Raw genomic sequence first — 46,784 nt, 5'->3', positions numbered from 1 at the left:
CTGATCGGCCATACCCAACCGCGGCGCATCGCCGCCCGCAGTGTGGCCAGCCGGGTGGCTGAAGAGCTGGGCACGCCGCTGGGTGCGCTGGTCGGCTATCAGGTGCGGTTTGAGGATCAGAGCGATTCCAATACCCTGATCAAGCTGATGACCGACGGTATCCTGCTGGCCGAAACCCAGCACGACCGCTATCTCGAACGCTATGACACGATCATCGTCGACGAAGCCCACGAGCGCAGCCTGAACATCGACTTTTTGCTCGGTTATCTGAAGATCCTGCTGCCCCGTCGTCCCGATTTGAAGGTCATCATCACCTCGGCAACCATCGATCTTGAGCGTTTCTCCAAACACTTCAATGACGCGCCCATTGTCGAAGTGTCGGGCCGTACCTTTCCGGTCGAGACCTGGTATCGCCCGTTGACCTCCCAGCAGGACGAAGAGGGCAACAACGTTGAAGAAGACCTGAGCGTCGACCAGGCCATAATTGCCACCCTGGACGAGATTGCCGCGTTCGAGCGCAGTGAGCGTAAAAGCCCCGGCGATGTGCTGGTATTTTTACCAGGCGAGCGGGAAATCCGCGATGCCGCCGACATGCTGCGCAAGGCGCAACTCAAGCACACCGAGATCCTGCCGTTGTATGCGCGGTTGTCGCCTGCCGAACAGCAGCGGATTTTCCAGTCGCACCCGGGCCGCCGTGTGGTGCTGGCCACCAACGTAGCGGAAACGTCATTGACTGTGCCGGGCATCCGTTACGTGATTGACAGCGGCACGGCGCGCATCAGCCGATACAGCTACCGGGCCAAGGTCCAGCGCCTGCCGATAGAAGCGATTTCCCAGGCCAGCGCCAACCAGCGCAAGGGCCGTTGTGGCCGGGTCGAGCCGGGTATCTGCGTGCGCCTGTATGCCGAAGAAGATTTTAACGGTCGCCCCGAATTTACCGATCCTGAGATTCTTCGTACCAACCTTGCGGCAGTCATCCTGCAAATGCTGCACCTGCGCCTGGGCGAAATCACCGCGTTTCCGTTTATTGAGCCCCCGGACGGCAAGGCAATCACTGACGGTTTCAATCTGCTGCAAGAACTGTCGGCGGTTAACCGCGAAAACCAGCTCACACCGCTGGGCCGTCAGTTGGCCCGCCTGCCGGTGGACCCGCGCATGGGCCGTATGTTGCTCGAAGCCGCCAAGCTCGGCAGTTTGCAGGAAGTATTGATCGTCGCCAGTGCGATGTCGGTGCAAGACCCGCGTGAACGTCCGCCGGAACGTCAACAAGCGGCAGATCAGGCCCACGCGCAATGGAAAGATGTCGACTCTGACTTTGCCGGTCTGATCAACGTATGGCGCGGTTTTGAGGAGCAGCGCCAGGCGCTGACGGCCAGCCCGCTGCGCAACTGGTGTCGCAAGAACTTCCTCAACTACCTGCGGTTGCGCGAGTGGCGTGATTCCCACCGTCAATTGAGCCTGATCTGTCGCGATATGCAGCTCACGGTCAATCAGGAACCGGCCGATTATGCAAAACTGCACAAGGCGGTGCTGTCGGGGTTGCTGAGCCAGATCGGGCAAAAAACCGAGGACGGAGATTACCTCGGGGCGCGCCAGCGGCGGTTCTGGATCCATCCGTCTTCGGGGCTGGGTAAAAAGCGTCCGCAGTGGCTGATGACTGCCGAGCTGGTAGAAACGACCAAATTGTATGCGCGGATGGTGGCCAAGATCGAGCCGGACTGGATCGAACCGCTGGCCGGGCATCTGGTGAAAAAGAACTATTTCGAGCCCCATTGGGAGAAGAAGCGCGGGCAGGTGGTGGCCTATGAGCAGATCACCCTGTTCGGCCTGATCGTGGTCGGTCGCCGTGCCGTGCATTACGGGCCGATTGACCCGGTGCTGTCCCGCGAGCTGTTTATCCGTGAAGGGCTGGTGCGTGGCGAAATTCAGTCGCGGGCCAAATGCCTGACGGCCAACGCGCAGTTGCTTGAACAACTCGACGAACTGGAGGCCAAGGCCCGGCGCCGTGACATTCTGGCGGATGAAGAAACCCTCTACACGTTTTACGACGCTCGCCTGCCTGCCGAGATTCATCAGACCGCGACATTTGACAGCTGGTATCGGGTCAACAGCCAGAAAGATCCACAGTTGCTGATCATGCGCGAAGAAGACGTGCTGGCCCGCGAAGCCACCGAAATCACGGCCATGCATTACCCTGACACGTTGCATCTGGGGGATTTGACCCTGGAGCTCAGCTATCACTTTGAACCCAACCACCCCCGCGATGGCGTGACGGTCAAGGTGCCAGCGCCGCTGCTCCCGGTTTTGCCGCCGGAACGTATGGAGTGGCTGGTGCCCGGCATGATAGAAGCCAAATGCATCGCTCTGGTGCGCAGTTTGCCCAAGGCATTGCGCAAAAACTTCGTGCCGGTGCCGGACTTCGTCAAGGCCGCGTTGCAGCGCATGGAATTTGCTGAGGGATCATTGCCACAAACCCTGGGCCGCGAATTGCTGCGCATGACCGGCGCTCGGGTGAGCGACGAGGCCTGGGCGCAAGCCGCGCAGCAAGTTGAAAATCATCTGAAGATGAATATCGAAGTGGTCGACGCCGACGGCAAGTTTCTCGGCGAGGGTCGTGATCTGGCCGAATTGACGGCCCGCTTTGCCCAGGCCAGTCAGGCAGCACTGGCCGTACCGCAAACCGCGAAAAATCAGCAGCCGGTCGAGGCCAAGGTGTTTGCCCCGGTGGCGGAGAAAACCCAGCAGAAGATCGCCGGGCTGTCGATGACGGTTTACCCGGCGCTGGTGGAAGAGGGCAATACGGTCAAGGAAGGGCGCTTTTCTACCCCGGCCGAGGCTGAGTTCCAGCATCGCCGTGCGTTGCAGCGTTTGCTGATGCAACAACTGGCGGAACCGGCGAAATTTTTGCGTGGCAAGCTGCCAGGGTTGACTGAGCTTGGCCTTTTGTACCGCGAATTGGGTCGGGTCGAGAGCCTGGTGGAGGACATTCTGCTGGCCAGCCTCGACAGCTGCATCCTGGAAGGCGAGGCGGTACTACCCCGTGATGGCGCGGGGCTGGCATCGCTTGCCGAGCGCAAGCGCGGAGCCTGGACCGAACATGCGGAAAAGCTGGCCAGACTGACGCTGGAAATCCTCAAACTGTGGCATGGTCTGCAAAAACGCTTCAAGGGCAAGATCGATCTGGCCCAGGCGGTGGCGTTGAATGACATAAAGCAGCAACTGAGCCATCTGGTGTACCCGGGTTTTGTGCGCGAAACCCCGGCTTTGTGGCTTAAAGAGTTGCCGCGCTACCTCAAGGCGATAGAAATGCGTCTTGAAAAACTGCCGGGCCAGGTGCAAAAAGACCGGGTCTGGAGTGGTGAGCTGAGTGGTTTGTGGGCGCAGTACCAGGCGCGTGCGACCAAGCATGCGCAGGAGGGCAAGCGCGATCCGCAACTTGAGTTGTACCGCTGGTGGCTGGAAGAATATCGGGTGTCGTTATTCGGCCAGCAACTGGGGACCAAGGTGCCGATTTCGGACAAGCGCCTAAGTAAGCAGTGGAGTTTGGTGGAGGCTTGAGCCTGCAGTCCTGTGGGAGCGGGCTTGCTCGCGATGCAGGCGACGCGGTCATGCATTTGCACCGTGTTGCTGCAATCGAGAGCAGGCCAGCTCCCACGGGGGATTACTGCAAGATCCGTAAATAACGCCAAATGCTGGCATTTATGGCAAACTTCGCGGCTATCCGTACCTGAAACGATTTCAATATCTTCTGCTTGAACAGAATAGAGGAACGATCGTGCATAACGTCGTCATCAGCGGCACCGGCCTGTACACCCCGGCCAACAGCATCTCCAACGAAGAGCTGGTGCAGTCTTTCAATACCTATGTACAACAGTTCAACGCGGACCACGCCGTGGCTATCGAGGCCGGTGAAATCCAGCCTCTGGCCGAGTCCAGCGCCGCCTTTATCGAAAAGGCTTCGGGCATAAAAAGCCGCTTTGTGATGGACAAGGACGGCATCCTTGACCCGCAACGCATGCGCCCGCATTTGCCGGAGCGCTCCAACGACGAAATGTCGGTACTCTGCGAAATGGCCGTTGGCGCTGCCAAACAAGCGCTGGAACGCGCGGGTAAAACCGCCGCTGACATCGACGGCGTGATCGTGGCCTGCTCCAACCTGCAACGCCCGTACCCGGCCATTGCCATCGAAGTGCAACATGCACTGGGCATTCAGGGTTTTGGTTTTGACATGAACGTGGCTTGTTCTTCCGCAACGTTCGGTATCCAGACCGCCAGCAACAGCGTCCAGTTGGGCCAGGCTCGCGCGGTACTGCTTATCAGCCCTGAAGTATGCACCGGCCACTTGAATTTCCGTGACCGTGACAGCCACTTTATCTTTGGCGATGCCGCGACCGCGATAGTGGTCGAGCATGCCGACCTGGCAACGTCCGAACACCAGTTCGACATCGTCAGCACTAAACTGCTGACTACGTATTCGAACAATATTCGCAACAATTTCGGCTTCCTCAACCGTGCATCCGACGAGCCAGCTGACAGCCCGGACAAACTGTTCGTGCAAGAAGGGCGCAAGGTCTTCCGCGATGTCTGCCCGATGGTGGCTGAACTGATCGGCCAGCATCTGCAGGAAAACCAGCTGGACGTGGCGCAAGTCAAACGTTTCTGGTTGCATCAGGCCAACCTGAGCATGAACCACCTGATCGTGCGCAAGCTGTTGGGCCGCGAAGCTTCGGTCGAAGAAGCTCCGGTGATTCTCGACACCTATGCCAACACCAGTTCGGCCGGTTCGGTGATTGCCTTCCACAAGTACCAGGACGACTTGCCAAGCGGTTCGCTGGCGGTGCTCAGCTCGTTCGGTGCCGGCTACTCGATTGGCAGCGTGATTCTGCGTAAACGCTAAGGTCACAGCTGGTTTGTGGTGGGAGCGGGCTTGCTCGCGATACAGGCAGCGCGGTCTGACAGGCAAACTGCGGTGATGCTATCGCTAGCAAGCCCGCTCCCACACAGAAAAATCACTTTCCGGTTGCGGAGACCTGCATGGCAACTGTTGACGACGCTGACCTGCTCAAACGTCTGCTTAACGGCGAGCAACAGGCCTTCCGCGAGCTGGTCACTACCTATCAAGGTGCCATGCGCGCTGTGGCCTATGCGATCGTCGGCAATCGCCATGCTGACGAAATCGTTCAGGACGCCTGGCTGTCAGTGGTGCGCAACCTGTCCGGGTTCGAAGGCCGTTCGAGCCTGAAAACCTGGCTGCTGACCATCACGGCCAATGCGGCGAAACAACGCTACAAGCAAAATCGTCGTGAAGTGCTGCTCGACGATTTGCCTTCGCCACACGGTACTGTCGACGATGAGCGGTTTTCCAGCGATGGCCACTGGTTGCTTGCCCCTTATTCCTGGCATCAGGACAGCCCTGACGCATTGCTCAGCGAAGATGAGTTGCGCGAATGTCTTGAGCAAACGCTCCTCAGTCTGCCGCAGTTGCAGAGCAGTGTGCTGGTGTTGCGCGAGCGCCAGGGGCTCGAGCTCGAAGAAATTTGTAATATTCTTGAGATATCGCTCTCTAATGTCCGGGTGTTGATACATCGCGCCCGACTCAAAGTCTTCGCGACCGTGGAACATTTCGAGGAAACTGGCGAATGTTGACCTGCAAACAGCAAGTAGCGGTCTCAAGTGACTATCTGGATGGCCAGCTGAGTTTTCGTCAGCGGTTGTTGGTACGCCATCATTTGCTGTTCTGTCCGAACTGCAGGCGTTTTATCAGGCAAATGCGTTTGTTGAGGGGCACGTTGCAAAAACTTCCCGAACCGCCACCGGAGGATCTGGAGCAGACGGTTGAGCGAATGATGCGCGAGCAGTCGCGCTGATGGCGGGGCATGAACGAGAACACTGTCGGTGGATGTGATGGGGGCCGACGGCATCCTCGCTCTGCTTTTACGGCACAAAACGCTGAATGACTTCAGCGTTTTGTCTATTGAGTAAACCTTTCTTTAGAACTTGGCTTCCAGGTCCAGCTGCAAGGTGTTGGCCTTGGCATCTTTCTGGGTGGTGGTCGCGTAGTCGGCCTTGGTCAGGAAGTAGGTCACGCCGACACCGAAGTTCTTGTCGATTTCATAACCCACTTTGAACTTGTGACCGCGGGAACCGGTAGTACCGTTGGCGAAGTCAGAATCGGTGAAAGCGCCGACCACGGCGTTACGCTGAATATCGCGGTAGTTGTAGTCCAGGCTGAAGGCGTTGAGCTTGGATTTGAAGCCCACCAACCAGGCATCATCCTGATCGCTGTCGGTGGCAGCGTTATGCACGTATTGGCCGTACAGCGACAGCGGCACGGGCAGGTTGGCGATATCGACCTGGCCGAAGCCTTCGTACAGGCGGAACTCGTCAGTGCTGTTACCGTTGACGCCGAGTGCACATGGGGTGGTCTTGGTCCCGGTGGTCGGGCACTTGCTGTCCTTGTCGTTGTTGTAGCTGTAAACGCTGCCGCCCAAGGTCACTTTCAGGCTGTCGGTAGGGGCGAAGCGAGCACCCAGCTGGCCGGCGTACAGGCTCAGGTCGTGCTTGAATTGCACGCCTTCGCCGTCAACGTTGTCCTTGAGGGTGTAGTAACCGGCGCTACCAAACATTTCGACGCCGCTGTTGCCCAGGTTGTGTTTGTAAGTGGCGGCCAGACCTTCCGGGTTGATATCGCTATCCCAGATTACATCGCCCATATTGACCCACGGCTGTGGCATCTTGCCGGCAATCAGGTGCAGGTCCTTGACGGCGGTCGGGTGGTAGTCGATGAACGCCATGTCCAGCCACAGTTGCTTCTTGTCGAAGTAGTTGTCCAGATCCTGGTTGGTGGAACGTGCATCGTCACCGCCGCCAGTGGCGATACGGATACCGGTATTCACCTGCGGGTTGATTTCGGTATAGGCGCCCAGGCGAGCACGAATACGTTGGCGGTCCTTGTTCTTGCCATCGGATTCGCCGTCGATCTTGACGGTTTCCTGACGAACCCGTACATCCCCCTTGAGTTCGGTTTTGGCGGCCCAGGCGACTTTCTGTTCGAAGGCACTGAGATCGGATTTTTTCACCTGGTCGGCGGCAGCTTCTTGCTTGGCTTGATTCTCACTGGCGAGTTCAGTTTGCAGCTCGGAGTACTGTGCAGGCGAAATAGAGCCGTTGGCTTTTAGCATTTCGAGCAGTTTGGCATCGACCGCAGCGCTGGCCGGAACGCTCATGGCCAATACCAGGCCACCACACAGTCCCGCAGCAACCCGTGTAGATACAAGACGCATTATGAATCTCCCAGTGCTGAGATGGCCCTAGCCACCCCAAGAAAAATCGGCCCTTTACGGGCTCACGTTAACGAGGCTTGGCGTGTCATGAGCGTGTTGGCAAACAGGTCGCTCATAACCCCGTGTTCTAAGAAGCGGCGTCAGTATCGCGGGTGGATATGACAGAAAAGTGGCAGACTGATAGCAAGTCTGTGACAGTGAAGCGATTCAGTGGTTGGGTGATACCATCGCGTCTACGCCGCGCCTTGAGGACTATTAATGCCGCTTCAACGACTCGACAGCCTGTCCACCATCCCCGCCCATGAATGGGATGCGCTGGTGCCGGTGGCCCAGCCTTTTTTGCGCCATGCCTTTCTCAGTACCCTGGAAGACAGTGCCAGCCTGGGCCCGCATTCAGGCTGGCAGCCCGAGCATTTACTGCATTATGAAAATGGGCAGTTGCAGGCGGCGTTGCCCAGTTATCGAAAATGGCATTCCTACGGTGAGTACGTGTTCGATCACGAGTGGGCGCAAGCCTGTGAGCGTGCAGGTATCGAGTACTACCCCAAGCTGCTTGCGGCAGTACCGTTCAGTCCGGTCAGCGGCCCCCGGTTGTTGGCCGCCCGTGCCGAGGACGGGCTTGAGCTGCTGGCGGCCTTGCCCGGTTATCTGCAGATCGAAGGGCTGTCCAGCGCCCATATCAATTTCACCGACCTGCTGGCCGATACGGCGCTGGCGCAACAACCCGGCTGGATGCAACGGCTGGGCTGTCAGTTTCACTGGCAGAACCGCGGGTACCGGGACTTTCAGGATTTTCTCGATGCCCTGAGCTCACGCAAGCGCAAACAGATGCGCAAAGAGCGTGAGCAAGTGGCAGGGCAGGGGTTTGAGTTTGAGTGGCTGGAAGGCCAGCAGGTGAGTGAAGCGCAATGGGATTTTGTCTACGCCTGCTACGCCAACACCTATGCTGTGCGACGGCAAACGCCGTATCTGACCCGGGATTTCTTCAGCCTGCTGGCCGAGCGCATGCCCGAATCGATTCGCGTGGTGCTGGCCAAACAGGGTTCGACCCCGGTTGCGATGGCGTTCAGCCTGATCGGCGGCGACAGTCTCTATGGTCGCTACTGGGGATGTCTTGGCGAGTTTGACCGCCTGCATTTCGAGACGTGTTTCTACCAGGGCATGGATTACGCTATCGCCCACGGTATCAGGCGTTTTGATGCTGGTGCTCAGGGCGAGCACAAGCTGATTCGCGGCTTTGAACCGGTGATCACACACTCATGGCATTACCTGCGCCATCAGGGCTTGAAGGCGGCCGTAAGTGACTTTTTGCAGCGTGAGCGGGTCGGTGTGCTGGCGTATGCTGAAGAGGCGAGGTCGGCGCTGCCATATCGGCAGGCCTGACCCTCGCGTCCGGCCGTTTAGCTGCCTTCCTTGCCCAGCCAGCGATAGATCAGTGCGCCAATGGCCGCACCCAGCATTGGCGCCAACCAGAACATCCATAACTGCTGAAGCGCCCAGCCGCCCACGATCAGCGCCGGGCCTGTGCTGCGCGCCGGGTTGACCGACGTGTTGGTCACCGGGATCGAAATCAGGTGGATCAGCGTCAGCGCCAGGCCGATGGCCAGAGGGGCGTGCCCCGCGGATACCCGTTTGTCAGTGGCGCCCATGATGATCAGGATAAACATGGCGGTCATGGTGATTTCACAGATGAGCCCCGACACCATGGAGTAGCCTCCGGGTGAGTGGTCGCCATAGCCATTGGCTGCGAGCCCGCTGGCAGCCAGATCAAAGCCGGGTTTGCCACTGGCAATCATGTACAGGAGCCCGGCAGCAATCACGCCGCCGAGGATCTGGGCAATGATGTAGGCAGGCAGTTCTTTTGCAGGAAAGCGTCCACCAACCCACAAGCCGAACGACACGGCCGGGTTGAGATGGCAGCCACTTATATGGCCGATGGCAAAGGCCATGGTCACCACGGTCAAGCCAAATGCCAGAGCCACCCCCAGCAGGCCGATGCCGACATCAGGAAACGCGGCTGCGAGCACAGCACTGCCGCAACCGCCCAATACCAACCAGAAAGTACCCAGCAACTCAGTGACGGAACGTTTGAACAAGGTCATGGAGGAGATCCCGGATGGATAAATCCATCGAGCAATTGAAGCGGCGTTGCCTCCTGCGATTTACTACAGGATTCTCCCGAATCCTTTACTAATTACAGCACTCGCCGGTTTTTTTTCCAGTGCCATAAAAAACGCCAGCCCCCTTTGAAATCGGGGGCTGGCGTTGTGCTCCACGCGCTTTGCAGCTAGCGCTTTTTTGGTTCAGTCGATGCCGACAAAACCACCGGTCTGGTGTTGCCACAAACGCGAGTACAAGCCACCTTTGGCGAGCAGCTCGCTGTGGGTTCCGGATTCAGCGATACGGCCGTTTTCCAGGACCACCAGACGGTCCATCCGGGCAATGGTGGAGAGGCGGTGGGCGATGGCAATCACGGTTTTGCCTTGCATCAGGGTTTCCAGGCTTTCCTGGATCGCGGCTTCGACTTCGGAGTCCAGTGCCGAGGTGGCCTCGTCCATGATCAGGATCGGAGCGTTCTTGAGCAGCACGCGGGCAATGGCGATACGTTGGCGCTGGCCGCCGGACAGCTTGACGCCGCGCTCGCCCACATGAGCGTCAAAACCGGTGCGGCCCTGGGCATCTGATAGCAGCGGGATAAACTCATCGGCCCGGGCTTTGCGCACGGCTTCCCACAGCTCCTCGTCGGTGGCGTCCGGCTTGCCGTACAGCAAATTGTCGCGGATCGAACGATGCAGCAGCGAGGTGTCCTGGGTAATCATTCCGATCTGTTCGCGTAAGCTTTCCTGCGTCACTTCGGCGATGTTTTGATCGTCGATCAGGATGCGACCGCCTTGTAGGTCATACAAGCGCAACAACAGGTTCACCAGGGTTGACTTGCCGGCACCGGAAGGGCCGATCAGGCCGATTTTTTCACCGGGTTTAATTACCAGGTTGAGGTCGCTGATGATCCCGCTGCGCTTGCCGTAGTGGAAGTCAACGTGTTCAAAACGCACTTCGCCACGGTTGACGATCAAGCGTGGAGCCTGGTCGCGGTCAGTCACGGCGACAGGTTGGGCGATGGTCTCCAGGCCGTCCTGAACCATGCCGATATTTTCAAAAATGCCGTTGACCACCCACATGATCCAGCCGGACATGTTGACGATACGAATCACCAGGCCGGTGGCCAGGGCAATTGCGCCGACGCTGATCAGCGACTGGCTCCACAGCCACAGCGCCAGGCCGCTGGTGCTGACGATCAGCAGGCCATTCAGGCTGGTGATTGCCACGTCCATGCTGGTGACCACGCGACTGGCCAGTCGGGTTTTTTCGGTTTGCTCGATAATGGCTTCGCGCGCGTACTGCTGCTCAAAGTTTGTGTGGGCGAACAATTTGAGGGTGGTGATGTTGGTATAGCCGTCGACGATGCGGCCCATCAGTTTGGAGCGTGCATCAGAAGATACCACCGAGCGTTCCTTGACCCGTGGTACGAAGTAATACAAGGCCCCGACATAGCACAGGATCCAGGTCAGCAGGGGGATCATCAGGCGCCAGTCGGCTTCGGCAAACAGCACCAGCGAGCTGATGGCATAGATCAGGACGTGCCACAGCGCATCGACGGCCTGTACCGCCGAATCACGCAGGGAGTTGCCGGTTTGCATGATGCGCTGGGCGATGCGCCCGGCAAAATCGTTCTGGAAAAAGTTGAGGCTTTGCTTGAGTACATAACTGTGGTTTTGCCAGCGGATCATGCTGGTCATGCTGGGGCTCAGGGTCTGGTGCACCAGCAGGTCATGCAGGCCGAAGAACACCGGGCGGATGATCAGTGCGACCACGGCCATCCAGATCAGCTCACCGCTGTGGACCTTGAAAAAGTCAGTATTGGGCGTGCCCTGGGTCAGGTCGATCAGCGTGCTCAAGTAGCTGAAAAGCGATACTTCGATCAGTGCCGCGATCAGCCCGACCACCAGCAAGGCGGCAAACACGGGCCAGACCTGGCGCAGGTAGTAGAGATAAAATGCCCAGACAGTGCTGGGCGGAGCCGGAGTGGGGGCTTCGCGAAAAATATCGATCAGTTGTTCGAAGCGACGATAGAGCATTGGCACTGACGCCCGCAGCGCGGGCTCTCCTTATAGTGGTGTGACCGGCAGAGCAAAACACGGTCGCTGCAGGCGAAGGCAGCATAGCCGTCTGCGGCAGCAGCGACCGTGTATTGTTTCCAGTCAGCGCTTCCTGCGTGATAGCGCCTGTCAGTCGATACGCTTGGCCGACTTGATCAGTACCGGATCGATGGGCACATTTTGCATGCCTTGTTTGGTGGTGGTTTGCGAGTTGACGATCTGGTCAACAACGTCCATGCCATTTACCACCTTGGCAAAAACGGCGTAACCGGCATCACGGCCCGGGTCCAGAAACGCATTGTCTGCCACGTTGATGAAGAATTGACTGGTGGCCGAGTTCGGGTTCGACGTGCGTGCCATCGACAGGGTCCCGCGAACGTTATGCAAGCCGTTGCTGGCTTCGTTCTTGATCGGGTCGCGGGTCTGTTTTTGCACCATCTGCGACGTAAAACTACCACCTTGCACCATGAAACCCGGGATCACGCGGTGAAAAATGGTGTTGTTGTAAAAGCCGCTGTCGACATACTTGAGGAAGTTGTCAGTGCTGATCGGAGCCTTGACCGGGTCCAGTTCGATTTCGATCTTGCCAAAGCTGGTATCCAGTACCACGTGAGGCGCTTTGGCAGTTTCAGCCGCCATAAGGTTGGCAGCGAACAGCAGGGCGCCAGCGGCAAGAGCAATTTTTTTAAGCATGGTTCAGTGATCCTGAAAAGTTGGGTGACCGTTCTATGCCGCACCGTCAGTGAAGCTGGGGGGCATTGAACCAGTGCCCGTGCCACATCTTGCAATGGTAGATGTTCACGGGCGGCGGGTGTTGGACAGGATATTCTCGAATCAGGTTCCTGCCCACTGCTCATCACGCTTGCTGCGGTGCGGCGAAAGGTGCCTCGAGCGGTGCCGTGTCGAAAGTTCGCAACAATTCGACAAGGATTTGAGTTGCCGGGCCCAGGGGTTTGTCCTTGTTGGCGTACAGGAAGAACACCGGGTGACGATTGCCGCCCTGGTTGAGCGGCAACGGCTTGAGGAGACCTTCCTTGAGCTCGCGCTCGATCATGTGCCGTGGCAACCAGGCAAACCCCAGCCCGCTGCCCACAAAGGCAGCCGCCGTGGCCAGGCTGCCGACGGTCCAGCGCTGCTCGGAGCCCAGCCAGCCCACGTCGCGTGGTTGCTGGCGCCCGGAGTCACGAATTACCACTTGTAACTGGCTTTCGAGGTCCTGGAAATGCAACTCGCGTTGCAGGCGATGCAACGGGTGGTCGGGATGGGCCACGGCGACAAACTCCACGGTGCTCAACTCGGTACCCAGGTAGCCGGGAATATTGAAGCTGCTGATGGCCAGGTCAGCCACGCCTTCGAGCAGCACTTCCTCGACGCCGGAAAGAACCTCTTCACGCAGACGTACGCGACAGCCCCGGCTTTGCGGCATAAAAGCTGTCAGGGCGCGCACCAACCGGGCGTTGGGGTAGGCTGCGTCGACGACCAGGCGCACCTCGGCTTCCCAGCCTTGCTCCATATGATGGGCAAGGTCTTCGAGCTGGCTGGCCTGCTTGACCAGTTGCCGGGAGCGACGCAGCAACACGCCACCGGCTTCTGTCAGCACCGCCTTGCGTCCGTCGATGCGCAGCAGCGGCACGCCGAGCTGGTCCTGCATGCGGGCCACGGTATAGCTGACAGACGACTGTGAGCGGTGGAGAACTTCAGCGGCTTGTGCGAAGCCTCCGTGGTCGACCACAGCCTGCAAGGTGCGCCATTGATCAAGGGTCACGCGGGGCGCTTTCACAATGAATTCCTCTGATTTTGGAGTGGTTACAGGATACCGTTAAACAAACAGATTTATAGATAGGTTGTAGCAGGTAATTGCGCTTTTTTATCGAATCAATGACCCCTAATCTTGGCTCCATTCTTACAGCATTTACAGATGGAGCTTGTCCGCCATGTCCAATGTTCTGATCATTGAAAGTAGCGCCCGCCAGCAAGGCTCGTTTTCCCGTCAGTTGACCCAGCAGTTCATCAGCCAGTGGCAAGCAGCCCATCCGACCGATCAGGTCACCGTTCGCGACCTAGCCCTGCACCCGGTACCGCACCTTGATGCCAACCTGTTGGGTGGCTGGATGAAGCCCGAAGCACAACGCAGTGCAGACGAGCACGCCTCCCTCAAGCGCTCCGATGAGTTGACCGACGAGTTGCTGGCCGCTGATGTACTGGTGCTGGCGGCGCCCATGTACAACTTTGCGATACCGAGCACGCTCAAAGCCTGGCTGGACCACGTATTGCGGGCCGGCGTGACCTTCAAGTACACCGAAACCGGTCCACAGGGGCTTTTGACCGGCAAGAAAGCATACGTGTTGACGGCTCGCGGCGGGCTATATGCGGGTAGCACCTCGGACCATCAGGAACCATATCTGCGTCAGGTCATGGCCTTTGTCGGCATTCACGATGTGACCTTTATCCATGCCGAAGGGATGAACCTGGGCGGTGACTTCCAGGAGAAAGGTTTGAATCAGGCCAAGGCCAGGTTGTCTGCCATCGCGTAGTCTGTTAATCGACAGATAATCGCCCGATGGCTTAATTGTTTCATTGCTCCTTCAAGCATGCGGTTCGCGCATCGAACCTCCCTTTGCACTTTATTGAGTGCCCGTGCCCGATCAGCCTTTGCGCTGGATCGGGCTTTTTTTGTCTGGAGCATTTGTTGCGTACAAGCATGTTCACGCCTTTCAAGTGCGCTATGTATCTATCTTTTTACAGGTCCATGCTCTGTTAGCTTTGCCCTTTAATTGTTTTGCCCGGGATCCTTATCGGATGGCAAAACATCACTGATTAAGGGCTGTGTGCCATGTCCATGCTTTCGTCCCGCCCAGAGGCGCAACTCCAAAGAGAAGCGCTGGCCATTGCCGGCCACCTATCCCGACAGCCCACTTTTCTTGCGGCCGCCAGAGATTCGTTTCGCACAACGTTGCACCGGCGCTTTGCGTTTGTGTCACAAGCATTTGACCTGGATGCAATGCATGTCACTGATTATCGGCTTGTGTGGAATCAGGATCAGACCGAGCAGGTTGCCAGTCCCGCCACTTCCCGGACTCTGGGTGAGGAACTGAGTCGATATCTGGCGAGCCGTGAGCTGCCGGTTTTTCAGGGGTTGGTCGGTATCTTCGACAAGGCGGGAGTCTATGGGGATCTGGGGGCGCGCATTGTTGGCGGCGACAATACCGGCAGTGAGCTCGTGGCCATGTTGCAGGATGCAGGTGTCCGGGCCTGCTTGAACTACCAGCAACAGGTAGCGGCTTTTTATAGCGGTACACCGCTGGACGGGCTCAAGTCGGCCATGGCTGTTGCCTCGCCCCATGAGCTGGCAGGTGTCGATCCGCAGCGACTTGTCTTCGGCGTCCTGGGGGTATCCGGCCATGAATGGGAGAGCCGCAGCATTGTCCAGCTGTTCGCGGCCTACAGGGAGAGCGGCGAGTTGGCTGCGCATCCGGACGGCATGAGCACGGACGGCCAAATGACTGCCTGGACATACCCTGCGGCCAGAGCGGGCCATTTTTATCGCAGTCACTCCGGTCTGGAGAAGCCTGGGGTTCTGCTTAAACTTCTGCAGGACGCCGATAATCGCTATGCCCGTGACCTGCCGATGAACGAGCCTCTCAAGGCCTGGCTGGCACACAGAATGGCCAGGCAAAGGGCTGCTGAAGCCAATCTGCGTATGCGCGACGGCACCTTGACGGCGGAAGGGGCGGCCATGATCAAGGGGATAACCGGCGGCGTGCGCGATGCGATGGATCTGCACAGCCCTGGCGTGTATGAGCTGTTTCTGCGGGTGCCTGGAATCGAGGCCCGGGTTGCCGGATGTCTGGTTCTTACCAGCAGTCCGCGGGATCTGCCCATCTACAGTCCTGCGGGTGTCATCCTGTTGATTGCAGGTCAGGGACTGATCGAGTTTTCCTCGGGCAGTGAGTTCAGTGACTGCATGACGCTCTGGCTGGATCAACCACAAAACCATCCCTGGTTGCGAGCCGGGGTTGCGTTGGGCCACCGGGACGCTGTTTTTGCCCATCGTCCACGTGCGCTTGTGGACTATCCGGGTGTACCCGGCGGCGATGCCTTTGCCCACTGCCTGACAACATTGCTGAGCTGGCAGCAGGACAGTTGTACGCATCTGATCCGTTCTGGCTCGGTGGAGCCCCTTTATCTGGAGCAGGCAATTGATCTCAGGGCCAGGTTTCGTGTCGGGCATGTGCTGCAGGTGTGCGAGTCAGCCCGACAGGGAAAACACACCGCGCAAGCGTTCAGGAACACCGCCCTGAATGACGGGTTGGTGCAGGCATTCCCCCTGATCCAGCCACTGGTTTCACCATTCGATATGGACAGTCTGAATCTCAAGGGTTACCGCGATGACAGCAAAGTCACAGATCTGTCAGCCGGGAGGATAAATCCAGAGCATTTGCAGCTTGTCAGTACCAGTCCGCTCGGCGATGTGCTACGTGAAATGGTTGCCAATCTCGAGGCATTCAACGTTTTTGCCCAAGCAGATCTTTTCTTTATCTGTGCAGGTGACAATTGCATCGAAATGGCAGCGCAGGAGTTTCGTGAAAGCATACAGGCTCTTGTTCGCCCATTGAGGTACATCGCTGTCGAGTACCAATTGCCTGTAGCACCCGAGGCGGTGCCAGATGAGCCGATAAACACGTTCAAACAGCAGGCAGACGCTACCTTGGCGGACTTGCAGGCTATGTCCGAAATGCTCAAGCAGTCTGCTGTACCGTCTTCGCGCAGGCTGCGTCCAGCCATGCATTCAGAGCTGCAGTGCGCCATCAGTGAGGTAATTCGCCAGTTTCAGTTGTTCAAGGATGACTTGCGTGGCGAGGCTATACAGGTGCTGTACCAGCGCCTGCCGCTTGCCGAAACACTGCCGGTCAGACTGCGCAGGCATCTGGAGACCTACCTGCAGGGTGACGGGCAAACCTATCTTTTTGATTACGGTGAGTCCGTAACTCTGCCGGAAATGCTCGAGTACTACCGTGTCATTCCGGCTGGCCCAACTACGGCTCCTGCCAGGCTGCAGGCACTGAACGATCTTGAAGAGCAGTATGCAGTTCGGTGTATGGGTATGGAGCGGGGCACGCCCCTGATTGACTGCCTTCTCACTGCGGATCAGGAGCGAAAGCTGCTGAATGCCGGCAAGGGTTTTATATCGTCCCGGCAGCCTTCACAAGGTGTTAACGCTCTGCCTCCGCTGGAATTGCTGGCACATTACCTGCCTGATTTTGACCCTGCCCGGTTCGCTCACACCAGGCCTGCAGTCGCGCTGCAACAGCTGCTGACTTCAGAATGCGGTCAGTGTCTCGGTCGCGAATTGCTCAAGGTCCTGGGGTGGCATGGTGCACGCGATGGTGAGACCAGCCCGGTGACGCTATGTACCCAACTGGTCTGGAAGGCTCTTGTGCTGCGATACTCGCAGGCTAGTGAAGTGGCCGGTTACGATTTGCACTCGGATCGTCTATGGGGCAGGACCTATGCGTGGATCCGCAGCGATTTTGAGACCTTTTTGCTTACTTCGCGACAAGCTGCATCCTCGGCGTTTGCCGCGTTGCTGGCGCGGTTGTTGCGAACGGCCATGCCACCGGATTTCAGTGTCCGCGATATTCCTGGCGAACTGACTTACGGTTCGCCCAGTTGGGTCAACCTGCGCCATGGTGCCGAACTGGCGCATGCCATCGAGCCAGGCTCGACACTGCGCATGACATTTCAGGAAGTCATCCTGTTGCCTGGCAAGCAGGGGCAGGGGCTCGTTTTTTCCGCCAAAGCAAACGAGCAGGAACAGGTTCTGCTCCGCGAGAAGTCTTCAGCCATTCTTGCCTTGCGCCTGCCTCCACTGATGGCCTGGGCGGCCCTGCATGGCGTTGTACCAAAAATGCCCCTGGCTGCTTATTCCAGCGTGGAGATCCAGCGCGCAGTTCAAGCGCTGGATGCGTATGAACACGCGATTTTCAAAGCAACCAATGACCTGTTCAAACCTGCCCCCAACAGGTTTGAAATTGCAAAAAAAGAGCTGGCCCGGCGCGGCCTGAATCCCTATTTCAGCGAGTTCACGGCTGCCAGGGGCAGAATGCCGCTGTTTGAGCTTTACGCTGCCGGCAAGCATCTGGAGCTGGATTTTCCGCCCTACACATCAGCCACCATACCGAGTGCCGAGGAGGTTCGTGCAAGTGCCGAGCGCTTCTCACGGCTCAAGAAGTTGCCGGTGAATATCGAGCTGGAATTCAACCGGCAGTACAATGCCTATGAGGCGGCGCTTGTGGCAGCACAACAGGCGGTTGTCAGGTTTTTACTGGACAGCCTGCCCCCGCGGCAGCGTCAGGACATTGAATACAGCCATGTCAGGGTATTGCGTGTCAGAGCTGAAAGTACCGGCAGTGTCAGTGAGGACAGCCCCGAAATCACGGATTCACTGATGTTGCGTCAGGGGTTTATTCTCGAAGTGTGCAAAAAAGAAACCTGTGATCTCTACGAGATTTTCCCAAGGGCGCTGCACATACAAGAGAGTCCAAGGCTCAAGCCATTGCTGGTAGGAGGCGTAATCGCTCCAAAGAAAATCGGTATTCACACCTGGGTCCACACTTTTCGGCATGGCACGGTTTTGAATATTGACGAAAATGCCTATCGGACCGGGCACAAACCCATGCCCCATGAGACCTCCCGATCCAGGCTGATTATTGAGGAGCTTGGTAGCGTGCCAGCGGGAGACGAGACGAGCAGCCATCTGCCCGATACGTTCAACTCCTTGCGCAGCAAACAGATTGCCAGGCTGATTCCGCTCTATATCGACAAGGGGCAAGCTCGTGCGGCTGCCCGGGGAGTGACGGCTTTTGACCAGGCACATCCTGCCCTGTCATTGCTAAAGGCGATTACGCCTTTCTGGGGGGGCATCGAGGATCTGCTTTCGGATGATCAGAAACGCAGAGCTTCGGGGGCATTCGGGATGCTCCTGGACCTGCTGTTTTTGGTCCCCGTCGTAAGATTTGCCGGGGGGGCAGTGCGGGTGATCAACCTGGCTGGAAAGATCGGTTTCAAGGCCGTGTTGCCCCGGATGGGCAAGCTCGCCAGAACCCTGCTGGTGTCTCTGGCTCAGGAGCTGAACCCCCTGGATGGCTTGCCCCGTTTGCTCAAGTGGAGCGGTGCCAAACTGCTTGAGGGTGGTGCTTGTCTGGCTGAGAAAGGTCTCGGGCACTTCAGGCAAGTGACCAGCCTTTCAAGCGTGGCGCGTTACGACATTAAACAGGGGCTGGTAACGGTCGCGGATCCCGGGGCCTGGAAGCCTGTGGCTCAGGGCGATGAGCTGCGTACGGTCAGTGATGTTAAAAACGTGCAGGTTCGCAACACGGGCAGCGTCACGACCAGTGATTACCGCCTGATTGATCCTGTATCCAGTCTTCCCTATGGGCCGCGCTTGGCCTCAGGCGCCCGGTCAGTACATTTCGGCCAGCAAAAATTCTTTGTTTCTGCCAGCCCTGATCTTCCCGATGGTTATTACTTGCTGCGAGTCAGAAGTCCTGACAATCCCTCGCAACTGCTCAGCAGCGGGGTAATTGCCAAGCCTGAAGCGGGAGCTGCGGGGCAATGGAAAAGAAGAGGGATCAAGGGCGGGGGAGATGAAGTGCCAGAGACCGCCAGTTTGCATACCTGGAGACTGCAGGACGATAACGGGCTGGCCTCATTGGGGGACATGACCACATTCCGGCGCAGCGACGTTTCATTGAAAGGGCGGCAGCCCGATACGACAACAGGTGTCCATACCTTCAACAATAGATCCTATATCGCGGTTGGAGATCCACCCGAGGCTTATGAGGTGGTGCGGGTCAGAAACAGACTCTGGCAGTTGCATACGGATGGTGAACAGGCTGGCCCCTTTGTTGTGTATAGGCCAGCTCAGGGCCAGACCTCAGGTGTCTGGGACCTGGCCCCGCAGATTACTCTGCAACCCAAGCCAAGATCGAAATGGGAGACCGCCCCCGAGATTCTGTTCACCCCGGAGCCGGACGGGCCGCAGCTTTACCGCAACCTGAACAAGCTGCCGGCGAGTACCCCCTGGCAGGTTGAGAGCGGCATCGACTTCAAGCGAATTGAGCAGGAAATCCGCACCCGGTTCAATGTTGAACTGGAGGGCGTTGAAGTCATTTCGACAACGGCCAGTGATTTGGCGGTCAGGATGGATATCCCCTACGACGCGGCCTCTGCGAAAGCCAGCCCTGTCGCCTGGACCTCCCCGCAAGGCAAGATCCATATCGCCACGGATCATCCGGATTATGTGGTAAACGGTCTGGTGGACTCCGACAAGGTGCGCTCCACGGTAGTGCATGAGTATGTCCATGCGGCCTCTCATCGCAGAGCCGGTTTGCAGGTCATTTCCGGGGAGGGGGTCAATTATGATGAAAGTGTGGTGGATTATTTCGCGGAAAAAATCTACTCGCAGATTTATCCCGGACGGCCCTACAAAAGCGGCTATTTCACCGCGGACGGAGCCCTGTGGCACGGGCAACTGGTGCCGTTTATGAGTCAAAGCGCAACCATGAACCTGGTTGAGATCCAGCAGGCACTCTTTCACGATCCGGCGTTGTTCAGGCCGCTGGGCCCGGACGCCCTGCAGGAATGGAAGCGGCTGACCGGTTTCTAGTGCTGTGCGCCCTGAGGTCTCAATTGCCCTGGAGCGGATGAGATTGGCAAGCCAGCATTTTACTTCCCCGGCAAACCCGCTAAGGTCGCCCATTCTTTCGAATTCGCCACGGCGTAAACGAACAGGCAACTACGGTTTTTGAGCGAGAGATTCATGGGCTATCTGTTAATTGTTACCCTGATTCAGGCGTTTTCATTCAGCCTGATTGGCGAGTATCTGGCGGGGCACGTCGACAGTTACTTTGCGGTACTGGTGCGTGTGGTACTGGCGGGGCTGGTATTTATTCCGCTCACACGCTGGCGTCAGGTCGAACCCGGTTTCATGCGCGGCATGCTGTTGATCGGGGCGCTGCAGTTCGGTGTCACCTACGTCTGTCTGTACTTGAGTTTTCGAGTGCTTACGGTTCCGGAGGTGTTGTTGTTCACCATCCTGACCCCCCTGCACGTGACCCTAATCGAGGATGCAATCAACCGCCGTTTCAACCCGTGGGCGCTTGTTGCGGCACTGGTCGCCGTTATGGGGGCTGCGGTCATTCGTTTTGACACCATCAGCCCCGAATTTTTCAAGGGCTTCCTGCTCCTGCAACTGGGCAACTTCACTTATGCCGCCGGTCAGGTGATGTACCGGCATCTGGTCGCACGCTACCCGAGCGATTTGCCGCATTACCGGCGCTTCGGTTACTTCTATCTGGGTGCGCTGGCTGTGGTACTGCCTGCTTTTGTGTTGTTCGGCAAAGCCGATTTCTGGCCTGAAGCCCCCTTGCAGTGGGGAGTGCTGGTGTTTCTGGGGCTGGTCTCCACTGCACTTGGCCTGTATTGGTGGAACAAGGGCGCGTGCATGGTCAGTGGCGCGACCCTGGCGGTCATGAACAACGTGCATGTGCCGGTAGGTCTGTTTTTCAGCCTGTTGATCTGGAATCAACACGAGCCTCTGGGGCGGTTGTTCCTGGGCGGGCTGGTGATATTGATTGCCGTCTGGATAAGCCGGCTAGACCGCAGGGCTGTGACGGTCTAAGGTCAATCTCAGTCCATCTATCGCCTTAAGGGAGAGTCGGAATGACAGTCAGGGTGTTGATCTTGCCGGGCCTGTTCAATTCAGGAACAGAGCATTGGCAATCTCACTGGGAGCAGCGCTACAGCGGTTTGCATCGGGTCAAGCAGGACAATTGGGAAACCCCCGCCTGTGTTGACTGGGTGCAGAACCTGCATAAAAAAATCACCAAGAGCGAGCGCCCCGTAGTGCTGGTGGGTCACAGTCTGGCGTGTACGCTGATAGCCCGCTGGGCCCAGCAGCACCCCAAGGAGGCAAGGCGGGTGCGCGGGGCGTTGCTGGTGGCACCCAGTGATACCGAGGCCGACAGCTACCCGGCCGGGACCTCAGGCTTTAGCCCCATGCCGCTCAATACCCTGCCTTTTGATGCCATCACCGTAGCCAGTACCAACGACCCCTATGTCACCCGCGAGCGGGCCGAGGCCTTCAGCCAGGCCTGGGGGAGTGAACTGGTATGGTTGGAGAATGCCGGGCATATCAATGGCGAAGGTGGCTATGGCACCTGGCCGCAGGGCATCGAGTTGTTGTTCAAACTCACTGGCGACCCGCAGTTCAAGCACGCCTGAACATGTAGCCGCTGACGAGACAAGAGGCTGCGACAAGCCCCGCAGGGCTTTCAGATTCTCGCAGCCTCTCTGTACTCCTTAGCGGCTACACATCACTCTTCGATCGGTATTCTGGTCAACAGCCCCTTGCGCAGGTCATTGCCGCTTGGTTGCTGGTACACGCTTAAACCGAACTCGGGCAGTACTGACAGCAGATAGTCGAAGATATCGCCCTGAATGCGTTCGTATTCGTCCCACACAGTGGTTCGGGTAAAGCAGTACACCTCCAGGGGTACGCCTTGAGGCGTGGTTTGCAGTTGGCGCACCATGCAGGTCATGTTCGGCTGGATATCGGCATGGCTTTTCAGATAGGCAAGGGCATAGGCGCGGAAAGTACCGATATTGGTCATGCGTCGACGGTTGGCTGACATGGCTGCCACGTTGCCCTGGGCTTCATTCCAGCTTTTGAGTTCGGCTTTCTTGCGATGCAGGTAGTCGCTCAGCAGGCGCACTCCCTCCAGACGTTGCTCCTGCTCATCGGTCAGGAACGCAACATCGCTTGCGTCAATAAACAGGCTGCGCTTGATCCGCCGGCCGCCGGACTGCTGCATGCCGCGCCAGTTCTTGAACGACTCGGACATCAGGCGCCAGGTGGGTATCGAGACAATGGTCTTGTCGAAATTCTGCACCTTGACGGTATGCAGGGTGATATCGATCACATCACCATCGGCCCCGACCTGAGGCATTTCGATCCAGTCGCCAACCCGCAGCAAGTCGTTGCTGGTCAACTGTACGCTGGCCACGAACGACAGCAGGGTGTCCTTGTAGACCAGCAGGATAACCGCAGACATTGCCCCCAGCCCGGAAAGCAGCAGCATTGGCGAGCGGTCGATCAGGGTCGCGACAATGATGATGGCCGAGAACACATACAGCAACATTTTGGTCAGCTGAATGTAGCCCTTGATCGGGCGGGTCTTGGCGTAGTTGGTGCGCGAATAGATGTCGAGCAAGGCGTCCAGCAGTGAACTGATAACCCGCGTCAGTACGAAGATGGTGATGGCCAGCGCCAGGTTGCCAAGGAAGTGGCGACCGTTGTCGCTCATGTCCGGCACCAGATTGCGCCCGAACTGCACTATCAGCGAGGGAGTCAGTTGCGCCAGGCGATGGAACACCTTGTGTTCGCGTAAATCATTGATCCAGTGCAGGGCCGGTTGGCGGCCGAGCATTTTGGTCACGCGCAGGATAATAATGCGTGCGATATGACCGGCCAGCAGGGCGACGCCCACGAGAACGATCAGGCCCAGTATGGCCGAAACCCAGGGATGTTGATCCAGATTGGCCCACAGGTCCTGGATTTGGCTCCAGAGTGCTTGAGTATCCATAAGCTAAAACGATATCCGGTAATAAATGGCCATGGGATTAGAGCACTTCAGGGCGATTTGTGGGCCCTGATTGGACTAAAGACCCTAAAAAACCATTTGTTTCACGCCGTTCGTGCAAAGTAACTCGGCCTTGGCGCTCGAAACCGTTACTCTATGCCGCTGATTTTTTGTATTTCTTCGAGGTAGCACCCGTGTTTTCCGATTTCGCCCTGCACGAACGCCTGCTTAAAGCTGTGGCCGAGCTTAAATTTGTCGAGCCTACGCCTGTGCAAGCAGCGGCCATCCCGCTCGCGCTCGAAGGGCGTGACCTGCGGGTTACAGCTCAAACCGGGAGTGGCAAAACCGCCGCTTTCGTACTGCCGATTCTGAATCGTCTGATTGGTCCTGCCAAAATCCGCGTCAGTATCAAAGCGTTGATTTTGCTGCCGACCCGCGAGCTGGCACAGCAAACGCTAAAAGAAGTTGAGCGTTTTTCGCAGTTCACGTTCATCAAGTCCGGTCTGATCACCGGCGGTGAGGACTTCAAGGTTCAGGCGGCCATGCTGCGCAAGGTGCCGGATATCCTGATCGGCACCCCTGGCCGTTTGCTCGAGCAACTGAATGCCGGCAACCTTGACTTGAAAGAAGTTGAAGTTCTGGTACTCGACGAAGCCGACCGCATGCTCGACATGGGTTTCTCCGAAGACGTGCAACGTCTGGTCGATGAGTGCCCGAACCGTCAGCAAACCATGCTGTTCTCGGCCACCACCGGTGGTTCGGGCCTGCGTGAGATGATCGGCAAGGTACTGAACAACCCTGAGCACTTGCAGCTCAACCAGGTCAGCCAGTTGAACGCCACCACGCGTCAGCAGATCATCACGGCAGACCACAACCAGCACAAAGAGCAAATTGTTAACTGGCTGCTGGCTAACGAGACATATCAAAAAGCCATCGTTTTCACCAACACCCGTGCCATGGCTGACCGCATCTACGGTCGCCTGGTGGCTCAGGAGTACAAGGCGTTCGTCTTGCACGGTGAAAAAGACCAGAAAGACCGCAAGCTGGCCATCGATCGCCTGAAGCAGGGCGGCGTCAAGATTCTGGTGGCTACCGACGTGGCGGCCCGTGGTCTGGACGTTGAAGGCCTGGATCTGGTGATCAACTTCGATATGCCTCGCAGCGGCGACGAGTACGTTCACCGTATTGGTCGTACTGGCCGTGCGGGCAATGATGGCCTGGCGATCTCGCTGATCTGCCATGGTGACTGGAACCTGATGTCCAGCATTGAGCGCTACCTGAAGCAAAGCTTCGAGCGCCGTACCATCAAGGAAGTCAAAGGCGTCTACGGCGGCCCGAAAAACGTCAAGGCTTCGGGTAAGGCTGTTGGTGTGAAGAAGAAAAAGACCGACGCCAAGGGCGTCAAGAAGAAGTCGGGCGCCAAGGCACCGACCAAGCGCAAGATCGCCAACCGCCCGAAGACCGACGCTCTTTCGTTGGTCAGCAAGGACGGCATGGCGCCGCTCAAGCGCCGCAAGCCAGAAGCACCAGCGGCTGAGTAAATCGCTGGCATGGCTCACAAAAAAACCCGGCCTGCGCCGGGTTTTTTGTTGCCTGAAACGCCGCAGATTTTGTGAGCGCCGCAATGTCTGCAGGAGCTGGCTTGCCTGCGATGGTGTTATCGTGGGGTGACTGGGAAACCGCGCCGTCTGCATCGCGAGCTAGCCCGCTCCGACAAAACCCGGGCGTTTCAGTAGAACGTCCGCTCGGCCTTAAATGTCAGTAAGCCATCACACTGGGTGTTCTGCCCTGAGTAGGCAGAGCAGTCGCTGCCGTCCAGGCTGGAATCGCTGTAGATCACGTTGAGGTCAATGCCCATCCAGGGGCGCGAGAGTTTGATCGACCAGTCATTGAATGCGCGTACGCTGCCACCGTCGGCAATGGACACCGGTGAGCCCAGTTGGTGGGTGGTGTATTTCATGCTTACGCCGATGCCAAAGGGCTGGTTGACCCCCAGATCGGCAAACAATGTACTGTCGCGGCGCCCCGGATCATTGCTGAAGGCGGCGCCAAAGCGCGTGCCCAGCACGGTGAGGCCTGCAAAGATCTGCTGGCTGTCCAGTGAGTCGACTTTGGGGTAGCTGTAATGGATCACCCCCAGCTCATAGCTCAGGGTCTGGTCAAAGGGGCGCTTGTAACCCAGATACGAATCCACTTCCAGGTTGCTGCCAGGCTTGATGCCCATGGTGGGCGCCCATTGCCCGACATACCAGCCGCTGTCGTGGGTCAGGTCCAGGCCGCCATGAAAGGTCGAGCCGGGGCTGGTGGGCTTGACCAGGCCCTGGGCCATGCTGCGGCTGGGCTGGGTGGCCAGCTTCAGGTCGAAGTCGCCCAGCTCGCGGGAAAACACCTGTGCGTCTGCAATGGTGCTGGTCAGCAGCGTGCTGGCCAGCAACACCGTCCGTGTCAGCATGATCGGCTCCCTATTTGGGCTCAAAGGCTTGATTCAGAGCCTTCGGAGCATACGCAGGAATATCGGCAACAAAGTGCCGTTCGTCGATTTATCGATGCGAATCGGGGGCGGGGCAGGGGAACAAAGGGGATAAATCGAGAGTCCTAGCGCCTTGAAGGGCAAAGCGCATAAGGACCAGATGAAGCGAGGGGGTATTACTTCTTGCCGAGCGTGATTTGCTTGGACGGGCCGAAAGTTTGGCCGCTGACGCCTTTGCTGATTTGCTGAATCTCGCCGCCGGATTTCAGGAATGCTTCGATTTGAGCATTGATGGAATCACTGGTTTCAACAGCGGGAGCTGGCTTTGCTTTGCTGGCGGATGCTTTTACACGCATGGCGGCTATTGACCTGTAGAAAATAACTTGGCCAGCGATAGTACCTGAAATACTTGACAATTGCTTGTTAAATATCTTCGTAAAATAATATCGGTGCAGTATGAGTCAGCATGAACGACTGCATAATTGTCGGCTAACTCGCTGTTTTAATTCATAACGTGGGAGGTTTTGTATACGTGTCCGGCCGTGCGCAGATGGCCTTTGAGCATCCGCCAGGCTGACGAGTGGCGTCCAAGGCGCGTTGGAAAAACCTGATAAATCAAACCTTTCGCAGATTTTTTGGATGGCGGGCTGCGGCACTCCAATTTGCCCCCCTAAACTCGGGTAGAATGCCGCCTACGTAATGAGGGTATTGGACATGGCTTTAATCGGTCGCTACAACAGTTTGCAAGTGGTTAAACATACAAACTTCGGTTTGTATCTGGATGGTGGGGCTGACGGCGAAATCCTGTTGCCCAATCGTTATATTCCAAAAGATATTCCCAGCGAAGATGAAGACTGGCTCAACGTCTTTGTTTATTTGGACAGCGCTGACAAGTTAATTGCCACCACTGAAAAACCAAAAGTTCAAGTCGGTGAATTTGCCAGCTTGAAAGTGGTTGAAGTTAACAGCATCGGCGTATTCCTCGATTGGGGTTTACCAAAAGATTTGCTGTTGCCGTATTCCGAAGAAAAGCGCCAGATGACCGCCGGCGAATATGTCGTGGTGCACGTCTACCTCGACAAGCACACGCGTCGTATCACCGCGACTGCCCGTCTGGACCGCTACCTGGACAAAACCCCGGCCAATTATCAGGTCGGCCAGGAAGTTGATCTGTTGGTGGCCGAGGCCACGGACATGGGCTTTAAAGCCGTGATCAACAACAAGCACTGGGGTTTGATCCACAAGAATGAAATCTTCAAGTTCATGCGTGCGGGCAAGCAGGAAAAGGGCTACATCAAGGAAGTCCGTGCGGACGGCAAGATCAGCCTGAGCCTGCAACCGGTTGGCCAGGAAGCAGCCAGCAGCCTGAATTCGAAGATCCTCAGCAAGTTGCGCGACAACAACGGTGTGCTCGCCGTGAGCGACAAAAGTGCCCCTGAAGTCATCAGTACTCATTTTGGCGTCAGCAAGGGCAACTTCAAGAAAGCCATTGGTGCGCTCTACAAGGAAGGCAAGATTGCGATCCACCCGGACCGTATCGAACTGATCTGATCCAACACGAGGGGCTGGCGACATGAGCAAGGCAGTGTGGGCGTATATCGGTGCGTTACTGGCTTTTCTGGTGCTTGACGGCCTGTGGCTGGGCCTGCTTATGAGCTCTACCTATAAAGAGCTGTTGGGTTCGTTGATGCTGGCTCAACCCAAGTGGGGCCCGGCCATCGTGTTTTACCTGCTGTATGTGCTGGGCGTGGTGTTCTTTGTGGTATTGCCGGCCCTTGCCCGGGCCAGTGCGCGCAGGGCTGCTCTGGCAGGTGCGTTTTTCGGGCTGGTGGCTTATGGCACCTATGACATGACTAACTGGGCCACGCTGCAAGGCTGGTCGCCCCAGTTGGCATTGATGGACATGGCCTGGGGCGGGTTACTGACCTGTCTTGCAGCCCTGTCGGGTTATTGGGCGGCACGCAAGCTGGCGTCCTGATTGTTTTCGACCTTTTTAGGTGTGGCTTTTTTCGGGTGAACTATGAGTGTTTCGCGGCGAGCAACGGATGCTTTCGCACTGCAAGTGATGCTGGGATTGTGCCTGATCTGGGGTGTGCAACAGGTCATCATCAAGCTGGCGGCACCCGATATCGCACCCGTGATGCAGGCCGCCATGCGCTCCGGTATTTCAGCACTGCTGGTTGGGCTGCTGATCTGCTGGAAGGGTGGCTGGAGCCAAGTGCCTGCCACCTGGCGTGGCGGTTTGCTGGCAGGCAGCCTGTTCGGCCTGGAGTTCTTCTTTATTTCCGAAGGCCTGCAACTGACCAGTGCCGCGCATATGTCGGTATTTCTCTATACCGCGCCCATTTTCACCGCACTCGGGATTAACTGGCTGTTGCCCAGCGAGCGCTTGCGGCCTTTGCAATGGCTGGGGATATTGCTTGCGTTTGCCGGGATTGCCTTCTCATTCGCGGGCGGTATGTCGTTTGCTGACATGGACCGCAACGTGCTGCTGGGCGATGCCTACGCCATTCTGGCGGGCATGGCCTGGGGCGCGACCACGGTGGTGGTGCGCGGCTCGCGGTTGTCGGAGGCACCTGTGACCCTGACCCTGTTCTATCAGTTGATTGTCGGTTTTTTCGGCCTGCTGGTGATTGCCGCTTTCAGCGGCCAGATCAGCCACGTCAGCCTGACCACCGTGGCGGTGGCCAGTGTGCTGTTTCAAGGGCTGGTCGTGTCGTTCTTCAGTTATCTGGTGTGGTTCTGGTTACTCAAGCGTTATATGGCTTCCAACTTGGCGGTGTTCTCCTTCATGACCCCGCTGTTCGGAGTGACATTCGGTGTGCTGGTGCTGCATGAGCCTCTGAGCGTCAACTTTGTGGTGGGCGCAGTGCTGGTGCTGTGCGGTATTACGTTTGTCAGCGCCGAGCAGTGGGTGCGTCGCAAAGTGCGTGCTCTGCTGGGGGGCTGACCGACTGCCAGGCCAGAGTGCCCGCTAGCAGCAGCCCGCTGGTCGCGATGATCAGTGCCGGTTGCAAGCCGCCGCTGAAATGGCTGCTCAGTGCAGCCAGCAATGGCCCGCACAGTTGGCCCACGGCGAAACAGGCGGTCAGCATGGCCGCATTGCGCGCTGTGGCATTGGGCGCCAGATCCCGTGAGCATTGCATCACCAGCGGCATGCAGGCCAGAAACGGTGTGCCGCAGAGGATTACACCAAGTGCCAGCCCCGCGCTGCTCGGAAGCAGGCACGCCAGCACACCAAGGGCTTGAATCCATAACCCGCCCATCAGCCAGAAGCGCGTGGTAGCAGGGCGCGGCCGACGAAAGCTGATCAGTGCCACGCCAATGGCAGCACATAGCCCGAATGCTGGCCAGAACAGATCGGCTTGCCACTGGCCATGAAACCGGGCATTGGCCATCTGGGATAAAAATGTCGCCGGGATGATATAGCCCAGGCCATAGAGCCCATAAATTGCTCCCAGACGGGCGATCCCGGGTTGCCGGTTATCGGGCTGCATCGTTTGAGGCCGGGCGGCAAGTGCAGCGGGTTGCGGTAGCGCGGGCAAAATCACCAGCAACATCAGCAGTGCCGCCAGGGCATAAATCATCCAGAGCGCGGCCGAGTCTTGCTCGGTTAAATTGGCGGCCAGGGCCAGCAGTCCGGTCAGCATCACCCCGAGACCGGGCCCGGCAAAAACCAGAGCGCCCAGACGCGGTCGGTTGGCGGTGATGGCGATGTGCTGACTCAGTGCGGTGATCATCACCATCACCCAGGCACTGGCGATCCCGGAGCCGAATCGTAATAACAGATGCGCCCAAAACCCCTGGGCCCAGTACGACGCCAGCGTCAGCCCAACGCACAGCCACAGGCCTGTATGCAATCGGTTACGCACCTGGTCGGGGCGCCTGGCGCGCATGGCATCCAGGGCGCCGAGCAGGTAACCCAGGTAGTTGGCGGCGGCAATCAGCCCTGCGCCGGTCAGGTCGATCTGGCCTTCGCTGATCAGGTGCGGCAGTTGCGGCGTCAGGGAAAAACGGCCAATGCCCATGGCCATCATGAGTGCAACAAGGCTGGCGAGCAGGCGAATCAGGGGTGACATGCTGGGATTTCCCGATAGTGAACAATGACCGTCAGGCTAGTGGCATTTGACTTTCTCTAGAAATGAATAATAGTGATCTACTTATTCTGTTTTGGAGAATCGTGTGGAGTTCAGCCAATTACGTATTTTTCAGGCCGTGGCTGAAGAAGGGTCGATCACCCGTGCGGCTGAGCGTCTGCACCGAGTGCCTTCCAACCTGTCGACCCGGCTCAAGCAACTGGAAGAGCAGATGGGGGTCGAACTGTTTATGCGTGAGCGTCAGCGCTTGCAGTTATCTCCGGCAGGGCAGGTGCTGCTGGACTACACCGCACGTTTGTTTGCCCTGCACGATGAAGCGCTGAGCGCCGTGCAGGGTGGCGTGCCTTCGGGAAAGTTCACCCTGGGCACCATGTACAGCACTGCGGCAATCCATTTGCCGAACCTGCTGGCGCACTACCATCGCACCTACCCGGCGGTGAATCTGCATGTGCAATCGGCACCCAGCGGCGAGTTGCTCGAAGGGCTGCTGGGCGGGCGCCTGGATGCCGCCCTGGTGGATGGCCCGCTGGAGTTGGCAGGCCTGGACGGGGTGGAGTTTTGTGACGAGCGCCTGGTACTGATCAGTGATCTGGATCATCCGCAGATCACCCACGCCAAGGATGTGCAGGGGCGTGAAGTGTTTACTTTTCGCCAGGGCTGTTCTTATCGGGCCCGGCTTGAAGCCTGGTACGCCAGTGATCGCGCAGCCATGGGCCGGGTAATGGAGATTGAATCCTATCAAGGCATGCTGGCGTGCGTGGCGGCGGGGTCGGGGGTCGCATTGATGCCGGCTTCGATGCTGGCCAGCTTGCCGGGGCGTGAAAATGTCCGTGTACACCCTTTGAAACAACCTTTTGCATGTGCCACGACCTGGCTGATGTGGCGAAAAGGCATGACGGGGGCAAACCTGAATGCCTGGATACAGCTGCAACAGGCCCGTTCGCTGCCAGTTCATGATTAATCGCTGCAACTTCAAGTGCTGGCCTGAATCCGATGTATGGGGCGACTTAGCCTAAAGTTCATTGACCTTAAGCAAGCATCTTGTAGTACTTAGGACTATTATCTGTACGAAGCGACCACTGAATTCCCGTCGCTCGAGTGACCCCAAGGGGGATATATGAAAGACAAACTGCAAACCTGGCTCCATGACCTGGGCGTGGCCCTCGGCCTGATCGAGCCGCCAATGCAACCTGTGCCTATCCCTGTCGAGGATCCGCGTCGTCGTCCGCAACGTCGCCGCTAAAGTTGCGTTTGCGTCGCGTGCTGTTCACGGCTCCCGGTGATTGCCGGCGAGAGGGGTGAAGGGCTGCAGGCAACACAAGGGCAGTGTGAACTGCCCCCATCCATCAGGGCTTGTCAGCCCATGGTAAAACGCACGCTGTAGTTTAGCGGCGCCTGGTCTGTTTTCTCCGTTATTCGCGCTTCACATTTCGCATCATCCATACCCGTCGAGGTTGCACTGGCAGATCGTGTAGAGCTCAGTGTGGGTTTGAATACGCCAAATGACTGGGTAACCCGCAGTGCTGTGTTGAAGGTGCATTCCCGATTGCCATTGGCGTATGAAAAGACTTCGCGAAGTATCGCAGGGGTTTTGCGCGGGTAGCCGAAGCTGGTTTTATAGCTGACTGCAATCGAATGCTCGCTTAACGGGTCGACATCAAAGTAGCCAGGTTCGACCAGCGACAGGTTCCAGTTTGAACGATTGAGTTTGAGCGGCCCGGAGGTGTTGTTGATGATCTCGAATGTCAGTGTGGTGACATCGGCTTGAGCATTCATGCCGGTGAGCATCGTGGTGGTGGCCACCACGGCAATAGCCAGGTACGTCTTGAAGTGGGTCATGGTGTTAAGTCCATTTAATCAATCACAGGTAGTTTGAAGTTGAGCGGCTACATCCCCTGTAGCCGCTTTTCAAGCGTAGTTGGACTGACTAATGGGCTGGCAGCGACAAGGCGCTGCGTGGGCGGGGTATTGGTGTTTGCGGTTGTATGAAATGAGATCGGCAGAAAAACGGGTACGAACAGGAGCGTCGGACCCGCTCAAGAAGACCTTCTCAGGCGACGCTGGCCACCGCCACAGGGCGCCGATCTATCAGGCTGACCAGCACAAAGCTTGCCAGTGCCACGGCCAGGCTGTAGTAGATCGGGGTGTTGGCGTCCAGGCCGTCCTTGATCATGAAGATCAATGCGGTGATAAAACCCAGGCTCATGCTGGAGATGGCGCCCGCTGTAGTGGCGCGTTTCCAGAAAATCGCGCCGATCAATGGCACCAGCATGCCGCCCACCAGCAGGTTGTAGGCCAGGGTCAGGGCGCTGATCACATCAGACACCACCAGCGCGATACCCAGTACGGCAATGCCCGTCAGCAGGGTAAACAGGCGGTTGATCCGCAGGCTCGACTGCTTGCCGCCGCGCAGCCTTGGCAACAGGTCTTCGGTCAGTACGGTGGAGGCTGCCAGCAAACCGGCGCTGGCGGTGGACATCATGGCCGCCAGTGCTGCTGCAATCACCAACCCGCGAATACCGTCTGGCAGCGACACTTTGACGATGGCGGCAAAGGCGTTGTTGACGTTATCCAGATCGGGAATCAGCACGTGTGCGGCCATGCCGATCAGTGCACAGGTCAGGCCATAGAGGATGCAGTAGAACCCGGCGAATGTGCCAGCATACTTGGCCACTTTGGCAGTTTTGGCAGTGAACACCCGTTGCCAGATGTCCTGGCCGATCAGGATGCCGAAAAAATAAATCATGAAGTAGGTGATGATCGTGTCCCAGCCGATGCTGGTGAAGCTGAAGTTCGAGGCTGGCAACTTGCTCACCAGTTCGTCCCAGCCGCCGACGCGGTACAGGCAGATGGGCAGCAGCACGAACATCAGGCCGGCCGTCTTGATCACGAACTGCACGATGTCGGTCAGGGTCAGCGACCACATGCCGCCCACGGTGGAGTAGATCACCACCACGCCACCACCGATCAATACCGAGATCCAGAAAGGCAGGCCGAACAGCACTTCCAGGACGGTGCCGATGGCCAGGATTGAGGTCACACCGATCATCAGTGCGTAGGCCAGCATGATCACTGCACTGGCCTGGCGGGCCATCGGGTTGTAGCGTTTTTCCAGCACCTGGGTGACGGTAAAAATTTTCAGTTTGAGCAGCGGCTTGGCCAAAAACAGGTTCAGCGCGATGATCCCGCAACCCAGAGCGGCACATAGCCAGAAGCCGGAAATCCCGTGTACATAGCCCAGGCGCACGGTGCCGACGGTAGAGGCACCGCCCAAAACGGTGGCGGCCATCGTGCCCATATACAGCGTGGGTCCCAGATTTCGTCCGGCAACCAGATAGTCTTCGTGGGTTTTGGCCTTGCGCATGCCGTAGTAACCGAGCACCAGCATTGCCGCTGCGTAGATAAGGACGACCAGTAGATCTAGAGCCATGATGGCGAATCTCCGATTATTTTTTTTATGGATGCAGCTAAAGCACGGTGGCTTGGTGCCATAAGCGCAAGGCTTGCTGGCACCGCAGAGATGTCCTTATCGATGTACTACGCCGGGCAGCACGCAGAGCATTTCGTAGAGCAGGTTGGCGCCCAGTAATGAAGTGTTGCCGGTGGTGTCGTACGGCGGCGAGACTTCTACCAGATCGCAGCCGACCAGGTCGAGGCCCTGGCAACCGCGGATCACCTCCATTGCCTGGATGGTGGTCAGGCCGCCGATTTCCGGGGTGCCGGTGCCCGGCGCCCAGGCCGGGTCGATGCCGTCGATATCAAAGCTCAGGTACACCGGGCCGTTACCGACTTTCTCGCGCACTTCGGCCATCAATGGCGTCAGGGATTTATGCCAGCACTCTTCGGCCTGCACCACGCGGAACCCTTGTTTGCGGCTCCAGTTGAAGTCCTCAGCGGTATAGCCCTGGGCACGCAGGCCGATCTGCACCACGCGGTCACAGTCCAGCAGACCTTCTTCCACGGCGCGGCGGAAGGTGGTGCCGTGGGCGATTTTCTCGCCAAACATATGATCGTTTACATCGGCATGGGCATCGATATGCACCAGGCCAACCTTGCCGTGCTTTTTATGGATGGCCCGCAGGATGGGCAGGGTGATGGTGTGATCACCGCCCAGGGTCATGGGGATGACATCGTGTTCAAGGATTTCGTCGTAGGCCTCTTCGATGATGCGCACGGCGTCCAGCAGGTTGAAGGTGTTGATCGCCACATCGCCGATATCGGCAACCGACAATGAATCAAAGGGGGCGGCGCCGGTGGCCATGTTGTACGGGCGGATCATTACCGATTCGGCGCGGATTTCGCGGGGCCCGAAGCGGGTGCCGGCGCGCAGCGAAGTGCCGATATCCAGGGGCACACCGACAAAAGCAGCGTCAAGGCCGGCGGCCGATTGCAGGTGGGGCAGGCGCATCATGGTGGCGATGCCGGCGAAGCGCGGCATTTCATTACCGCCCAGTGGTTGATGAAGAATTTTGTCCACGGGTAAGGCCTCGTCGTTTTGTAGGAGTTATGGCGCTCGATTCTGCGAAAGGTGCGAGGCGGGAAGAATCGCTGCGAACAAATACTTAGTTCAGGTTTTTCTAAACTGATAGCGGTAGACTTTGATCATTCATCATTGCCTGTGGGGGCGGGCTTGCTCGCGAATGCATCACCACAGAGCAGGCTGAAAACCGGGCGCCTGTATCGCGGGCAAGCCCGCTCCCACGGTGGAAAGTGAGTTACTGATGGCCAACGCTTTACCCGATCTGAAACTATTGCGAATTTTTGCCAGCGTGGTCAGGCACCAGGGGTTCGCCAATGCCCAGCAGGCGCTCAACCTCTCGACGTCTGCCATCAGCACTTATATGAGCCAGCTTGAAACCAATCTGGGGCTGGTGCTGTGCCATCGCGGTCGTGGCGGGTTCAGCCTGACCAGCAAGGGCGAGTTGTTCCATCAGGAAACCCTGCGCCTGCTGGGCGAACTGGAAGGTTTCGAGCAATACGCGGCAGCGCTCAAGGGTGAGTTGCGCGGTACCCTGAACCTGGGTGTGATCGACTCGACGGTCAACGACAAGGCCTTGCCCTTTGCCGAGGCCATTGGTGCCTACAGCCAGGAGCATCCAGCTGTGCACCTGCATTTATCGGTGATGAGCCCGTATGAATTGCAGCTCGGGGTTCAGGACAATCGCCTGGACCTGGCCATCGGAGCGTTTTCCACGCGCATGAGCGGGCTGGTCTACCAGCCGTTGTACCGCGAGCAGCACTGGCTGTACTGCAGCACGCGACACCCTCTGTTCAGTGAGCGGCGTATCCCCGGGCCGGTGATTACCCAGCAGCGGATGGTCGGGCGCGGCTACTGGAGCCAGGCTGAACTGGCGCGCCACGGCTTCAAGCACAGCGCGGCGACGGTGGACAGCATGGAGGCACAGCTGATTCTGGTGCTCTCGGGCGCCTACATCGGTTACCTGCCCGAACACTATGCCGAGCCCTGGGTGGAGAAGGGTGACCTGCGCGTGCTGCTCCCCGCGACCTTTGGCTATCAGGCACCGTTCTCGATGATCGTGCGCCGTGGTCGCAGCCGCGAACCCTTGATCCAGACGTTTCGCGACCTGCTCAAAGCCCAGCTTCATAAACCTTGAACGAGCCCGTTTACTCTATGTCCCGAGCCCAATGCCCGCGCTGTATGCGCCCGCAGTCCCACTGCCTGTGCGAACTTATTCCACAACTGGCAAGCCGTACCCGCGTGTTGCTGTTGCAGCACCCCAGTGAGGTCAATCACGCACTGAACACCGCCCGACTGGCAGCCTTGGGGCTGACCAACGCACAATTGGTGGTTGGCGAGGTGTTCGAAGATTTGGCAACCTTGCTCAACCCGCCGGGGTATCGGGCGCGGTTATTGTTCCCCGGTGACGATGCGCAACTGATCGTGGCCGATGTTGTCGGCGAGCAAGACCTGCCGTTGCTGTTGGTGGTACCCGATGGCACCTGGCGCAAAGCGCGCAAGTTGCTGCACCTTAATCCGCTGCTGGCGCAATTGCCGCGGGTGACGTTGCCCGAGGGCGCTGTGTCACGTTACCGGTTGCGCAAGGCGCCGGGGCCGGGTGCCCTGTCTACTTTGGAAGCGATTGTGCAGGCGCTGGAAATTCTGGAGCCGGCCACCTCGTTCACGCCGTTGCTGCGCCCGTTCGAGGCGCTGATTGAAGGCCAGATCGAAGCGATGGGCGCCGATACCTATCTGAAAAATCACGGGCACAAGTCGTAATCTGTGGGCGCGGGCTTGCTCGCGATGCAGGTGGCGGGGTATGTCAGGGAAACCGAGTTGGGGCGATCGCGAGCAAGCCCGCTCCCACAGGGTTTCAGGGTTTTTCGAGGGTTTTTTGTCGCAGGATGTAGATGCTCACCAGCACGGCACTGGTCAGCATAAAGCCCCGGGCCCATGGCAAGGGTACCAGGTAGCAGGACAGGCCAATGCTCAGCCACATCAGGCCAATGGCGTAGACCTTGCCCTTGAGCGGGATGCCATTACCGTCCAGGTAGTCGCGGATCCATGGCCCGAGCCGTGGGTGCTCGACCAGCCATTGATAAAAACGCGGCGAACTGCGCGCAAAGCATGCGGCAGCCAATAGCAGAAAGGGGGTTGTAGGCAGTACCGGCAGAAATATGCCGATCACCCCCAGGGCTACGCTCAGCCAGCCAATGGCAAACAAAGCGTAGCGCAGCAACCGCGGGCGGTTGCTGAGTGGGGGCTGAACCACTAAAGGATCAGTGGTGGCGCGGTTTGAGGATCGCCGGCTTTTCGTCTGGCGCTTGGCACAGCAGGTACAGGGCGGTCAGCGCTTCCGGAATCTGAACGATCATGTCGTCCATCAGGTTGGCATCTTTGGCGATGTCTTCGAATTCTGGCTGATCATCGAACAGGCCCGAGCCCACCATGATTGGCAGCAGCATTTCGCTGACTTCTTCTTCGGCGGTTTCGAACCAGGCGGCTTCGCGCATGAATACGCCTTCCATAAAGCCTACACACCAGCCGCGCAGGTCGGAATCATCCGGCTCGTCGCCCAGATCCAGGTCGCATGGCAATTCGAACTCTTCATCGGATGCCAACTGGCGAGCGATATGTGCCTTGAGCTGGATCAGCGTGCCTTCGATTTCGGCGCGCTGGGCGTCGTCCTTGTAGTGCGGGGCTTCGGAGAAGATCGCGTCGATCCATTCGCGCTCTGGCACTTCCTCGGAACAGATGGACAGGGCAGTCAGATAGCCGTGGGTGGCCACGTAGTCCAGCGCCTCGTCATGCAGCTCGTCGGCGTCGAGGAAGGCTTGCAGGCGGGTTAGTTGCTCAGCGAAGGACATTAAGTGTTACCTAGTAAATAAACGATAGTGAATTCTAGGCTTTCTTGAGCTTCCAAGCCAGTCGCAGGGCACATTTGCCATCAGTTCCCGGTTATCGGTGTTGCAATTACACCCCCCGCAGCGGGGGAGTGCTCGGGTATACTGCCGCGTTTTGTGATGCCCTGCGTTAAATGTCGCGTACCGGTGGCCTGGGTCCGAGCCTTTTAGAGGCTTGCGGGCGTGGCGGATCGTGCTGGCGCAGGGGTGTTTCGGCGATTTCTGGAGTTTCTATGCTCGAACAGGCTCAACGCGTACTCAAAGACATCTTCGGCTACGACAGTTTCCGTGGCCGCCAGGGTGACATTATTGAGCGCGTGGCCAATGGTGGCGACGCCCTGGTGCTGATGCCCACCGGCGGCGGCAAGTCCTTGTGCTTCCAGGTGCCGGCCTTGCTGCGCGATGGCCTGGCCGTGGTGGTATCGCCGCTGATTGCCTTGATGGACGACCAGGTCGCGACCCTTGAAGAACTCGGGGTGGCCGCGGCGTCCTTGAATTCGACCCTGAGTGCCGAGCAGCAGCGCGAGCTGGCCAACCGTATCAAGCGCGGCGAAGTCAAGATGCTCTATCTTGCGCCGGAGCGTCTGGTGCAGCCGCGCATGATGGCGTTTTTGCAGAGCCTGGACATCGCCTTGTTTGCCATCGACGAAGCTCACTGCGTATCGCAATGGGGCCACGACTTCCGCCCTGAATACCTGCAGCTGGGCCAACTGGCTGAAGTGTTTCCCACTGTGCCGCGAATTGCCCTGACGGCCACGGCCGACAAGCGCACCCGCGAAGAGATCGTCACTCGCCTGCATTTGCAGAATGCCGAACGCTTTTTGTCGAGCTTCGACCGTCCCAATATTTTCTATCGCATCGTGCCCAAAGAGCAGCCGCGCAAGCAGTTGCTGGCGTTCTTGTCGGAGCGTCGCAGCGATGCGGGCATCGTCTACTGCCTGTCCCGTAAAAAAGTCGATGAAGTCGCGCAGTTCCTCTGCGATCAGGGGTTCCCGGCCTTGCCGTATCACGCCGGCTTGCCCAGCGACACCCGGGCTGCCAACCAGAAGCGCTTCCTCAACGAGGAAGGGCTGATCATGGTAGCCACCATTGCGTTCGGTATGGGCATCGACAAGTCCAACGTGCGTTTCGTTGCGCATCTGGACTTGCCCAAGTCGCTAGAGGCGTATTACCAGGAAACCGGCCGCGCAGGCCGTGATGGTCTGCCGGCGGATGCCTGGATGGCCTACGGCCTGCAAGACGTGGTGATGCTCAAGCAGATGCTGCAAAACTCCGAAGGCGACGAGCGACACAAGCGTCTGGAGCACCACAAACTCGACGCCATGCTGTCGCTGTGCGAAGAAACCCGCTGCCGCCGTCAGACCCTGCTCGCTTACTTTGATGAAGAAATGCCACAACCTTGCGGGCATTGCGACAACTGCGTGGACGGCGTGCAGACCTGGGATGCCACCGAACCAGCGCGTCAGGCGCTGTCAGCGATTTATCGCACGGGCCAACGTTATGGTACCGGACACTTGATCGACGTGTTGCTGGGTCGCGAAAACGAAAAAGTCCGCAGCTTTGGCCATCAACATCTATCTGTTTTTGGTGTGGGCAAAGCCCGCGCCGAAGGCGAGTGGCGCACGCTGTTCCGCCAGCTGGTGGCCCGTGGTCTGGCTGACATCGATATTGAAGGCTACGGCGGCCTGCGCCTGAGCGACAGCTGCCGGCCGTTGCTACGTGGCGAAGTGACCCTGGAGCTGCGTCGCGAGCTCAAGCCGCAAACCTCGGTCAAGAGCAGCTCTGCCAGCCCGGCCAGCCAGCTGGTGCGTGGCGAAGAGCGCGAACAGTGGGAAGCCCTGCGTGCCCTGCGCCGCAAACTGGCCGAGGAGCACGGCGTACCGCCCTATGTCATCTTCCCCGACTCCACGCTGCTCGAAATGCTGCGCAGCCAGCCCACCTCGATGTCCGAGATGGCCAGGGTCAGCGGTGTCGGTGCACGCAAGCTGGAGCGTTATGGAGAGGCATTCCTCGAAGTGCTGGGCGGGCAGGGCGAAACACCGAAGGTGGTGGCCGATATCCGCCACGAATTGATCAGCCTGGCCCGCGCCGGCATGACTCCGCTGCAGATCAGCGGGCAATTGCAGTGCTCGGAAAAGAACGTTTACACCATGCTGGCCGAAGCCATAGGTCGTCAGGAGCTGTCGCTGGAGCAGGCACTGGACTTGCCTGAAGAGCTGATGGAGGAAGTACAGGATGCATTCCTCGATGGTGAAGGCGAGCTGCCGAGTGTGGCCAGCATCGCCGAGCAGTTCAAGGGGCGAGTACCTGAGGGCGTGCTGTATTGCGTGCGTGCAGCCCTGCAATCGGAGTTTGAAATCTAGCTATTACGGGGATTATGTAACGATTGATTGACTTATAGGCCTTGCCTATGAGCAAACGGCATGCTTAGCTGACTAATAATTAGTTTCACTCTATTTTCAGTCTAAACATTGAGTTTTTTATGCCGTTAACCGATCAACACCGTTTTGGTATGCAACTGGCCCAAATGTCCCGTGGTTGGCGTGCCGAGCTGGATCGTCGTCTCGCTGGCCTGGGCCTGTCCCAGGCACGCTGGCTGGTGCTTTTGCATCTGGCCCGTTTTGACGAGGCGCCCACGCAGCGCGAGCTGGCCCAGAGCGTTGGCGTTGAAGGTCCGACACTGGCTCGTCTGCTTGACAGCCTCGAGGCGCAGGGGCTGGTGCAGCGTCACGCGGTGGTTGAAGACCGCCGTGCGAAAAAAATCGTCTTGAGTGATTCTGCCCGCCCGCTGATCGAACAGATCGAAGCGATTGCCACGGCGTTGCGTCAGGAACTGTTCGTGGGTATTGATGAAGAAGAAGCGCGCATTTGCCTGCGTGTGCACAAGCGGATACTGGATAACCTCGAAAAGAACTGATCTCACACATCCCTGTTGTGGGAGCGAGCCTGCTCGCGATGGCATCACTGCGGCCTGTCTAAAAGACCACGCTGCCAGCATCGCGAGCAGGCTCGCTCCCACAGTAGTCTGTTTTCTAGCCGTCAGAACGTCTGCCCCAGGTTCAGATACAGCGCTTTCTGGTCATCATCGTTGAAGCCGTAGCTGAAGTTCAGCGGCCCCAGCGGCGTGTCAAAGCCGATAAAAATGCTCGCCGCATTGATATAGCCGCTGTTGTACTCGTTGTCGTTGTTCCAGGCACGTCCGCGCTCCAGAGAAGCGCCGGCATACAACGGAAAATCAAACGGCAAATACGAGCGGGGCGTGAGGCGACGATAATAAACGGCGCGCATCAGGCTTATATTCTGTGCCGAAATCGCATCTTCCCTGAAACCCGAGAGTTGTCGTGCCCCGCCGAGCAAGAAGCTCGAGGTGACAATTTCAGTCTTGTCCAGAGTACGTCCGTAACGCCCGCCCAATATCCAGGTATTGGGGCCTGAACTCATGGCTTTGTCCAGTTTGAATTCCCACTGTCGATAGCGCTCATCCGAGCCAAGGCTCGGGTCGAACTGGCGCAGGCTCAGGCTGATGTCTTCTCCTGAATGGGGGAAGTACACGTTATCCAGTGAGTCGAATGAGTACTTCAAATCATAGGATCCCTCTTTGAAGTTGAGGCTTGGCATGTCGCGCTCACCGATGCGTACGTCAGCCTTGCCCCATGCCTCACCGATGCCCAGGCGAATTTCACCGCTGTTACCGATTTGGCGACCAAAGTTAAGACCAAAGCCATAGCGCTCCAGCCGGTACTCGGCAATAGGGTCGTTCTCGTCGATGATTTCCACGTTTTGTGACTGGGCGCGGATATAGGGGGCGACAAAGTAGCGCGAGCCGGCATCCAGGGGCTGGTAAAATTCGCTGTACAGCTCTTGCTTGTCGCCAATCTGCACCCGCGTCAGCCATTCGGCACCCAGCCGGTTGATGCCGTTGACTCGGTAGCTGGCACCAATATTGAACGCGCTGTCGCCGCGCATGTCGTCCGACAGGTTCAGCCCCAGGCGCAGGTAGTCAGTACCGCTGCGCTTGCCTTTGGCGCTGATGACCAGGGTGCGCTCCTTGCCCTTGTGCACCACGCGGTATTGCACCTGATCGAAGTAATCGAGCCCGTACAACGTGCCCATGTCACGTTGCAGGCGGCCCAGGTCCAGGGGCTCGCCGATGGGCTGGCGAATATAGTAGCGGATTACCGAATCGCCGATTTTCGAGTCGTTTTCGATCTTGATCGCGGTAATCACCGGAGTGCGTTCTTCGGGGGTGCGGGCTTCAGCCAGTTGCACGTCCGTAGGTTGACGCAGGCTGGCGAGGCGTTTCTCAAGCACCTGCGTGGCCCTGTAGCCTGCATTGATGATGTCAAGTGAGCGGCCAAAATCAGTGGCGCCATAGCTGGCCAGGGCGGGCTGAATCAAAATATCGTCAGGCTTCAATGATGCCAGCTGCACTTCTGAATTGCTTCGGGTCATCAGGGTGATCGACTGGTTGAGGATGTCGAACACGGTGTTGAGTTGTTTGCGCCCCCGCAACGGGGTGCCGATATCCACCACAATGACCATGTCCACGCCCATCTCCCGGGCCACATCCACCGGGATATTGTCGACCATGCCGCCATCGACCAACAGCTGGCCGTTGATCTCGACCGGGGCGAATACCGCCGGGATTGACATGCTGGCGCGGATCACCTGGGGCAGATGCCCTTTGCGAAACACCACTTTTTCGCCATTGACGATATCAGTGGCCACGGCGCGGAACGGGATTGGCAGTTTGTCGAAGTCGCGCACATCACTGCTGTGTGCCAGCAGGCTTTCGAGCAGCAATGCCAGGTTCTGGCCCTGAATCACGCCCAATGGCAGGCCCAGGCTGCCATCGTCGCGGAAACTGAGTTGTTGCTTGACCAGAAAGTCGCGGTCATCCTGCTTGCGCCGAAAAGGTATGTCTTCGCGCTCCGGCGCATCGGACAGGGCCTCTTGCCAGTCGATGCTCAGCGCGAGTTTTTCCAGCTCATCGATTTTGTAGCCGGAGGCATACAGACCGCCAATCACTGCGCCCATGCTGGTGCCCGCGATGGCATCGATATGAATGCCCTGTTCTTCCAGGGCCTTTAATACGCCAACGTGGGCCAGGCCACGGGCCGCGCCGCCGGACAGCACAAGGCCGACTTTGGGTTTGGCGGCTTCGGCGGCAAACAGCACCAAAGGGCAAAGACACAGGAACAAACAACAGAGCAGGCGGCGCATCATGAGTCTCTGGGCAAGCGAGAAAGGCGGCTATTATAGCGGCGCCTTCCTTTCAAGAGCCTTTGAAATCATGTCGATCAATAAACCCGAAATTGTCATTACCTACTGCACCCAATGCCAGTGGCTGCTGCGTGCCGCCTGGCTGGCTCAAGAGTTGCTCAGCACCTTTGCCGAAGACCTGGGCCGGGTCGTGCTGGAGCCTGGCACCGGTGGGGTGTTTCGCATCACCTGCGACGGTGTGCAGATCTGGGAACGCAAGGCTGACGGCGGCTTTCCCGAAGCCAAGGTGCTCAAGCAGCGAGTGCGTGACCAAATTGACCCGCAGCGCGACCTGGGGCACAACGACCGGGCTCAGTGAGCGGCGGCGTCCAGCCCTGCCTTATCGGGTGCGGGGCCGCTGCGCATGCGGCTCGACACCACGATGGCGACGATTATCAGTACACCGCCCAGCAACATGCGCAGCGTGGGTGTTTCGTGGAACAGCAACCATGCCAGGGTGATGCCATAGACCGGTTCCATGGCAAAGACCACGGCGGCAGTGCGCGCCTTGATTACTGCCAGGCTGGCGACGAACAGGCTGTGTGCCACGCCGGTGCAAAACACCCCGAGCAGACCGATCCATAGCCAGTCCAGCGGGCGGACTTCGCTCAATCCCGGGCCGGCAAAGGGCAGCAGGCACAACGCGACCACCGCGTTTTGCCACATGGCGGCCTGCACGGCGGGCATCCGCCCCGAGTTGGCGCGGTTGTTCAGCGACAGCAGTGAAAACAGCAACCCGGAAGCGACGGCCCACAGCAGCCCTTCGGTGGCCTGGCTGGCCAGGTCAAAGCTTGGCGTGACCAGGATCAGCCCGATGCTGACCAGCGCCACCAGAACTATTTCGTTGGGACGAATGCGTTCGCGAAAAATCAGTCCTTCCAGAATCACCGTGAACGCCGGGAAACTGGCAAAGCCCAGGGTTGCAATCGCGACCCCGGCGATTTTTACCGAGACAAAAAAGCTTATCCAGTGCCCGGCCAGCAGCACACCGCTCAGCAGCAAACTGCGGGCGTCGCGCAGGGTTAGTCGGTACCAGGCGCTGCGTTTGGCCAGCGCGGTGAAGCACAGCAATGCCAGCACTGCGAAAGCGGCGCGGCCAAATACGATGATCGAAGCCGATGCAGCGGCAAGTTTGCCGAACACGCCAGTCAGGCCAAACATCAAAGCGCCGATATGCAGGGCGCCCAGGGCAGTACGCGGAGTCATTGCAATCCTTGGTTCAATACAGGCAAGGCGTGCAGTCTACGGGGCAGGGCAGGGAGCTGTCTGTCGCGACACTGGCGTCAGTTGTCGCCAGACTCGCGCCTCAGCACCGAAGGCGAGGCGCCGAATTCGCGCAGCATGGCGGCGGCGAACGCGCTTTGCGAGTTGTAGCCAACGCGGCTGGCTATTTCGCCTATGGCCAGGGCGCTTTGGCGCAGCAGCGTCAGGGCACTGCGCAGGCGTCGCTGGCGGATGTAGTCCATTGGCGTTTGCCCGCACTCGCTGGCAAAGCGGCTGTGCAAGCGGGCGCAGGACAAGCCTGCAATTTGAGCAAGATCCGCAACCTGTAACGGGTAGGCAGTATTCTGCTCAATATAGGCATCCATGGCCGCGTAGGGCAGGCGTTTGGGTTGCGCCCGTTCACCGGCAAGGTTAGCCAGGCTGGCGAGCAGCAGAATCGCACCCTGGCGAGCAATCAACGGGTCGTTTATCGGGCTGGTGGCGAGCCAGTCGACCAGTTGATGCTGTTTCGGGTCGAGAGGCAGCTGTGCGGGGTTGTCGAGCAATCGGCGGCTGGCATCGGCGTGCCCACCCAGGGACTGGCCCAGCCAGTTGTCACCAGGCACGTCCAGCACCAGGCAGTGGCTGCCTTGCGGGCTGCCACAGGTGTGGTGGGCGCCCGCAGGCACGACCATCAGCTGTTGCTGGCGCAGCAGGCTGGGCCGGCCCTCGACTTCGAAATCCAGCTTGCCCGACAAGCTGATCACCACCTGCGCATGTTCATGGCTATGGGCAATCAGGTCGTGGCGGTAATGGCGCAGTGACAGGATTTGGTCCATGACAGGTCTCTTCTGTGGATCAGTGCCGCCAAAATGCCGGAATGCACAATACAAACACGGTAATGATCTCCAGTCGCCCAAGCAACATGCCCAATGACAAAATCCACTTGGCCGCATCTGGCAGGCTGGCGAAGTTGCCGGACGGCCCGATGATCTCGCCCAGCCCTGGCCCTACGCCCGACACCGTGCTGGCGGCGCCGGTCAGGGCGGTCATCCAGTCCAGTCCCAGCAGCGACAGGGCCAGCGCGATCACGCAGATGGTGATGGCGAAGAAAAACGAAAAGGTCAGGATCGAGCGTACGATTTCTTCGTCGAGGCGGTGGCCGTTGTACTTCTGCTTGATCACCGCCCGCGGGTGGATCAGTTGATTAAGGTTGGCCTTGAGCAGGATATAGGCGACCTGAAAGCGGAAAATCTTGATCCCGCCTGCAGTCGAGCCCGAGCAACCGCCGATAAAGCCCAGGTAGAAGAACAACATCAGCGAGAAATTGCCCCACAGGCTGTAGTCACCCAGAGCAAAGCCCGTGGTCGTTACTACCGAGGTCACGTTGAGCGCGACATGGCGGAAGGCGTCCCACCACGGCATGTTGGTAGTCCACCACAACCAGATGCTGAGTACGAACCAGGTCACGACCAGCAAGCCGAGCAAGCCTTGTACCTGCTGATCCTTGATCAGGGCCTTGCGATGACCGCGCAGGGTGGCCACATACAAGGTAAACGGCAAGCTACCCATGATCATCACGGCAATGGCGACCCAGTGCACCGCCGGTTGCGACCACTTGGCCAGCGACTGGTCGGAGGTCGAGAAACCGCCGGTGGAAATGGCCGACATGGCGTGGTTGATCGCGTCAAACACGCTCATGCCCGCCCACCAGAACGCCAGGCTGCCCAGAATGGTGATGCCGACGTAGGTGGCGACAATCAGGCGGGCCACCATATGTGAGCGCGGCATGACCTTTTCGGAGCGGTCAGAAGACTCGGTCTGGAACAGGCGCATGCCACCGATACGCAGCAGGGGCAAGATGGCTACCGCCATACCGATAAAGCCGATGCCGCCCAGCCAGTGCAGCATCGAGCGCCACATCAGAATGCCGGGGGACATGGTGTCCAGGCCGCTCAACACCGTAGAGCCGGTGGCAGTGATACCGGACATGCTTTCAAAAAAAGAATCGGTATAGCTGATGTGCTGCGTCAGCAAAAACGGCAGTGCGGCGAAGATGCACACCACCACCCAGCTGGACACAGTCAGCAGATACATGTCCCGGGGGCGCAGATGCACCTGCTCGGGGCGGCCCGGTATGACCAGCGCCAGGCCGGCAATGAAGGTAATCAGGCTGGCCCACAAAAAGGATGGCAAGTCGCCCAGGTGGTCGTAAATCACCAGGGTCAGCATGGGCACGGCCATGCTGATCGCGAGCGTAATCAGGAAGATGCCGATAATGAAACCGATGATGCGTAATGTCGGCAACGCCATGAAGTCAGCTCGGGGATGAAAGAGGGGCGCCATTCTACCTGTGGTCCGAGCTATGTAAACCGCCAAGCCTTCGGGAGATACCGTTAGAATAGCTGCACATTTTCTTCAGGAGGTGGCCAATGGAGGCTCTCGACGCTTTGCTCAACCGTGTTTCTGCCCCGCGCCTGCTCGATCCGGCGCCAACGGCTGAGCAACGTGAAGTACTTTTCGCCGCCGCCTTGCGTGCGCCGGACCACGGTCAGTTGCGTCCTTACCGGTTTTTGACGGTTGAAGGCGCTGCGCGCAATCAGCTGGGTGAAATCCTCGCCGAGGCCGTGCTGGCCCAAGGTGGCGAAGTGACCCAGGCCGCCCTGGACAAGGCTCGCGCCATGCCCTTGCGCGCCCCTTTGGTGGTGGTAGTGATTGCCCGTTTGCAGGATCACTTCAAGGTGCCGAAGGCTGAACAGCTGATTACCGCGGGCTGTGCGGCCCATGCCATTGAGCTGGCAGCTTATGCCCAGGGCATTGGCGCGGTATGGCGCACCGGCGAGTTGTCGTATGCACCGCATGTGGCCAAGGGTTTGGGGCTGGGTGAGGGCGAGGAAGTGGTGGCGTTCCTGTATTTGGGCACGCCGCAGAACGAGTTGCGCGTTGCGCCCAAGGTGGACAGCGCCGAGTTTGTGCAGGCGTGGTCGGTTAAGTAGCCCTGTACCAATATCCGTAGCAGCTGCCGAAGGAACAAGGCTGCGTTCGGCGGCGTAGCCACCGCAAAATCAGCGCACGCGATTATTCAGTTAAACCGCGGATTCTGATTTTACGATTGCTTTGCAATCGGACGCAGCCTCGTTCCTACGGCAGCTGCTACGCGATCAAATTGCTGCGAAACCTTTACAGGTTACCGTCCGGTTTCAGCGGTAACTCCAGGGTGGCAACAAATCCGCCATCCGGGTGATTGCCCAGCATCAGCCGCCCGCCATGGCGTTCCGCCGCCCGTCGCGCAATGGCCAATCCCAGCC

The 46,784-nt window shown here is 58.3% G+C and carries 40 protein-coding genes; 21 read left to right on the top strand and 19 right to left on the bottom strand.

All coding sequences use genetic code 11. The features are described from left to right. From hrpA to GHO03_RS12560, 4 genes are all read left to right on the top strand, one after another. On the top strand, window positions 1–3,558 hold a 3,558-nt coding region (gene hrpA / locus GHO03_RS12575), incomplete at its 5' end, for an ATP-dependent RNA helicase HrpA (protein ID WP_153399912.1). Window positions 3,559–3,775: 217 nt separating this feature from the next. Continuing rightward, a complete protein-coding gene (locus GHO03_RS12570) occupies window positions 3,776–4,897 on the top strand; it encodes a beta-ketoacyl-ACP synthase III (RefSeq protein ID WP_372241734.1) in 1,122 nt (373 codons plus the stop codon). Window positions 4,898–5,034: 137 nt separating this feature from the next. Then, window positions 5,035–5,646 (top strand): RNA polymerase sigma factor, encoded by a 612-nt coding sequence (locus GHO03_RS12565; RefSeq protein ID WP_095002678.1) that lies wholly within the window; start codon window positions 5,035–5,037, stop codon window positions 5,644–5,646. Then, a complete protein-coding gene (locus tag GHO03_RS12560) occupies window positions 5,640–5,867 on the top strand; it encodes an anti-sigma factor (protein ID WP_095002677.1) in 228 nt (75 codons plus the stop codon). Before GHO03_RS12565 ends, GHO03_RS12560 begins: the two co-directional genes overlap by 7 nt. A 123-nt stretch (window positions 5,868–5,990) precedes the next feature. Here GHO03_RS12560 and GHO03_RS12555 read toward each other — a convergent pair whose 3' ends face one another. Beyond that, on the bottom strand, window positions 5,991–7,283 hold the full coding sequence (locus GHO03_RS12555; RefSeq protein ID WP_178110310.1) for a putative porin: 1,293 nt from the start codon (window positions 7,281–7,283) through the stop codon (window positions 5,991–5,993). Window positions 7,284–7,541: 258 nt separating this feature from the next. On the opposite strand from GHO03_RS12555, the gene GHO03_RS12550 reads away from it, so the two are divergent. Further along, entirely contained in the window at window positions 7,542–8,666 is a 1,125-nt protein-coding gene (locus GHO03_RS12550) for a GNAT family N-acetyltransferase (protein WP_095026948.1), read from the top strand. Between the two features lie 17 nt (window positions 8,667–8,683). On the opposite strand, the gene aqpZ is transcribed toward GHO03_RS12550, so the two are convergent. The 4 genes from aqpZ to GHO03_RS12530 form a co-directional block, all read right to left on the bottom strand. Next, window positions 8,684–9,385: an aquaporin Z gene (aqpZ, locus tag GHO03_RS12545; protein ID WP_153399908.1), complete on the bottom strand. Its 702-nt coding sequence runs from the start codon at window positions 9,383–9,385 to the stop codon at window positions 8,684–8,686. Between the two features lie 201 nt (window positions 9,386–9,586). Next, the gene (locus tag GHO03_RS12540) at window positions 9,587–11,419 is read right to left on the bottom strand and encodes an ABC transporter ATP-binding protein (protein ID WP_095002673.1); all 1,833 of its coding nucleotides are present in this window, start codon (window positions 11,417–11,419) and stop codon (window positions 9,587–9,589) included. A gap of 150 nt (window positions 11,420–11,569) precedes the next feature. After that, window positions 11,570–12,133, bottom strand: a complete 564-nt coding sequence (locus GHO03_RS12535; protein ID WP_153399905.1) for a peptidylprolyl isomerase — start codon at window positions 12,131–12,133, stop codon at window positions 11,570–11,572. Window positions 12,134–12,296: 163 nt separating this feature from the next. After that, window positions 12,297–13,220 carry a LysR family transcriptional regulator gene (locus GHO03_RS12530; RefSeq protein ID WP_095002671.1) on the bottom strand — a complete coding sequence of 308 codons (924 nt, stop codon included), beginning with the start codon at window positions 13,218–13,220 and terminating at the stop codon, window positions 12,297–12,299. Window positions 13,221–13,374: 154 nt separating this feature from the next. Here GHO03_RS12530 and GHO03_RS12525 point away from each other — a divergent pair, with 154 nt between their 5' ends. The 4 genes from GHO03_RS12525 (at window position 13,375) to GHO03_RS12510 (ending at window position 21,724) form a co-directional block, all read left to right on the top strand. Continuing rightward, window positions 13,375–13,974, top strand: a complete 600-nt coding sequence (locus GHO03_RS12525; RefSeq protein ID WP_095002670.1) for an FMN-dependent NADH-azoreductase — start codon at window positions 13,375–13,377, stop codon at window positions 13,972–13,974. Between the two features lie 299 nt (window positions 13,975–14,273). Next, entirely contained in the window at window positions 14,274–20,108 is a 5,835-nt protein-coding gene (locus GHO03_RS12520; protein ID WP_153399903.1) for a hypothetical protein, read from the top strand. Between the two features lie 153 nt (window positions 20,109–20,261). Further along, a complete protein-coding gene (locus tag GHO03_RS12515; RefSeq protein ID WP_095002668.1) occupies window positions 20,262–21,122 on the top strand; it encodes a carboxylate/amino acid/amine transporter in 861 nt (286 codons plus the stop codon). Between the two features lie 41 nt (window positions 21,123–21,163). After that, window positions 21,164–21,724, top strand: coding sequence for an alpha/beta hydrolase (locus tag GHO03_RS12510; protein ID WP_095002667.1), 561 nt, complete (start codon window positions 21,164–21,166; stop codon window positions 21,722–21,724). 92 nt (window positions 21,725–21,816) lie between these two features. Here GHO03_RS12510 and GHO03_RS12505 read toward each other — a convergent pair whose 3' ends face one another. Next, entirely contained in the window at window positions 21,817–23,085 is a 1,269-nt protein-coding gene (locus GHO03_RS12505; RefSeq protein WP_095002666.1) for a mechanosensitive ion channel family protein, read from the bottom strand. A gap of 191 nt (window positions 23,086–23,276) precedes the next feature. Here GHO03_RS12505 and GHO03_RS12500 point away from each other — a divergent pair, with 191 nt between their 5' ends. Further along, window positions 23,277–24,623, top strand: coding sequence for a DEAD/DEAH box helicase (locus tag GHO03_RS12500; protein ID WP_095002665.1), 1,347 nt, complete (start codon window positions 23,277–23,279; stop codon window positions 24,621–24,623). Window positions 24,624–24,811: 188 nt separating this feature from the next. On the opposite strand, the gene GHO03_RS12495 is transcribed toward GHO03_RS12500, so the two are convergent. Continuing rightward, window positions 24,812–25,534, bottom strand: a complete 723-nt coding sequence (locus GHO03_RS12495) for a TorF family putative porin (protein ID WP_095002664.1) — start codon at window positions 25,532–25,534, stop codon at window positions 24,812–24,814. A gap of 194 nt (window positions 25,535–25,728) precedes the next feature. Continuing rightward, window positions 25,729–25,908, bottom strand: a complete 180-nt coding sequence (locus GHO03_RS12490) for a hypothetical protein (protein ID WP_016781632.1) — start codon at window positions 25,906–25,908, stop codon at window positions 25,729–25,731. A gap of 358 nt (window positions 25,909–26,266) precedes the next feature. On the opposite strand from GHO03_RS12490, the gene GHO03_RS12485 reads away from it, so the two are divergent. The 3 genes from GHO03_RS12485 to GHO03_RS12475 are packed head-to-tail and all read left to right on the top strand — an operon-like array spanning window position 26,267 to window position 28,502. Beyond that, on the top strand, window positions 26,267–27,103 hold the full coding sequence (locus GHO03_RS12485; RefSeq protein ID WP_095002663.1) for a S1 RNA-binding domain-containing protein: 837 nt from the start codon (window positions 26,267–26,269) through the stop codon (window positions 27,101–27,103). A gap of 22 nt (window positions 27,104–27,125) precedes the next feature. Beyond that, on the top strand, window positions 27,126–27,530 hold the full coding sequence (locus GHO03_RS12480; RefSeq protein WP_095002662.1) for a DUF2177 family protein: 405 nt from the start codon (window positions 27,126–27,128) through the stop codon (window positions 27,528–27,530). Window positions 27,531–27,572: 42 nt separating this feature from the next. Beyond that, window positions 27,573–28,502, top strand: a complete 930-nt coding sequence (locus GHO03_RS12475; RefSeq protein ID WP_095002661.1) for a DMT family transporter — start codon at window positions 27,573–27,575, stop codon at window positions 28,500–28,502. Here the strand turns inward: GHO03_RS12475 and GHO03_RS12470 are convergent. Further along, window positions 28,450–29,631, bottom strand: a complete 1,182-nt coding sequence (locus GHO03_RS12470) for an MFS transporter (protein ID WP_153399901.1) — start codon at window positions 29,629–29,631, stop codon at window positions 28,450–28,452. The two genes, GHO03_RS12475 and GHO03_RS12470, sit on opposite strands and share 53 nt — an antisense overlap. A 103-nt stretch (window positions 29,632–29,734) precedes the next feature. Between GHO03_RS12470 and GHO03_RS12465 the strand changes: the two genes are divergently transcribed. Continuing rightward, window positions 29,735–30,610 carry a LysR family transcriptional regulator gene (locus GHO03_RS12465; protein ID WP_095002659.1) on the top strand — a complete coding sequence of 292 codons (876 nt, stop codon included), beginning with the start codon at window positions 29,735–29,737 and terminating at the stop codon, window positions 30,608–30,610. Between the two features lie 156 nt (window positions 30,611–30,766). After that, window positions 30,767–30,892, top strand: coding sequence for a PA1414 family protein (locus GHO03_RS25555; RefSeq protein ID WP_254924894.1), 126 nt, complete (start codon window positions 30,767–30,769; stop codon window positions 30,890–30,892). A 113-nt stretch (window positions 30,893–31,005) separates the two neighbouring features. Here GHO03_RS25555 and GHO03_RS12460 read toward each other — a convergent pair whose 3' ends face one another. From GHO03_RS12460 to speB, 3 genes are all read right to left on the bottom strand, one after another. Continuing rightward, window positions 31,006–31,488: a hypothetical protein gene (locus GHO03_RS12460; RefSeq protein ID WP_095002658.1), complete on the bottom strand. Its 483-nt coding sequence runs from the start codon at window positions 31,486–31,488 to the stop codon at window positions 31,006–31,008. A gap of 211 nt (window positions 31,489–31,699) precedes the next feature. After that, on the bottom strand, window positions 31,700–33,079 hold the full coding sequence (locus GHO03_RS12455; RefSeq protein WP_153399899.1) for a sodium:solute symporter: 1,380 nt from the start codon (window positions 33,077–33,079) through the stop codon (window positions 31,700–31,702). A gap of 96 nt (window positions 33,080–33,175) precedes the next feature. Next, window positions 33,176–34,126 (bottom strand): agmatinase, encoded by a 951-nt coding sequence (gene speB / locus GHO03_RS12450; protein ID WP_095002656.1) that lies wholly within the window; start codon window positions 34,124–34,126, stop codon window positions 33,176–33,178. Window positions 34,127–34,370: 244 nt separating this feature from the next. On the opposite strand from speB, the gene GHO03_RS12445 reads away from it, so the two are divergent. Beyond that, window positions 34,371–35,264 (top strand): LysR family transcriptional regulator, encoded by an 894-nt coding sequence (locus tag GHO03_RS12445; RefSeq protein WP_095002655.1) that lies wholly within the window; start codon window positions 34,371–34,373, stop codon window positions 35,262–35,264. Between the two features lie 17 nt (window positions 35,265–35,281). Further along, window positions 35,282–35,887: a tRNA-uridine aminocarboxypropyltransferase gene (locus GHO03_RS12440; RefSeq protein WP_095002654.1), complete on the top strand. Its 606-nt coding sequence runs from the start codon at window positions 35,282–35,284 to the stop codon at window positions 35,885–35,887. Window positions 35,888–35,981: 94 nt separating this feature from the next. On the opposite strand, the gene GHO03_RS12435 is transcribed toward GHO03_RS12440, so the two are convergent. Beyond that, window positions 35,982–36,380, bottom strand: a complete 399-nt coding sequence (locus GHO03_RS12435) for a YbaN family protein (protein WP_372241733.1) — start codon at window positions 36,378–36,380, stop codon at window positions 35,982–35,984. Window positions 36,381–36,387: 7 nt separating this feature from the next. Then, entirely contained in the window at window positions 36,388–36,975 is a 588-nt protein-coding gene (locus GHO03_RS12430; protein ID WP_095002653.1) for a YecA family protein, read from the bottom strand. Window positions 36,976–37,244: 269 nt separating this feature from the next. On the opposite strand from GHO03_RS12430, the gene recQ reads away from it, so the two are divergent. Then, the gene (gene recQ, locus GHO03_RS12425) at window positions 37,245–39,374 is read left to right on the top strand and encodes a DNA helicase RecQ (protein WP_095024137.1); all 2,130 of its coding nucleotides are present in this window, start codon (window positions 37,245–37,247) and stop codon (window positions 39,372–39,374) included. 119 nt (window positions 39,375–39,493) lie between these two features. Continuing rightward, on the top strand, window positions 39,494–39,928 hold the full coding sequence (locus tag GHO03_RS12420; protein ID WP_095002651.1) for a MarR family transcriptional regulator: 435 nt from the start codon (window positions 39,494–39,496) through the stop codon (window positions 39,926–39,928). A gap of 122 nt (window positions 39,929–40,050) precedes the next feature. Here GHO03_RS12420 and GHO03_RS12415 read toward each other — a convergent pair whose 3' ends face one another. Continuing rightward, the gene (locus GHO03_RS12415; protein WP_095018931.1) at window positions 40,051–42,234 is read right to left on the bottom strand and encodes a patatin-like phospholipase family protein; all 2,184 of its coding nucleotides are present in this window, start codon (window positions 42,232–42,234) and stop codon (window positions 40,051–40,053) included. A 70-nt stretch (window positions 42,235–42,304) separates the two neighbouring features. Between GHO03_RS12415 and GHO03_RS12410 the strand changes: the two genes are divergently transcribed. After that, window positions 42,305–42,592 (top strand): SelT/SelW/SelH family protein, encoded by a 288-nt coding sequence (locus GHO03_RS12410; protein WP_095002712.1) that lies wholly within the window; start codon window positions 42,305–42,307, stop codon window positions 42,590–42,592. On the opposite strand, the gene GHO03_RS12405 is transcribed toward GHO03_RS12410, so the two are convergent. The 3 genes from GHO03_RS12405 to GHO03_RS12395 form a co-directional block, all read right to left on the bottom strand. Continuing rightward, window positions 42,586–43,479: a DMT family transporter gene (locus GHO03_RS12405; protein ID WP_153399897.1), complete on the bottom strand. Its 894-nt coding sequence runs from the start codon at window positions 43,477–43,479 to the stop codon at window positions 42,586–42,588. The genes GHO03_RS12410 and GHO03_RS12405 overlap by 7 nt on opposite strands. 77 nt (window positions 43,480–43,556) lie before the next feature. Next, a complete protein-coding gene (locus GHO03_RS12400; protein WP_095026941.1) occupies window positions 43,557–44,315 on the bottom strand; it encodes an AraC family transcriptional regulator in 759 nt (252 codons plus the stop codon). Between the two features lie 19 nt (window positions 44,316–44,334). Further along, entirely contained in the window at window positions 44,335–45,789 is a 1,455-nt protein-coding gene (locus GHO03_RS12395) for a TrkH family potassium uptake protein (protein ID WP_095002647.1), read from the bottom strand. A 119-nt stretch (window positions 45,790–45,908) separates the two neighbouring features. Here GHO03_RS12395 and GHO03_RS12390 point away from each other — a divergent pair, with 119 nt between their 5' ends. Next, window positions 45,909–46,472 (top strand): nitroreductase family protein, encoded by a 564-nt coding sequence (locus GHO03_RS12390; protein ID WP_095002646.1) that lies wholly within the window; start codon window positions 45,909–45,911, stop codon window positions 46,470–46,472. Between the two features lie 184 nt (window positions 46,473–46,656). Here GHO03_RS12390 and GHO03_RS25550 read toward each other — a convergent pair. Further along, on the bottom strand, window positions 46,657–46,784 hold a 128-nt coding region (locus GHO03_RS25550; RefSeq protein ID WP_256668527.1), incomplete at its 5' end, for a hypothetical protein.

Origin of the sequence: Pseudomonas sp. FSL R10-1339, from assembly GCF_009600545.1 — a bacterium.
In the GTDB taxonomy this organism is placed as follows: domain Bacteria; phylum Pseudomonadota; class Gammaproteobacteria; order Pseudomonadales; family Pseudomonadaceae; genus Aquipseudomonas; species Aquipseudomonas bubulae.
This window is presented reverse-complemented; position numbering and strand designations above follow the sequence as displayed.

Bases quoted from the DNA above. Each gene is read 5' to 3' on its own strand.
- GHO03_RS12565 (WP_095002678.1), top strand. From the start codon at position 5,035: ATGGCAACTGTTGACGACGCTGACCTGCTCAAACGTCTGCTTAACGGC.
- GHO03_RS12560 (WP_095002677.1), top strand. From the start codon at position 5,640: ATGTTGACCTGCAAACAGCAAGTAGCGGTCTCAAGTGACTATCTGGAT.
- GHO03_RS12555 (WP_178110310.1), bottom strand. From the start codon at position 7,283: ATGCGTCTTGTATCTACACGGGTTGCTGCGGGACTGTGTGGTGGCCTG.
- GHO03_RS12550 (WP_095026948.1), top strand. From the start codon at position 7,542: ATGCCGCTTCAACGACTCGACAGCCTGTCCACCATCCCCGCCCATGAA.
- aqpZ (WP_153399908.1), bottom strand. From the start codon at position 9,385: ATGACCTTGTTCAAACGTTCCGTCACTGAGTTGCTGGGTACTTTCTGG.
- GHO03_RS12540 (WP_095002673.1), bottom strand. From the start codon at position 11,419: ATGCTCTATCGTCGCTTCGAACAACTGATCGATATTTTTCGCGAAGCC.
- GHO03_RS12535 (WP_153399905.1), bottom strand. From the start codon at position 12,133: ATGCTTAAAAAAATTGCTCTTGCCGCTGGCGCCCTGCTGTTCGCTGCC.
- GHO03_RS12525 (WP_095002670.1), top strand. From the start codon at position 13,375: ATGTCCAATGTTCTGATCATTGAAAGTAGCGCCCGCCAGCAAGGCTCG.
- GHO03_RS12520 (WP_153399903.1), top strand. From the start codon at position 14,274: ATGTCCATGCTTTCGTCCCGCCCAGAGGCGCAACTCCAAAGAGAAGCG.
- GHO03_RS12515 (WP_095002668.1), top strand. From the start codon at position 20,262: ATGGGCTATCTGTTAATTGTTACCCTGATTCAGGCGTTTTCATTCAGC.
- GHO03_RS12510 (WP_095002667.1), top strand. From the start codon at position 21,164: ATGACAGTCAGGGTGTTGATCTTGCCGGGCCTGTTCAATTCAGGAACA.
- GHO03_RS12505 (WP_095002666.1), bottom strand. From the start codon at position 23,085: ATGGATACTCAAGCACTCTGGAGCCAAATCCAGGACCTGTGGGCCAAT.
- GHO03_RS12495 (WP_095002664.1), bottom strand. From the start codon at position 25,534: ATGCTGACACGGACGGTGTTGCTGGCCAGCACGCTGCTGACCAGCACC.
- GHO03_RS12490 (WP_016781632.1), bottom strand. From the start codon at position 25,908: ATGCGTGTAAAAGCATCCGCCAGCAAAGCAAAGCCAGCTCCCGCTGTT.
- GHO03_RS12485 (WP_095002663.1), top strand. From the start codon at position 26,267: ATGGCTTTAATCGGTCGCTACAACAGTTTGCAAGTGGTTAAACATACA.
- GHO03_RS12480 (WP_095002662.1), top strand. From the start codon at position 27,126: ATGAGCAAGGCAGTGTGGGCGTATATCGGTGCGTTACTGGCTTTTCTG.
- GHO03_RS12475 (WP_095002661.1), top strand. From the start codon at position 27,573: ATGAGTGTTTCGCGGCGAGCAACGGATGCTTTCGCACTGCAAGTGATG.
- GHO03_RS12470 (WP_153399901.1), bottom strand. From the start codon at position 29,631: ATGTCACCCCTGATTCGCCTGCTCGCCAGCCTTGTTGCACTCATGATG.
- GHO03_RS25555 (WP_254924894.1), top strand. From the start codon at position 30,767: ATGAAAGACAAACTGCAAACCTGGCTCCATGACCTGGGCGTGGCCCTC.
- GHO03_RS12460 (WP_095002658.1), bottom strand. From the start codon at position 31,488: ATGACCCACTTCAAGACGTACCTGGCTATTGCCGTGGTGGCCACCACC.
- GHO03_RS12455 (WP_153399899.1), bottom strand. From the start codon at position 33,079: ATGGCTCTAGATCTACTGGTCGTCCTTATCTACGCAGCGGCAATGCTG.
- GHO03_RS12445 (WP_095002655.1), top strand. From the start codon at position 34,371: ATGGCCAACGCTTTACCCGATCTGAAACTATTGCGAATTTTTGCCAGC.
- GHO03_RS12440 (WP_095002654.1), top strand. From the start codon at position 35,282: ATGTCCCGAGCCCAATGCCCGCGCTGTATGCGCCCGCAGTCCCACTGC.
- GHO03_RS12430 (WP_095002653.1), bottom strand. From the start codon at position 36,975: ATGTCCTTCGCTGAGCAACTAACCCGCCTGCAAGCCTTCCTCGACGCC.
- recQ (WP_095024137.1), top strand. From the start codon at position 37,245: ATGCTCGAACAGGCTCAACGCGTACTCAAAGACATCTTCGGCTACGAC.
- GHO03_RS12420 (WP_095002651.1), top strand. From the start codon at position 39,494: ATGCCGTTAACCGATCAACACCGTTTTGGTATGCAACTGGCCCAAATG.
- GHO03_RS12415 (WP_095018931.1), bottom strand. From the start codon at position 42,234: ATGCGCCGCCTGCTCTGTTGTTTGTTCCTGTGTCTTTGCCCTTTGGTG.
- GHO03_RS12410 (WP_095002712.1), top strand. From the start codon at position 42,305: ATGTCGATCAATAAACCCGAAATTGTCATTACCTACTGCACCCAATGC.
- GHO03_RS12405 (WP_153399897.1), bottom strand. From the start codon at position 43,479: ATGACTCCGCGTACTGCCCTGGGCGCCCTGCATATCGGCGCTTTGATG.
- GHO03_RS12400 (WP_095026941.1), bottom strand. From the start codon at position 44,315: ATGGACCAAATCCTGTCACTGCGCCATTACCGCCACGACCTGATTGCC.
- GHO03_RS12395 (WP_095002647.1), bottom strand. From the start codon at position 45,789: ATGGCGTTGCCGACATTACGCATCATCGGTTTCATTATCGGCATCTTC.
- GHO03_RS12390 (WP_095002646.1), top strand. From the start codon at position 45,909: ATGGAGGCTCTCGACGCTTTGCTCAACCGTGTTTCTGCCCCGCGCCTG.